Origin of the sequence: Desulfovibrio sp. OH1186_COT-070 (assembly GCF_003860215.1) — a bacterium.
In the GTDB taxonomy this organism is placed as follows: Bacteria; Desulfobacterota; Desulfovibrionia; order Desulfovibrionales; family Desulfovibrionaceae; genus Desulfovibrio.
Genome location: NZ_RQYH01000006.1, coordinates 1 through 56,268, shown reverse-complemented (window position 1 = coordinate 56,268; position 56,268 = coordinate 1). Strand labels below are relative to the sequence as shown.

At 62.2% G+C, this 56,268-nt stretch carries 49 protein-coding genes and 1 tRNA gene (1 of these 50 only partly in view); 19 read left to right on the top strand and 31 right to left on the bottom strand.

Annotated elements, in window-relative coordinates; genetic code table 11:
• The 7 genes from era to fliQ all read left to right on the top strand — a co-directional run.
• A protein-coding gene (era, locus tag EII23_RS03390; RefSeq protein ID WP_124791983.1) for a GTPase Era crosses the window boundary here: on the top strand, positions 1 to 432 show its final stretch. The gene continues 492 nt to the left of window position 1, outside the view; 432 of the gene's 924 nt are visible here — the last part of the coding sequence; the start codon falls outside the window, past its left edge; it ends in the stop codon at positions 430 to 432.
• A gap of 3 nt (positions 433 to 435) precedes the next feature.
• Positions 436 to 1,176 (top strand): YggS family pyridoxal phosphate-dependent enzyme, encoded by a 741-nt coding sequence (locus tag EII23_RS03385; RefSeq protein ID WP_124791982.1) that lies wholly within the window; start codon positions 436 to 438, stop codon positions 1,174 to 1,176.
• A gap of 79 nt (positions 1,177 to 1,255) precedes the next feature.
• The gene (gene fliL / locus EII23_RS03380; RefSeq protein ID WP_124791981.1) at positions 1,256 to 1,861 is read left to right on the top strand and encodes a flagellar basal body-associated protein FliL; all 606 of its coding nucleotides are present in this window, start codon (positions 1,256 to 1,258) and stop codon (positions 1,859 to 1,861) included.
• Between the two features lie 70 nt (positions 1,862 to 1,931).
• Positions 1,932 to 2,471: a flagellar motor switch protein FliN gene (gene fliN / locus EII23_RS03375; RefSeq protein ID WP_124791980.1), complete on the top strand. Its 540-nt coding sequence runs from the start codon at positions 1,932 to 1,934 to the stop codon at positions 2,469 to 2,471.
• The gene (gene fliO, locus EII23_RS03370) at positions 2,464 to 2,904 is read left to right on the top strand and encodes a flagellar biosynthetic protein FliO (RefSeq protein ID WP_124791979.1); all 441 of its coding nucleotides are present in this window, start codon (positions 2,464 to 2,466) and stop codon (positions 2,902 to 2,904) included. Before fliN ends, fliO begins: the two co-directional genes overlap by 8 nt.
• 52 nt (positions 2,905 to 2,956) lie before the next feature.
• Positions 2,957 to 3,634, top strand: a complete 678-nt coding sequence (gene fliP / locus EII23_RS03365; RefSeq protein WP_124791978.1) for a flagellar type III secretion system pore protein FliP — start codon at positions 2,957 to 2,959, stop codon at positions 3,632 to 3,634.
• 18 nt (positions 3,635 to 3,652) lie between these two features.
• Positions 3,653 to 3,922 (top strand): flagellar biosynthesis protein FliQ, encoded by a 270-nt coding sequence (gene fliQ, locus EII23_RS03360; protein WP_124791977.1) that lies wholly within the window; start codon positions 3,653 to 3,655, stop codon positions 3,920 to 3,922.
• 79 nt (positions 3,923 to 4,001) lie between these two features.
• On the opposite strand, the gene EII23_RS03355 is transcribed toward fliQ, so the two are convergent.
• The 3 genes from EII23_RS03355 to EII23_RS03345 form a co-directional block, all read right to left on the bottom strand.
• Positions 4,002 to 6,269, bottom strand: a complete 2,268-nt coding sequence (locus tag EII23_RS03355) for a vitamin B12-dependent ribonucleotide reductase (protein ID WP_124791976.1) — start codon at positions 6,267 to 6,269, stop codon at positions 4,002 to 4,004.
• Positions 6,270 to 6,363: 94 nt separating this feature from the next.
• On the bottom strand, positions 6,364 to 7,950 hold the full coding sequence (locus EII23_RS03350; RefSeq protein ID WP_148091232.1) for a small ribosomal subunit Rsm22 family protein: 1,587 nt from the start codon (positions 7,948 to 7,950) through the stop codon (positions 6,364 to 6,366).
• A 2-nt stretch (positions 7,951 to 7,952) separates the two neighbouring features.
• Positions 7,953 to 9,602 carry an ASKHA domain-containing protein gene (locus EII23_RS03345; RefSeq protein ID WP_124791974.1) on the bottom strand — a complete coding sequence of 550 codons (1,650 nt, stop codon included), beginning with the start codon at positions 9,600 to 9,602 and terminating at the stop codon, positions 7,953 to 7,955.
• Positions 9,603 to 9,829: 227 nt separating this feature from the next.
• On the opposite strand from EII23_RS03345, the gene fliM reads away from it, so the two are divergent.
• Positions 9,830 to 10,810, top strand: coding sequence for a flagellar motor switch protein FliM (fliM, locus tag EII23_RS03340; protein WP_124791973.1), 981 nt, complete (start codon positions 9,830 to 9,832; stop codon positions 10,808 to 10,810).
• Positions 10,811 to 10,837: 27 nt separating this feature from the next.
• Here fliM and gmhB read toward each other — a convergent pair whose 3' ends face one another.
• From gmhB to EII23_RS03310, 6 genes are all read right to left on the bottom strand, one after another.
• The gene (gene gmhB, locus EII23_RS03335) at positions 10,838 to 11,431 is read right to left on the bottom strand and encodes a D-glycero-beta-D-manno-heptose 1,7-bisphosphate 7-phosphatase (RefSeq protein WP_124791972.1); all 594 of its coding nucleotides are present in this window, start codon (positions 11,429 to 11,431) and stop codon (positions 10,838 to 10,840) included.
• A gap of 202 nt (positions 11,432 to 11,633) precedes the next feature.
• Complete coding sequence (locus EII23_RS03330; protein ID WP_124791971.1) at positions 11,634 to 13,232, bottom strand: (Fe-S)-binding protein; 1,599 nt, start codon at positions 13,230 to 13,232, stop codon at positions 11,634 to 11,636.
• 12 nt (positions 13,233 to 13,244) lie between these two features.
• Positions 13,245 to 14,180, bottom strand: a complete 936-nt coding sequence (locus EII23_RS03325; protein ID WP_124791970.1) for a respiratory nitrate reductase subunit gamma — start codon at positions 14,178 to 14,180, stop codon at positions 13,245 to 13,247.
• Positions 14,181 to 14,600: 420 nt separating this feature from the next.
• The gene (gene murJ / locus EII23_RS03320) at positions 14,601 to 16,208 is read right to left on the bottom strand and encodes a murein biosynthesis integral membrane protein MurJ (RefSeq protein WP_124791969.1); all 1,608 of its coding nucleotides are present in this window, start codon (positions 16,206 to 16,208) and stop codon (positions 14,601 to 14,603) included.
• Positions 16,205 to 18,478: a ribonuclease R family protein gene (locus tag EII23_RS03315; RefSeq protein WP_260424578.1), complete on the bottom strand. Its 2,274-nt coding sequence runs from the start codon at positions 18,476 to 18,478 to the stop codon at positions 16,205 to 16,207. Before EII23_RS03315 ends, murJ begins: the two co-directional genes overlap by 4 nt.
• A 100-nt stretch (positions 18,479 to 18,578) precedes the next feature.
• Entirely contained in the window at positions 18,579 to 19,283 is a 705-nt protein-coding gene (locus EII23_RS03310) for a Bax inhibitor-1/YccA family protein (protein ID WP_124791967.1), read from the bottom strand.
• Positions 19,284 to 19,499: 216 nt separating this feature from the next.
• Here EII23_RS03310 and EII23_RS03305 point away from each other — a divergent pair, with 216 nt between their 5' ends.
• Complete coding sequence (locus EII23_RS03305; RefSeq protein WP_124791966.1) at positions 19,500 to 20,093, top strand: peptidylprolyl isomerase; 594 nt, start codon at positions 19,500 to 19,502, stop codon at positions 20,091 to 20,093.
• Positions 20,094 to 20,200: 107 nt separating this feature from the next.
• Here the strand turns inward: EII23_RS03305 and ruvC are convergent, their stop codons facing one another.
• Genes ruvC through EII23_RS03280 form a run of 5 tightly spaced genes read right to left on the bottom strand, consistent with a single transcriptional unit; the run spans position 20,201 to position 24,964 of the window.
• On the bottom strand, positions 20,201 to 20,710 hold the full coding sequence (gene ruvC, locus EII23_RS03300; RefSeq protein ID WP_124791965.1) for a crossover junction endodeoxyribonuclease RuvC: 510 nt from the start codon (positions 20,708 to 20,710) through the stop codon (positions 20,201 to 20,203).
• A gap of 8 nt (positions 20,711 to 20,718) precedes the next feature.
• Entirely contained in the window at positions 20,719 to 21,513 is a 795-nt protein-coding gene (locus EII23_RS03295) for an ABC transporter permease (RefSeq protein WP_124791964.1), read from the bottom strand.
• Between the two features lie 8 nt (positions 21,514 to 21,521).
• Complete coding sequence (locus tag EII23_RS13570; protein ID WP_124791963.1) at positions 21,522 to 22,265, bottom strand: SPOR domain-containing protein; 744 nt, start codon at positions 22,263 to 22,265, stop codon at positions 21,522 to 21,524.
• Between the two features lie 56 nt (positions 22,266 to 22,321).
• Positions 22,322 to 23,977: an arginine--tRNA ligase gene (gene argS / locus EII23_RS03285; protein ID WP_124791962.1), complete on the bottom strand. Its 1,656-nt coding sequence runs from the start codon at positions 23,975 to 23,977 to the stop codon at positions 22,322 to 22,324.
• Between the two features lie 39 nt (positions 23,978 to 24,016).
• Entirely contained in the window at positions 24,017 to 24,964 is a 948-nt protein-coding gene (locus EII23_RS03280) for an ACP S-malonyltransferase (protein ID WP_124791961.1), read from the bottom strand.
• Positions 24,965 to 25,136: 172 nt separating this feature from the next.
• Between EII23_RS03280 and EII23_RS03275 the strand changes: the two genes are divergently transcribed.
• Together EII23_RS03275 and EII23_RS03270 are read left to right on the top strand one after the other, a co-directional pair.
• Complete coding sequence (locus EII23_RS03275; protein WP_124792042.1) at positions 25,137 to 25,820, top strand: 16S rRNA (guanine(527)-N(7))-methyltransferase RsmG; 684 nt, start codon at positions 25,137 to 25,139, stop codon at positions 25,818 to 25,820.
• Positions 25,807 to 28,089, top strand: coding sequence for an STT3 domain-containing protein (locus tag EII23_RS03270; protein WP_124791960.1), 2,283 nt, complete (start codon positions 25,807 to 25,809; stop codon positions 28,087 to 28,089). The genes EII23_RS03275 and EII23_RS03270 overlap by 14 nt, the downstream gene beginning before the upstream one ends.
• 57 nt (positions 28,090 to 28,146) lie before the next feature.
• Here the strand turns inward: EII23_RS03270 and EII23_RS03265 are convergent, their stop codons facing one another.
• The 11 genes from EII23_RS03265 to EII23_RS03215 all read right to left on the bottom strand — a co-directional run bounded on the left by EII23_RS03265 (position 28,147) and on the right by EII23_RS03215 (position 40,266).
• The gene (locus EII23_RS03265; RefSeq protein ID WP_124791959.1) at positions 28,147 to 29,106 is read right to left on the bottom strand and encodes a GGDEF domain-containing protein; all 960 of its coding nucleotides are present in this window, start codon (positions 29,104 to 29,106) and stop codon (positions 28,147 to 28,149) included.
• A 237-nt stretch (positions 29,107 to 29,343) separates the two neighbouring features.
• A complete protein-coding gene (locus tag EII23_RS03260) occupies positions 29,344 to 29,808 on the bottom strand; it encodes a hypothetical protein (RefSeq protein ID WP_148091231.1) in 465 nt (154 codons plus the stop codon).
• Positions 29,796 to 30,353 carry a V4R domain-containing protein gene (locus EII23_RS03255; RefSeq protein WP_124792041.1) on the bottom strand — a complete coding sequence of 186 codons (558 nt, stop codon included), beginning with the start codon at positions 30,351 to 30,353 and terminating at the stop codon, positions 29,796 to 29,798. The genes EII23_RS03260 and EII23_RS03255 overlap by 13 nt, the downstream gene beginning before the upstream one ends.
• Before the next feature lie 142 nt (positions 30,354 to 30,495).
• Positions 30,496 to 31,056: a serine/threonine protein phosphatase gene (locus EII23_RS03250; protein ID WP_260424573.1), complete on the bottom strand. Its 561-nt coding sequence runs from the start codon at positions 31,054 to 31,056 to the stop codon at positions 30,496 to 30,498.
• Positions 31,057 to 32,040 (bottom strand): class II fructose-bisphosphatase, encoded by a 984-nt coding sequence (gene glpX / locus EII23_RS03245; protein WP_124791957.1) that lies wholly within the window; start codon positions 32,038 to 32,040, stop codon positions 31,057 to 31,059.
• Positions 32,041 to 32,125: 85 nt separating this feature from the next.
• Positions 32,126 to 33,802, bottom strand: a complete 1,677-nt coding sequence (nadE, locus tag EII23_RS03240; protein WP_124791956.1) for an NAD(+) synthase — start codon at positions 33,800 to 33,802, stop codon at positions 32,126 to 32,128.
• A gap of 30 nt (positions 33,803 to 33,832) precedes the next feature.
• The gene (locus tag EII23_RS03235) at positions 33,833 to 35,701 is read right to left on the bottom strand and encodes a UbiD family decarboxylase (RefSeq protein ID WP_124791955.1); all 1,869 of its coding nucleotides are present in this window, start codon (positions 35,699 to 35,701) and stop codon (positions 33,833 to 33,835) included.
• A complete protein-coding gene (locus EII23_RS03230) occupies positions 35,701 to 36,201 on the bottom strand; it encodes an NUDIX hydrolase (protein WP_124791954.1) in 501 nt (166 codons plus the stop codon). The genes EII23_RS03235 and EII23_RS03230 overlap by 1 nt, the downstream gene beginning before the upstream one ends.
• Before the next feature lie 128 nt (positions 36,202 to 36,329).
• Positions 36,330 to 37,253: a shikimate dehydrogenase gene (locus tag EII23_RS03225; protein ID WP_311768149.1), complete on the bottom strand. Its 924-nt coding sequence runs from the start codon at positions 37,251 to 37,253 to the stop codon at positions 36,330 to 36,332.
• Positions 37,254 to 37,277: 24 nt separating this feature from the next.
• On the bottom strand, positions 37,278 to 38,762 hold the full coding sequence (locus EII23_RS03220; protein ID WP_124791953.1) for a flagellar hook protein FlgE: 1,485 nt from the start codon (positions 38,760 to 38,762) through the stop codon (positions 37,278 to 37,280).
• Between the two features lie 313 nt (positions 38,763 to 39,075).
• Complete coding sequence (locus tag EII23_RS03215) at positions 39,076 to 40,266, bottom strand: pyridoxal phosphate-dependent aminotransferase (protein WP_124791952.1); 1,191 nt, start codon at positions 40,264 to 40,266, stop codon at positions 39,076 to 39,078.
• 86 nt (positions 40,267 to 40,352) lie between these two features.
• Here EII23_RS03215 and EII23_RS03210 point away from each other — a divergent pair, with 86 nt between their 5' ends.
• On the top strand, positions 40,353 to 40,790 hold the full coding sequence (locus EII23_RS03210; RefSeq protein ID WP_124791951.1) for an MbtF: 438 nt from the start codon (positions 40,353 to 40,355) through the stop codon (positions 40,788 to 40,790).
• Positions 40,791 to 40,916: 126 nt separating this feature from the next.
• On the opposite strand, the gene EII23_RS03205 is transcribed toward EII23_RS03210, so the two are convergent.
• Complete coding sequence (locus EII23_RS03205) at positions 40,917 to 42,629, bottom strand: 3-phosphoshikimate 1-carboxyvinyltransferase (protein WP_124791950.1); 1,713 nt, start codon at positions 42,627 to 42,629, stop codon at positions 40,917 to 40,919.
• Between the two features lie 525 nt (positions 42,630 to 43,154).
• Here EII23_RS03205 and aprB point away from each other — a divergent pair.
• The 6 genes from aprB to EII23_RS03175 all read left to right on the top strand — a co-directional run bounded on the left by aprB (position 43,155) and on the right by EII23_RS03175 (position 51,349).
• Positions 43,155 to 43,643, top strand: a complete 489-nt coding sequence (gene aprB, locus EII23_RS03200; RefSeq protein ID WP_124791949.1) for an adenylyl-sulfate reductase subunit beta — start codon at positions 43,155 to 43,157, stop codon at positions 43,641 to 43,643.
• Positions 43,644 to 43,680: 37 nt separating this feature from the next.
• Positions 43,681 to 45,669: an adenylyl-sulfate reductase subunit alpha gene (aprA, locus tag EII23_RS03195; RefSeq protein WP_124791948.1), complete on the top strand. Its 1,989-nt coding sequence runs from the start codon at positions 43,681 to 43,683 to the stop codon at positions 45,667 to 45,669.
• A 166-nt stretch (positions 45,670 to 45,835) separates the two neighbouring features.
• A complete protein-coding gene (locus tag EII23_RS03190) occupies positions 45,836 to 47,071 on the top strand; it encodes a CoB--CoM heterodisulfide reductase iron-sulfur subunit A family protein (RefSeq protein WP_124791947.1) in 1,236 nt (411 codons plus the stop codon).
• A 5-nt stretch (positions 47,072 to 47,076) separates the two neighbouring features.
• Complete coding sequence (locus EII23_RS03185; protein WP_124791946.1) at positions 47,077 to 49,344, top strand: hydrogenase iron-sulfur subunit; 2,268 nt, start codon at positions 47,077 to 47,079, stop codon at positions 49,342 to 49,344.
• 13 nt (positions 49,345 to 49,357) lie between these two features.
• A complete protein-coding gene (qmoC, locus tag EII23_RS03180; RefSeq protein WP_124791945.1) occupies positions 49,358 to 50,539 on the top strand; it encodes a quinone-interacting membrane-bound oxidoreductase complex subunit QmoC in 1,182 nt (393 codons plus the stop codon).
• A gap of 90 nt (positions 50,540 to 50,629) precedes the next feature.
• On the top strand, positions 50,630 to 51,349 hold the full coding sequence (locus EII23_RS03175; RefSeq protein WP_124791944.1) for a DUF4200 domain-containing protein: 720 nt from the start codon (positions 50,630 to 50,632) through the stop codon (positions 51,347 to 51,349).
• A gap of 163 nt (positions 51,350 to 51,512) precedes the next feature.
• Here the strand turns inward: EII23_RS03175 and EII23_RS03170 are convergent, their stop codons facing one another.
• The 5 genes from EII23_RS03170 to EII23_RS03150 form a co-directional block, all read right to left on the bottom strand.
• Entirely contained in the window at positions 51,513 to 51,749 is a 237-nt protein-coding gene (locus EII23_RS03170; RefSeq protein ID WP_124791943.1) for a SlyX family protein, read from the bottom strand.
• The gene (locus EII23_RS03165) at positions 51,736 to 53,529 is read right to left on the bottom strand and encodes a YgiQ family radical SAM protein (RefSeq protein ID WP_124792039.1); all 1,794 of its coding nucleotides are present in this window, start codon (positions 53,527 to 53,529) and stop codon (positions 51,736 to 51,738) included. The genes EII23_RS03170 and EII23_RS03165 overlap by 14 nt, the downstream gene beginning before the upstream one ends.
• 121 nt (positions 53,530 to 53,650) lie before the next feature.
• Positions 53,651 to 53,995, bottom strand: coding sequence for an EF-hand domain-containing protein (locus EII23_RS03160; protein WP_124791942.1), 345 nt, complete (start codon positions 53,993 to 53,995; stop codon positions 53,651 to 53,653).
• A gap of 38 nt (positions 53,996 to 54,033) precedes the next feature.
• Complete coding sequence (locus EII23_RS03155) at positions 54,034 to 54,429, bottom strand: hypothetical protein (protein WP_124791941.1); 396 nt, start codon at positions 54,427 to 54,429, stop codon at positions 54,034 to 54,036.
• A 186-nt stretch (positions 54,430 to 54,615) separates the two neighbouring features.
• Complete coding sequence (locus tag EII23_RS03150) at positions 54,616 to 55,881, bottom strand: phenylacetate--CoA ligase family protein (RefSeq protein ID WP_124791940.1); 1,266 nt, start codon at positions 55,879 to 55,881, stop codon at positions 54,616 to 54,618.
• Between the two features lie 225 nt (positions 55,882 to 56,106).
• Between EII23_RS03150 and EII23_RS03145 the strand changes: the two genes are divergently transcribed.
• Positions 56,107 to 56,182, top strand: a tRNA-Phe gene (locus EII23_RS03145).
• Positions 56,183 to 56,268 lie beyond the last annotated feature (86 nt).

Sequence of the window (56,268 nt, the reverse complement as noted above, 5' to 3'; positions counted from 1 at the left end):
AAGGACGGCCTGCCCCAACTGGAAAAGCTGCTGTGTTCCTGCCTGCCTGTCGGCCCGGCCCAATTCCCCGAAGACCAGATTTCCACCGCGCCCGTGCGCTTCATGGCTGCGGAAATCGTGCGCGAAAAACTGTTTTTGCACCTGCGGCAGGAGGTTCCCTACTCCGTGGCGGTGGATGTGGAAAGCTGGCAGGAGGATGCGGAGCGCGGCCAGACAGTCATCCACGCCGTCATTTATGTGGGACGCCCCATGCACAAGGCCATGGTCATCGGACGGGGGGGCGCTTCCATCAAGCATATCGGAACAGAAGCCCGCAAGGACATTCAGGAATTGCTTGGCGGAAAGGTGCATCTGGAATTGTGGGTCAAGGTCCGGGAGCACTGGACAGAAGATGCGGTCTTTCTGCGTGAACTGGGCCTGATGGCGGAGTAGAAAATGGCTGACGAACTTTTGCGCGAGCGGTACGTCCGTGTCCTGGAGGGCATTGATCAGGCGTGCAGGGCCGCCGGGCGTTTTCGCAGCGAAGTGCGGCTGGTGGCGGTATCCAAGCTGCATCCGTATGCGCTGGTGGGCGAAGCCGCGGGATTGGGGCAAACGGATTTTGGCGAAAGTTATGTGCAGGAAGCCTTGCAGAAAAGGCAGGATTTGGCGGCCGATCCTGCGCTGGCCTCGCTCGCGCAAAACATTCGCTGGCACATGATCGGCCATGTGCAGAGCCGCAAGGCGGCGCTGGTGGCCGGAGCCTTTTGCCTTGTGCATTCTCTGGACTCGCGCAAGCTTGCCGATGCGCTGGAAAAGGCGCTTGCCCGCCCCGATGCAGGGCAGAAGGGGCGGCAGGGTGTGCTGCTGGAAGTCAATGTGGGCCAGGAGCCGCAGAAGGCGGGCGTGATGTGCGAAGACCTTGCGCCGCTGGCCGACCATGTGCGGGAGCATTGCCCGCATCTGGAGATACAGGGTTTGATGTGCCTGCCGCCGGTTTTTGATGCGGGGGATGCGGCCCGTCCCTATTTTTCCCGGCTGCGCGAGCTGCGGGACGGACTGCGGGCGCGCCTGGGGCTGCCCCTGCCCGAATTGTCCATGGGCATGAGCGGAGACTTTGCTGCGGCCGTGGCGGAAGGGGCGACCCTGGTGCGCATCGGCACGGATATTTTCGGCCAGAGGCCCGCCAGAGGCTGACCACGCGGAGCATGGCGGGCGCACTCGCGCTCTTGGCGTGATTTGTGCATAAATTTCAGGAACCGTACGGAGAAGTGGTATGGCGGCTAAGGAAAAAGATGTGCAGGCCCTGGCACAGGGGCAGGATGTGCCTGCCAAAAAGAAATCGCGCGTCAAGCGCATGGTCATTATTTTGGCGATCCTGCTCATGATCTTGAGCGGCGGCGGCATAGGCGCGTACTGGTGGCTGTTCATGCGCACCCCGGCCGATGGTTCCGCGCCGACAGCCGAAGCTTCTGCCGGGCAGCCCGCAGAGCAGGGCACGGCAGCAGCCCCCCAGGGGGGAGGAAGCGCGCCTGCGGGCGGCGGGGCGCGCATCGAACGGCAAAGCGACCTGCCCCGCAGTACGGGTCAGGTTTTGCCTCTGCCTGCCATCACGGTCAATCTTTCCGATGCGTCGGGGCGGCGTTATCTCAAGCTGGGCATGGAGGTGGAGGTCAACGCCGATGTGTCGGCAGCCCTGCAAGCCAACAGCGCCCGCATCCGCGATGCCGTCATCATGTTGCTGGCGGGCAAGGGGTACAACGATATTGCCTCCCCCGACGGGAAGGTACTGCTCAAGAGCGAAGTGGCGGCCCGGCTGAACCAGATTCTCGGAGCCCAACGGGTTATCCGGGTGTATTTTACGGATTTTGTGGTGGAATGATCCGTTGCCTGCACGGCGGCAGTGCCCGCAGTGTTTTGGCGGCGCGGCGGCAAGAGATGTGAGGTGAGACATGTCGCAAGACGACCAGGAAGCCCTGGCCGCCCAGTGGGCGGCACAGTTGGAAGAAGACGAGGCGGACGCCGCGCAGGATACGGCCCCGGCCCTGCCCTCCGGCCAGTCCGCGCTGGATGACGAGGCTCTGGCCGCGCAGTGGGCCGAGGCACTGGCCAATGAGGAAGCGCCCGACATTTCCCCCACTGCCGGGAATCTGCGCTCGGGCAGCGGGGCTGCTGACGCCAATTTTCAGGACATGACCGATGTGGCGCGCCAGCCCAGGGACAGCAAGCTCAAACGCGAACTGGACTTCATTCTGGACATCCCGCTGGATGTGTCCGCCGAACTGGGGCGCACCCGCCTGCTCATCAACGAACTTCTGCAACTGGGGCAGGGTTCTGTGGTGGAACTGAACAAACTGGCGGGAGAACCGCTGGAGGTATACGTCAACGGCAAGCTGGTGGCCCGCGGCGAAGCTGTGGTCATCAACGAAAAATTCGGCGTGCGCCTGACAGACATTATCAGTCCCATCGAAAGGGTAAAGCAGCTTGGCTAGCTTGTGGGCCTTGGTGGCAACGGCTGAAGGCTCTTCCGGGCATGTGCGCGAGGCCGTGGAGGGTGCTGCGGGCGCGCAGGCGACCGCTCTGGCCCCGGCCCTGAACTGGAGCAGCTATGCGCAGGCTGTGGGCGTGCTTTTTCTTCTGCTGGCTGTTCTCTGGCTGGCAGTCTGGCTGGCGCGGCGCTTTGGCCGGTTCAGCTTTTTGCCGCGCCCCGGAGCCTTGCCGCGTGATGCGCTGGTCATGGAAGCGCAGATGCCTCTGGGGCCGCGCAAGGGGCTGATGGTGGTACGCTTCTTGAATAGAAGGTTGCTGCTGGGCGTGACCGACCAGCAGATCACCCTTCTGACCGAGGAGCGAGCGCAGGATGAAAGCACAAACGCCGATTTTCAGCAGATCATGGAGAGTGCCCGCCGCAGCGGCGACGGCTAGTCTGTGCTTTCTTTGCGGGCCGGAATGGGCGCAGGCCGCGCAAAATCTGACCATGCCCACCATGCAGCTCACGCTTACCGGCGGCGCACAGTCGCCGGAAAAGGTTTCGGTGCTGCTGGAAATCCTCTTTCTGCTCACCGTGCTTTCCGTGGCACCGGCCATCATGCTCACGGTCACCAGCTTTACACGCATCATCATTGTTTTCAGCTTCTTGCGTCAGGCTTTGGGCGTACAGCAGTTGCCTCCCACACAGATTCTTGCCAGCTTGGCCATTTTTATGACGGTGGTCATCATGTTCCCGGTGGGCAAACAGATCAATGACACCGCCCTCCAGCCCTACCTCAATGAAACCATTGACTACAAGGAAGCCCTGGATCGTGCGCAGATGCCTTTGCGGACGTTCATGTTCAAGCACACCCGTGAGAAGGATCTTTCGATCTTCTACGCCATCAGCAAGATGGAGGCGCCGCGCAACAAGGAGGAAGTGCCCACCATGCTGCTGGCGGCGGCCTATGTCATCAGCGAGTTGAAAACCGCTTTTACCATCGGTTTTTTGATCTATATCCCCTTTCTTGTGCTGGATATGGTCATTTCCAGCGTGCTGCTGGCCATGGGCATGATGATGTTGCCGCCCATGATGGTGTCCATGCCTTTCAAGCTGCTGCTCTTTGTCATGGTGGACGGCTGGAATTTGCTGGTAGGTTCTCTGGTCAACAGCTTTTTGCTCTAAACGCGGCGGGGTTTTGCCATGTCTCCTGATTTTGTGATCGGATTCGGCCGTCAGGCCATCGAGCTGTGCCTCATGATGTCCCTGCCCATGCTGGGTGTGGGGCTGGCTGTGGGGGTTGTGGTCAGTGTGGTGCAGGCGGCGACGCAAATTCAGGAAATGACCCTGACCTTCATTCCCAAGATCGTCTGCATGTTTCTGGCCCTGCTGTTGGCTCTGCCTTGGCTCATGGAGCGCATGATCACGTTCACCCATGAGGTATTTATCAATATTCCCACATATATCCGCTAGATTCCTTTGCAAAGCTTCAGGCCGTTGCCCGTTTTTTCGGGCAACGGCCTGACACAATCTCGCCACACGGAGTGAAAAACTAGCCGCAGCGGGAAAATCCGCAGGCCGTGCAGATCAGGCAACCCTCCTGAAAGGTGAGCCGTTCGCCGCATTCGGGGCAGTCGTGCCCCTGCAGATCCGTAACATCAGCCAAGATATCGTCTTTGAGGTAGCGTTTTTCCAGCACCCAGGCAATGGCGTCGGGGATGGAGAGCAGCAGCCCCTTGCCCCGGAAAACAGGATGCTCGCCGCCGATGCCCTTGATCTGGGCCACCACATCACGCACATGCACGCCCGAGCGCAGGGCCAGAGACACCAGCCTGCCGATGGCTTCGGCCTTGGCCGTGATGGAGCGGCCGGACTTGCCGATGGTGGCAAAGACCTCAAAGGGCCGTCCGTCCACCTCATTGACCGTAAGGTACATGGCCCCCAGGCCGGTGGGAACTTTCTGGGTGAATCCCCAGACCATGTCGGGGCGCTTGCGCACGGAGGATCGCCCGGCAGTGGCGGCCTGCGCCACATCAGTGGCTCCGTCCATTTTTTTCTGCCCTTCGCCGGTAGCCAGCACCTGTACGCTCTTGCAGCCGTCACGGTAGACGGTGACGCCCTTGCAGCCTTCTTCAAAGGCCAGCCGGTAGATGTGGGCAATGTCTTCTTCTGTGGCACTGTTGGGCAGGTTCACGGTCTTGGAAACGGCATTGTCCGTATGGCGTTGGAAAGCCGCCTGCATGCGCAGATGCCAGACCGGCGCGATGTCCATGGCTGTAACAAAAACCTTGCGCAGGGCAGCGGGCAGATGTTCCATGCCCTGTACGGAGCCGCAGGCCGCCACGGCGTCCATGAGTTCCGGGCTGAGCATGCCCTCCTGGGCCAGGGCGGCCTCAAAGTGGGGATTGATCTCCACCAGTTTTTCCCCGTCAAGAATATTGCGTGTGAAGCAGAGGGCAAAGAGGGGCTCCACGCCCGAGGAGCAACCCGCGATGATGGACAGGGTTCCGGTGGGCGCAATGGTGGTCACCGTGGCGTTGCGGCAGGGAGGCTTGCCCTGCGCGCAGAGAGCTGATTGGGAAAAAGCGGGAAAGGGGCCGCGCTCTTCGGCCAGCCGGGCAGAGGCCTTGTGCCCCTCGTCCTGGACAAAAGCCATGATACGCTCGCCCAGGGCAATGCCCTCTCGTGAATCGTAGGCAATGCCCAGTTGGAACAGCAAATCGGCAAAGCCCATGACCCCCAGGCCGATCTTGCGGTTTCTGCGCACGGTTTCCGTGATGCGCTCCAGCGGAAAGCGGGAAGCGTCGATCACATTGTCCAGAAAACGCACTGCCAGGTGCACCACGCGCCGCAACTCCTCCCAGTCAATGCCCTCGCGGGCCGGATCCGCGCTGTTTTCGTGGCCAGGCAGGCAGAAGCAGGAAAGGTTGATGGAGCCGAGGTTGCACGCCTCGTAGGGCAGGAGAGGCTGTTCCCCGCACGGATTGGTGGATTCGATCTCACCCTGCTCCGGCGTGGGATTGTCGCGGTTGATGCGGTCCAGAAAAACAATGCCCGGATCCCCCGACTGCCAGGCTTTCCTGACCAGAAGATCAAAGATTTCGCGGGCGCGCAGACGGTCCGTCACTTCACCGCTCTGGGGGGTCAGCAGATCGTAGTATTCGTCCTGTTCCACCGCGCGCATGAAGGCTTCCGTCAGGCCCACGGACAGGTTGAAGTTGTTGAATTCCCCCTCTTTTTCCTTGGCGCGGATGAATTCCAGAATGTCCGGATGGTCCACGCGCAAAATGCCCATATTGGCACCGCGCCGGGTGCCGCCTTGTTTGACCTGCTCTGTGGCCGTGTTGAAAATGCGCAAAAAGGATACCGGGCCGGACGCCACGCCGCCGGTGGAGCCCACACGGCTGTCCTTGGGGCGCAGGCGGGAAAAGGAAAATCCCGTACCCCCGCCGGACTTGTGGATCATGGCCGCGTGTTTCACGGCATCGAAAATTTCCTCGATGGAATCGCCCACAGGCAGCACAAAACAGGCGGAAAGCTGCCCCAGTTCCGTGCCCGCGTTCATCAGCGTGGGCGAATTGGGCAGAAACTTCCAACTGGTCATCATGTCGTAAAAATCGCGTGCCAGTTCTTCCCCGGAGCGGGGGGACGGATATTTGCCTTCTTCCGCGGCAACAGCGGAGGCCACCCGCCAGAAAAGGTCACGCGGCGTCTCCACAAGCTTTCCTTCCGGATCCTTGCGCAGATAGCGTTTTTGCAGAACAACTTCCGTATTGGGCTTGAGCTGGGGCTTGGGCAAATCGGCAGGCATGGTGAGCATGGAGCACCTTGTTGCGGTTGGCGCGGCAGCATAAGGGCCGCTTGTGAACGGGAAGTCCGCACTATACACGGAATGGGGGCAAAGAAAAGCCCCCCTATTTTCCTTTTTCCCCCGGAAGCCGGTGCTGCGGGGGTTTTTTGCCGACCGGTTTTTTTTGCCGCTGCAAGGCGGCACTTTTTTGCGCGCGCGCCTGCCCTCTTTCTCCGGAAGTTTCTGCGGCGGCAAGCCCGGCAGGCTGCGGGGCGGCCTTGCGGCCCGGCTGTTTTTCTATGCGGACAGGCCCTGCCGTGCGCGCTCCGCTTTTGCGGTCCCGTCCGGGCTGTATGCGTACGTCCAGCAGGTCGCCGGAGGCCAGGGTTCCGGCATTTTCCAGCAGCAGCAGCCCCTGCCCGGAGCAGGCGTAGCGCGCGCGTCCCGGCAGGCCGGGCACGGCAAAGGCGGCGGAAATCACCCGCGCCGTTTCCCCGGCCACAGAGCCGTGCCGCTCCCTTGCGGGACTTTTTTTCGTCCTGTCGTGTGCGCCCGGCTGGCGGCCCAGGAGCAGGGGCGCAAGGCTCAGGGCATTTTTTTCCAGGCCCGCGTCCGTGGAGAGTTTTTCCAGCCATGGCGGCGCGCCCGCGCTGCTGAAGGTAAAGTGGCACCATGTGCGGCTGTGCGCGTTTTCCAGAAGCGGGCAGCCTTCGCCATGAGGGCAGGGGGAGAGGACGTTCCAGCCCGCCTCCAGGGCCAGACGCCGCATGTGCATGACGGTTGTTCCGCCCAGCCGTGTGCCCGGTTCCACAAAAAGCAGGGCTGGTGCCTGCGATTCTCTGCCCTGCGCGAGGGGCGCGAGAGATGCCAGAAAGCCGGACAGTTTTTCCTCGCGGCAACCGTTGGAGATTTCCCCTTCTTCCGTCTGCTCCCTGTGTGCGCCGCGCTTGCCGGAGCGCAGTTCGTTGAGCACGTTGACGGCGCTCACCAGCCAGGGACGTGCGCCGGAGAGTCCGGGCAGGCGCGTTGCCATACGTGCCGCCTGTTCCAGAGGGGCGCGGGCTGTGTGCACCTGCCATACGGGATGTCCGCTCATCTTGCCCAGAGTTTCCAGCAGGCTTTTGCCCAGTTCCAGCGGTTGGGGTGCAAGATCCACGGCCAGCACGCGGATGGGAGCGGAGCGCCATCGGGGGTAAGCCAGCCAGAGGGCCAGGGGCAGAGTCAATGGCCCGGATCCCACATCCAGCAGAAGGGCTTCGTTGCCAGCAGTTGCGGCCTGGCCTGTGCTTTGCCCCCCGGCGTGGGCCGCAATGCGGGTCGGATCGGGCAGGGGCAGGGCGGACAGCAGGCGCGTGAGACGCAGGAGGTTCCAGGGCAGAAAGTAGTAAAGATAGGCGCTGATAGCCGCCGGAGACGTCCAGTAGGAACGTGCCAGCCCCGCCCTCTCGGTGGTCAGCAGGCGGGAGAGGCGGGCAATGTCTTCCGGCAGGGAGCGCCTGTGCGCCGCGCTGAGAGGTCGGACGTGGTGGAGGGCTTCGGACAGGCCGTCCAGCAGTTCTGCGCCCTCGCGGGGCAGGGCCGCGAACAGGGGGATTGGCTGCGGCCAGCGCTTCCCCCCTTCGTGTATTTTTGCCATGCCGGGGCGCGGTTTTTGCGGGGCCTGCCGTACGCTGTTCGCGCTTTTGGGGTTGTGCGGCTTGTGTGGCAGCATAGTCAGGTTCCGAAGCGCATGCAGCGCAGGTAATTGTGTTCAAAATCCGCTTCGTCTGTCAGGGAAAGCACCTGCGCTTTGGCGCACAGCGTTGCCAGTTCCGCGGCCTTTTCCGGCTTCTGGAGCAGCAGGGCCGCTCCGTCCAGAGATGTATTGCCCACAGCCCTGATTTTTCCGGCAGCCGTACCGGGCACAAAGCCGAGGCGTGCCAGATCGTCGGGGTGCGCATGGCGCCCCAGCGCGCCCGCCAGGCAGAGAGTGACCAGATGCTCCGGCGCAAGGTTTGCGGCAGCGAGCAGTTTTTCCAGAGCCAGGGCGAAGACCGCCCGGACCTTGAGCAGTTCTTCCACATCGGAGGCGGCAAGCCACAGGCCGTGCGGCAGACGCAGACACAGGCCCCCGGGGTGGTGTTCCAGAGCAGCAGCGAGTCTGCGTCCCAACGGCATGGGCGGATCGGGCACAAAATGCCCCTCCCTGTCCAGGACCTGGAGACGCAAAAGGATGGCCAGCAGTGACAGATACCCCGTGGCGCTGATGCCGCGCGCCTGCGGCGCGGGAGCCGCGCTTTCGCCAGCGGAAAAACTCTGCTCCCAGAAGCGCGGGGTCAGCCCGGCGGGGGTCAGACAAAAACTTGTGACAACGCCGGGGCCCGCCAATTGCCCGCACTGCGGGCCGATGCCCTCCAGAGCCGGTCCCAGAGGCACGCTGGTCAGCCACACGTTTTTTGTCCCGGCCACCAGCGCCAGTTCGCCGTTGGTGCCCAGATCCGCCAACACAAAGGGCTGGGGGGTATTTTTTTCCAACAGGGCGGCCAGTCCGGCGCTCACGTCCGCGCCCACAAAGGGGGCGGGCAGGGGAGGAATGTAGACAGGGGGCAGATCTTCCAGTTCGGCCAGCATATTGCCCGTGTGGCTCAGGGCATAGGGAGCGGCGCACAGGCCGTGCAGGGGCTTTTCCAGAAGAATGTCGGTCATGGCCGTATTGCCCGCCACGCACAGGCGCGTGACCGTGCCCCGCGTGGCAAGGCTTTGCACCACAGCGCGCAGGGAACGCCGCACCAGTTGGGCCAGCAGAGGGGCTTGCCCTGCGCGGGCTTCGGCCAGACGGGACATGACATCCGGCCCCGCCCCGGCCTGCGGATTGAGAAAGCCCCCCTCGGCCACCGGCGTGCCGTTGGCCAGTGCCCGCCAATAGACGGTGGTGGTGCCCAGATCCACGGCCAGAGCCAGTGCAGGAGCCGCCGGGCTGCACGAGTGTTCTGAAAGACCGGAAGGAGCGGGGGCGCGTGCCGGACAGGGCAGGTTTTGGGGCGGCAGCTCCAGGTCAAGCGTACTTTTTCCGTCAGGGATTTGACGACGGCAGGCCAGCCGCCAGCCGTGGGCCAGCTCTTCCGGGGAGAAAATTGCTTCTTCCCCGGCCAGCGGCAGGGGCGCGACATCCACAAAGCGCACACGGCATCGGCCGCACTGCCCCAGGCCTGCGCACAGGGGCAGAGGCTCCACCTGCCCGGAGAGCCAGATGGCGCGGGAAAGGTTGACGCCCGGACGGGCTGTGATGCAGACGGTCTCCTGCGGGGCTGCCGAATTTTCTGCATCCGTGGGGCGAGGGGCTTGAGCGGCCTGCGGCAGGGCGGGAAAAAGGCGGATGCGCATGCCCCAAACTGCCTGAAGCCTGCGCTGTTGGCAAGGGGCGGGCGCAAAGCCGCTTTGGGCACAGGCCGCGTTGGCGGGGAAGGCAAAGGCGCATTGTCGGGCAGGGAGTGAAGAAAATTTTTTCGGGATGGAGAGCGGACACGGCTTGCCGGAATGGCCTTTTTCTTGCAAGATTTGTTCGGAAGCCATGATGCGTGCTGTGCTGCTGCAACGGAAAGGAAGTCCCGATGAACAAGGTTTTGGCGCAAGATGAAGTGGATGCCCTGCTGCGGGGGCTCTCCGGCGGAGAAATCGAACACGAGTCCGACTCTTCGGGGGACGATTCCGGCATTGTCAGTTTTGATCTGGCCAATCAGGACCGAATCATCCGTGGGCGTATGCCCGTGCTGGAAATCGTCAACGACCGTTTTGCGCGCCTGTGTACCAACGCCTTGTCCAACGCCATACGCAAACGGGTGGAGTTGAACCCCATTTCCATCGACATGACCAAGTTCGGCGAGTTCATGCGCTCGCTGCCCGTGCCCACGTCCATCAATATTTTCAAGATGGACCCCTTGCGCGGCAATGCCATCATGGTGGTGGACTCACGTCTGGTCTTTGCCCTGGTGGAAAATGTTTTTGGCGGGGCCGGTTCCCAGCCCAAGGTGGAGGGACGCGAATTTACCCGCATCGAGCAGGCGGTTGTGGACAAGATCGTCAAGATCTCTCTGGAAAACATGGAGGAATCCTGGCGTCCCGTGCACGATGTCAAGCTGGAACTGGTCCGCAGCGAGATCAACCCCCAGTTTGCGGCCATTGTGCCGCCCAGCGATGTGGTGGTGGTCATCACCTTTGAGGTGGAACTGGATACGTCCCTGGGATCCATGATCGTTTGCCTGCCCTACGCCACCATTGAGCCCATCCGCTCCAAGCTGCACGCCAGCTTTCAGACGGAACGCCTGGAAGTGGACCACGCCTGGGTGTCCCGCTTGCAGGAACGCCTTCTGGAAACGCCCGTAGAACTCAAGGTGCATTTCGGCAGCACCACCATCACCGGCAATCAGTTGCTGCGCATGCAGGTGGGGGACGTGCTTGTGCTGGATACCGATGAGGACGATCTGCTTACCTGCTCCGTGGCGGGCGTGGAGAAATACCACGGCATCGCGGGCACGGTGAAAGCCATGAAGGCCTTTCAGATCATCAAGGAAAACGAGCCGCAGCACACTTGAGGCTGGCGGCGCAGGCCGATTTTCTGTTCAGGAGTTGCTGTCTTCTGCCTGCGTTCGCGCTTGCCGCACAACGCGCATCCGGTGCAGTTCCGGGCCAAGAATGTGGGCCTCTGCCGCAGGCAGATGCGCGGCGACGACCACGCCTGCGGGCAGGGACGGTGCCTTCTCCCGTCCTGTGGGGCCCACCAGCACACATTGGCAGCCCGCCGCAAGCCCTGCTTGCACATCCCGCAGGCTGTCGCCCACCATCCACGAGCGGGCGAGATCTATGTCCAGATCACGGGCTGCGTGCAGCAAAAGCCCTGGCTCCGGCTTGCGGCAGGAGCACGGGCCGGTGATTTCCGGCAGGTGGGGGCAATAGTACCAGGCGTCAATACCCACATTTTTTTCTTCCATCTGCGTGGTGACCCAGGCCTCCAGCGTTGCGAGATCCTCCTGCGTGAACATGCCCCGCGCCAGTCCGGATTGGTTGCTGACCACCACAAGCAGATAACCGGCGGCACGGAAACGCCGGAGCGCCTGAAGTACGCCGGGCAGCCATATCCAGTCTTCCTTGCGGTGCACATAGCCACTATCCTTGTTCAGGGTCCCGTCACGATCCAGAAAAATGGCTCGCTTCATGTTTTTGGCTCCAGGGTCGTTGGAGGGTGCCTGCCGGGCAACTCTGTGTCAGAAGGTGTGGGTGGTACCGGCGGCCCATGCCGGAAATATTTTTGCAGCGACAAACGCCACAAACATCCCTGCCCGCACGGCGGGGTACGCCGTGCGGGCAGGGGGTCGGCACGGCATGCCGTGCCGACAGGAAAAGAAGCGGAGGGAACGTTTATTCCTCTTCTTCTCCTTCAAACTTGATGAAGCCGGGGTTGACGTTGGTCATGGCGTTGACAATCAGTTCCACAAGGCCTCCGTAGGCAAAGTTGTTCTTGCTGTAGAGGTCGTTGGGTTCCAGCATTTCGCGGATCTGCCCCTTGCAGTTGGAGCACGGCGCACAGATGTACTTGCGGGTTTCCGGGCCGAGGCAGTCCTTGAAGGCTTCGCTGATCTGCTGCATCTTTTTGCGGCCGGAGATATTGCCGCGCCATTCCTCAATATTGTTGCGGGTCATGATGGCAAATCCGGATCCGCCGCCGCAGCAATAGTTGTCCACACCGTGGGAGGGCATTTCGCGGAACTGGGGCGCGATTTTGCGTACGATTTCGCGCTGCGGTTCCACAATGCCCATGAGGCGCACGATGTTGCACGGGTCGTGCAGGGTCACGGGGAAGTTGTTGCGCGACGGGTCCAGCTTGAGGCGGCCGGACATGACAATGTCGTGCAGCGTGACGTAGCAGCTTTCGCGCGGCACCTGATATTCAAAGGGAATAAGGCGGTCGGCAATAACCGTCAGGGCCTTGTGGGCGTGGCCGCACTCGCCGATGACGATTTTTTTCACCCCAAGTTCCTTGGCGGCCATCATGTGCTGGAGGGCGATGCGCGCTGTCTGGGCATCGTCATAGAAAACGCCGTAGTTCACACCGTCATAGGCCATGGCCTTGCTCGACAGCGTCCACGAGAGGCCAGCTTCCTGGAAGATCAGGGAGAAGGCGGCGATATTTTCCGGCCAGGCCATGATTTCACCGGCATTGTGCAGCAGCAGAATGTCGGCTCCCTGCACGTCGAAGGGCGTGTGGATGCCCACGCCGGTGATTTCCGTGTAGTCCTCGTCGATAAATTCCACGTTTTCTTTCACAACATCGGATGTCATGCCCGTGGATGACCCGCAGCCCATCTGGTTGATGGTGCCTTTTTCGTGCAGCTCACGCGGATAGATGCCCAGTTCCTGGCTGAACAGCTTGCGGATTTCCCGCGCCAGCAGGCCGTTATCCACGCCGATGGGGCAGGTCTGGGCACAGCGGCGGCACAAATTGCAGCGGTAAGCCAACTCGCCCAGGCGCGCCACGGTCTTCCAGTTGAGGCCCATGTCGCCGTAACGCCACTTGGCCAGAGGCTCTTTTTTCACATACTGCTTGTAGATGCGGCGAAAGATTTCCGACCGGAAGTTGGGGCGGTACATCTCGTTCTCGCCGGACATCTCGTACAGATGGCAGGCCTCGGAACAGGAGTTGCACTGGGCGCAATAGTCCATGCTGGTTTCCAGCATGGGCAGGAAGGGCCAGTTGTTCTCCTTGCTGAAAAGCTTGCGCATACCCGTCAGGAACTTGTTGACCAGTTCCTCTTCTTCTTCCCTGTTTTTGGGCTTGGGAATATTCAGGACGGAAACTTCGTCCAGAATACAGGCCACGTTGGCCTTCTGGTCTTCCGTGAAAGGTTTCCAAGGCATGGTCGCCACGTCCAGCGGCAGGGTGGGAATATCCTTGAGGTCTATATGTACCATCTGCCCTTCGGCAGTGGAAACGTCTTTCAGTTGCAAGGTATCTTTCATGTCAAACTCTCCCTAATTGTCTTTGGGGGCTGCGGGATTGCTGGTAGCCACGTCAATCCAACTCTTGGACTTGCCGTCAGGGGTAATGTGCCTGGCCGACCAAGTTACGGTATGCTTGAGAGCATCCACGATTTTCTGCTTGTTGCCTTCGCTGTAGGTGGTGGGTTCGTCACCCCAGCGGATGTCGTGGTAGGTAAAGAACTTCATGAACAGGTGTCCCATGTGCGTCATGGGGATCCAGATGAGCAGGAAAAAGCCCACCAAGAGATGCAGGGTGAAGAATGTATTGGGCAGTGGGGTGAACGTCAGCGTGAAAAGGTTGTAGATAAAGGTACGGGCCAAGTGAAAGTAGGAGGGGGCCGTCGCCCAGGCAATCAGGCCGAGAATGCCGAAGACAACGAAAACCAGCAGGTTGAAGTAGTGTTCGGGGGTTGTGTAGCGCAAGAGGCCTGCGTCAACGCGGCGGCGATGGATGAGGCAGAGCCCGCCGGCAATCATGCACAGCGAGCCCACGAGAGCACAGGCGCTGATCAGGTTGCTGATGAAGGTCATGAACCCGCCGTTGGGGTCAAGGCCCAGAAACTGCGCGAATACGGCACAAATCACGATGATGGTGCCGCCCATGAGCATATAGAGGCCAAAATGGAACGGGTAGGAGCTTTGCCAGAGCTTGAAGTTGTGCTTGAACGTGGCGTGCAGGAAAAGCACTTCCGTCAGAAGAGCCTTGATGCCTCCCCAGTGATCCACATGGCGGGGTTTGGTCCACCAGTCCTTCTCTTCCATGAAGCTGCCGCCGTAGACGGTTTTCACGCCTTCGTGAGGCACGGGGTACAGTTCCCAGCGCACATGCAGGGGGCTGGACTGGACATAGGCCCTGATTTTCAGAAAAGCCATGCAAAAAAAGCCGGCTACCGCCGCATAGCCAAGAACATAAAACAATGTGGTCATGCCGTATCCCCCGTGGCAAAAAGCCTCTGGATTTTGGGTTCATCTGCGTCCCGCCGTTTTCGCGGTGCTGCGAAAGCAGTCAGGGGGGTTCCTGTTGCACACGTCCGAAGCTGCCCGACATGGGCAAAGCCGGAAAATACTCCTGACAAGGAGTTGGGCATGCCCGCAAAAAAGTCAAGCCGCCCCGTCTTCCGTTGATAACCAAAACTCCGCAAAAAAGCAAAGAAGGCCGGGGAGAAAATTTGGAGTCCGCTCGTCATGAAAAAGGCTTTGCCCAATAAATTCATGGAGATTTCCGGAAAAAATTTTTTCCGCGCGGGCTTCTTTTGCCCGGCGCACGGGCATACGGCTCCGGCACTTTTGCCGCGAACAATCTGCAAAAATGCCTGTCTGCGTTTTGGCTCCGCGCGTTTGGCGGGGTCAGGATGCGCCGCGCAGTCGGCGCGTCAGTGGTTCCAGAATGCCGGGGGCAAAAAGGCGGGCCAGGGGCAGGAACAACACAACAAAAACACACCCTCCGGCGGCCAGCGCCAGAGCGGCGGTGAGGGGGGGCGGCAGATGGACGCCGCGCTGCACCGCGTCGGAAAGCAGCAGGGCGGCCGCCGCGCCCGGCAGGGAGCACAAGGTTGCCCGCAATCCCAGCCCAGCCAGCCCGGTCAGAGCGCCGGAACCCTGGCGGCGTATCCAGATGGCCGTGAGCCAGAGCGTATACAGGCTGACGCTCGCGGCGGATACGGTTGCAATGGCCCAGGCCCCGCGCGGGGCTGCCCAGAAAAAGTATACGGGCAGGCAGAGGAGGGTCATGGCCGTGCCGGTGACGGCGGGAGTCAGGGTGTCGGCGTGGGCGTAGTAGGCGCGCACCAGTACCATGTAGAGTATCCAGAAAGGCGCAGAGGCCAGCATGATGCGGGTCAGGGGAGCGGCTGCCAGTGTCTGCGCGGGGCCAAAGCGGCCGCCCTCGAAGATCAGCCCGAGAATGGGCCAGGCCGTGGCCGCCATGCACAGGGCGCAGGGGATGATCAGCCCCAGGCTCGCGCGCAGGGCCGCATGCAGGGTCTGGTCAAAGCGTTGGGCATCGCCCTGGGCCAGCAGGGACACCAGAAAGGGATAGGATGCCACGGCTGCGGCCTGCCCCACCAGGCCCACCGGAACCTGCGCGATGCGGCGGGCATAGTTGAGCAGGCTCACAGCCCCTTCTCCGGCCATGCTGCCGAAAACGCGCAGGAATTGTTCGTCCAGCATCATGATGGTCTGGCCCAGCATGAGGGGCAGCGCCGTGAGCAGAAAAGTGCCCATGAGCGGATGCCGCCAGACCGGCGCAATCCACAGGCCGCCCTTGGCTGCCACCCGCAGGGGCAGGGCGAAAGCGCCCAGGGCCGCGCCCAGGGTCACGCCCACGCAATAGCCCGTCATGCCGTCCATGCGTCCCCACAGGCTTTGGGGCAAAAGGGCGCGCACCCAGGGCAGGCTGTCCAGCCAGGGCAGAAGCAGGCCCAGAGCGATGATGCTGCCGTTGTAGACCAGGGGAGCCAGCGCAGGAACCCGGAACTGCCGCCGCATGAAGAGCAGGGCTGTGACGCAGGCCCCGCAGAGAAAAAAAACCTGTGCGGGCAGGATGATGCGCATGAACAGGGCCAGCCGCTGGCACTGCTCCGGGGTAAATCCCGGAGCCGTCAGGCGCGCCAGCCACGGTGCGGCGCACATGGCTGCCAGAGTCAGGGCCAGGGAGGCCGCAGCCATCCAGCAGAAAACACAGGAGAAAAATCGCCAGGCGTCTGCGGCATCCTCCTGAAAGCGGCGGGTCAGCAGGGGAATGATGGTGATGGACATGAAGCCGCCGGCCAGCAGATAGTTGATGGCGTCAGGCAGCACAAATGCGGCAAAATACAGATCCGCCTCTCCGCCCGCGCCGAACTGCCAGGAGATGATCTTGTCGCGCACAAGGCCCATGACGCGGGAAAGCACGGTGCTGGCGGCCAGCAGCAGGGCTGCCGCGCCCATGCTCTGGCGTGTGCCGAGCAAACTCATCGGCCGCGCCTCCCTGTGCCGGAGCCTCGAGCGGCGCGCTGCCGGGATCTGCGGGCGCGTGCTTGTTCCGGCCGTTTTTTGCCCCGTTTTTCGTGCCCTGCCCTGCGCCCTGCACGCCTGCCGCCCTTGACAGGTTCGGGCAATTCCAGAGGCATGAGGCGGATTTCCAACCGCCCCAAACTGACATGGGACAAGATCACCTCAAGGCTCTGACCCATGCGCCATGCCACGCCCGAATGCCGCCCTGTCAGGCTCATGGCGCGCGCATCAAAGTCATAATAGTCATCGCCCAGATCCTCGGTGCGGATCATGCCCTCCACCGGCATGAGCGCAAGCTCCACAAAAATGCCGAAATGCGTGACGCCCGCAATCACTCCCCGGAAGCGTTCGCCCGCGTGCGGCAGCAGGGCCAGGCAGCCCATGCGCCGCTCCATCTCGCGCTCGCAGGCCATGGCCGCCCGCTCGCACTTGTTGATCCCCTCGGCCACGCGCCGGAGCTTTTCGCCTGCCGGGAGCGCACCGGCGGGCACGCCCAGAGCGGTCTTCAGCGCCCGATGGGTCAAAAGGTCGGCATAGCGGCGGATGGGAGAGGTAAAATGGCAATATGCCTGTGAGGCCAGGCCGAAATGTCCTTCATTGTCAGGTTGGTAGCGGGCCTGGGGCATGGCCCGCAGGCAGAGTCTGCTGACCGGAAATTCCTTTTCCGTGCCCTTTGCCCTGTCCAGCACATCCCGCAGGCGGGCGGCGTTGCGTCCTTGTGGTTCAAGACCCGCCGCAGCCAGACTGTCAAAAAGGGATCGGAGGCGGTCGGCATCGGGGCGGGGATGTACGCGGTAGAGAAAGGGCAGCTCCGCGTCCCGCAGGCGGCGCGCCACAGCCTCGTTGGCCGCGATCATGAATTCCTCCACAAGGCGGTGAATGTCGTGGCGCTGGCGGTGCCCCATCCAGACAACGCGCCCGGCCTCATCCGTGCGGCAGGCGGCTTCGGGCAAATCGAGATCCAGACTGCCGCGCCGCGCGCGGGTCTGACGCAACAGGGCGGCCAGAGCCAGGGCTTGTTCCAGCATGTCCAGCACTGCCTGCCCGTCCGGCTGTCCGGTCAGGAGCGCTAGAGCATCCGGTTTTTTGTCCAGCAGGCAGTCTTTGAGCTCATCGTAGGTCAGCCGCGCGGCCGAGCGCATGACCGCCGGGGAAAAGCGGGCCTCTCCCGGCGTCCCGTCGGCGGAAAAGGGAATGCCGACCAGCATTGCCAACCGGTCCTCGCCGGGCCGCAGGCTGCACAGATCGTTGGAGAGTGCGGGCGGCAGCATGGGCTCGACAGACAGGGGAAAATACCAGGAGTTGCCGCGCGTTTGCGCTTCGCCGTCCAGAGCGCCGGGGCGGCCCTCGCCGCGCGGGCGCACATAGTGGCTCACATCGGCGACAGCCACCCGCAGAAACCAGCCGTTCGGAGTGCGCTCCACATGAATGGCGTCGTCAAAGTCGCGCGCGTCTTCTCCGTCAATGGTCACCAGCGGGAAGCGGCGCAGGTCTTCGCGCCCGTGCAGGTCTTCCTGCCGGAAGACGCGGGGCAGGGCCGCAGCCTCGGCCAGCGCGGCCCCGGAAAAGTCGCGCGGGGCCTGGTGGTTGACCTTGACCAGTTCTTCCTGCACGGCCATGCTGTCTTCATGGCCGTAGTCCCCGAGGATGCGGGCGCTCCAGAGGTCGGAGGCCAGTTGTTTTTCCGGAGCCAGAAGAAGCAGCGCGCCCTGTCGGGGCAGTTCCCCGTCGGGAACATCCACGCTGAAGGCAACGGGCAGGCGGCTGTCCGCCGGACGGCAAAAGAGCTTGCGCCCCGTGCGCATCTGCACATGGGCGGGGACTTCCGTGAGCGTGCGTTCCTCCACAGCCACAATGCGCCCCTCGGGAGACGGGCCGTGCCCCTTGCCCGGCATGAGGGCCACACGCACAATGTCCTTGTGCCAGGCATCGCCTGTCTGGCCGACGGGAATATGCACGTCCCGCGCGTCCGGGCCTTTGCGGGAACGGACGCCGGGGCGTGCTGTCCGCAGCGGGGTGACGAATCCTCCCCCCCCGCTCAGCGCGCTGAAGCGCCCGGTCAGGTTTTCGAGTTTGTCCGGCAATGTCCAGAGCCCCCCGCGCAGACGCAGGAGGCGGTGGTGCGCGGCCAGCAGGTACAGGCTTTCTTCCAGGTTTTTTTTGTCCCGCCGGGGCAGGTCAAGGGCGCGCAGCAGGGCATCTGTGCGTGCGGGGCGGTTCAGGGCGGCCACAGCCCGCAAGACTTCTTCTGCGGAAGGGAAGGGTGGGCGAAAGCCCCGGCCTTCGCCCACCCGCCGTTACGTTCGCGATGGCGCGTTTTTTGCGGATTCCCTAGTCGCGGTTTCCGCCGAACAGGCGCAGCATCATCAGGAAAAGATTGATAAAATCAAGATACAGGGTCAGCGCCCCCAGAATGGCTCCGCGCCGGATGGCGGTTCCGTCGTCCAGGGGAGCATTTTCGCCGAACTGGCGCAGCTTCTGCGTGTCATAGGCCGTAAGCCCGGTGAAAATGAGCACGCCCAGGCAACTGATGATGAAGTCCATCATGCTGCTCTGGAGGAAGATGTTGACCACCATGGCAATGAGCAGGCCGACAAGGCCCATGAACAGAAAGCTGCCCATGGCCGTGAGGTCGCGCCGGGTCACTGTGCCGTAGACCGACATGGCCAGAAAGGTGCCTGTGGTGACCAGAAAGGCGTTGGCAATGGAGGCCACCGGATAGACAACAAAAATGGACGACAGCGTGGCGCCTGTCACGGCGGAGTAGAGCAGAAACAGACCCGTGGCTGTGCTGGCGGACATTTTGTGGACTGCGGCCGAAAGAGCGATGACCAGACCGAACTGGGCCACCACCATGAGAATGAGCACCAGGGTGTTGCCGAAAATGGCCTGCTGGATGGCGGGCGATCCGGCCACCGCAAAGGCCACCACTGTGGTCAGGGCCAAACCGGCGGTCATCCACTGGTAGACCTGGCGCATGAAAACGGAAGCGACGCTTCTGACGCCGCTTTGGGCGACTGTGGACGTATTGGGCATGGTATCCTCCGAAAAACTGTTGAAAACCTGCGGCCGGGGAGTATCTTCCTGTCCGCGTTTTTCACATATATATGAACGTGCGGCGTTTTAGCAAGGGTTTCTGCGCGCCGGGCTTTTGCCTGTCCTGGCCTTCCGCTCCTTGCTGGCCGGAGCGGCCCGTGCTAGGATGCGCTCCGGCGTATTTGCCGCGTACACATACCCGCACGGAGGCGGAGAATGAAAACTGTCGGTCTGGCGCGCATTGCCGCGCTGCTTTTTTGCCTTGCCCTTCCCCTGTTTTTGCCCCACCCTGTCCGGGCGGCCTCGCCCGACCCGGTGATCCGTCTGGAAACCTCGCACGGTGACATTGTGCTGCGGCTTGACGCGCGCAAAGCTCCCATCAGCGCGGCCAATTTTGTCCAGTATGTGAAGGCGGGTTTTTACGACGGGACGATTTTTCACCGCGTCATCAAGGATTTCATGATTCAGGGCGGCGGCTTCACCGCAGAGATGAAGCAGAAGGAAACCCGCGCCCCCATACGCAACGAGGCGGACAACGGGCTGAAAAACGCCAAGTACACCATTGCCATGGCCCGCACTTCGGATCCGCATTCGGCCACGGCCCAGTTTTTCATCAATTCCAGGGACAATGCCTTTCTTGACTTCAAGTCCCAGACGCCGCAGGGCTGGGGCTATGCCGTGTTCGGCAAGGTGGTTCAGGGCCAGGATGTGGTGGACAGGATTGCCGGAGTCAAAACGGGCAAAAAGGGCTTTCATGACGATGTGCCCCTGGAAACCGTGCTGATCAAAAAGGCAGTGGTGCAGGAATAAGCGTGCTGCAAGGCCCGCCGGTTTTCCCGGTATTTGCATCCCCCGGAGCCTCGCCGGGGGATTTTTGCTGCCCGCGCGCAAAGCGGAGCCGCGCATCTCGCGCGCGCCTATGCCTGCCGTGTCGCAAAAATTTTCATGCGCCGCGCTGCAAGATGGCAAATGGCCACGGCCAGCGCGTCAGAAGCGTCCAGCGGCCAGCGGGCGTCCCTGACATTGAGCAGACGCCGGGCCATGAAGGCCACCTGCTCTTTTTCTGCCCGGCCTTCGCCCACCAGAGACTTTTTGACCACCGTGGGCGTGTAGTCATTGATGACAAGCCCGTGGGCCGCGCAGGCCGCCACAGCCACCCCCCGCGCCTGGCCGAGCTTCAGGGCGCTGGCCGCATTTTTTGCGGTAAAAACCTGTTCGATGGCGGCTTCCTGCGGTTGCAGGCGCTCCAGCAGGTGAAAAAGCTCGCGGTAGATATGGGCCAGCCTTTCGGAAAACTCCTGTCCGGCCGCGCTGGCGCGCACCACGCCGCAGTCCACCAGACGCAGCGTCCCCGAAACCTCCTGCACCACACCCCAGCCTGTGCGCTGGGAGCCGGGATCAATGCCGATAACGGTGACAGGCGGCACAGCAGACCTCACAGCAGAAAGGAAGTGATAACGTAATCTGCGGCCAGAATAAGCACGCAGGAGATGACCACTGCCGAGGTGGTGGCATTGCCCACGGCCTCCGGCCCCATGCTGTCGCGCCTCTTGTCCGCAGTATAGCCCTGACGGCAGCAGACAGTGGTCACAAGCAGGGCGAAGACCAGCGCCTTGAGAAAACCGCCGCCGATGTCCGTAAGCGTGAGGGCGCTGGAAATGCGGTAAAAATAGGCGCCTTCGTTGATGTTGAGCATGAGGACGCCCGTGAGATAGCCTCCGAAAATGCCGACAACGTCAAAAATGGCGGTGAGCAGGGGAAAGCAGATGGCCGCAGCCAGCAGGCGCGGACTGACCAGATAGCCCATGGAATTGATGTCCATGACATCCAGGGCGTCGATCTGGTCTGTGATGCGCATGACGCCGATTTCTGCGGCCATGGAGGATCCGGCGCGCCCCGTGAGCATGATGGCCGTCAGCACCGGCCCCAGTTCGCGCACAAGGCTCAGGGATACGGCCGATCCCAGCATGCCCACGGAGCCGAACTGCACAAGGGTGTAGTAGCCCTGCAAGCCCAGCACCATACCGCAGAAAAGACCGATGAGCAGGATAAGAAAAAGGGATTTGGAGCCGATGACATATATCTGGTGCAGAGTGCGCGGAAAAATTCTGGGGCCGGAAAAAATCTGGAGCAGACCCTCCAGAAAGAAGAGAGCCGTACCGCCCAGAGCATCAATGCCGCGCAGGCAGGGGCGGCCCATCAGGCGGAGAAAGTGTCCGGGGCATGGCATGGCGTTCCTCAGCGGTTGTTTTTGCGGCCTGTCACGGATTTTTTGGATTCCAGCAGGGGAGTGCCCAGATTCATGCGCTTCAGCTCTTCCCGCAGGCGGGAAGCATCGTTGTCCGAGCCCCGCAGCCTGACCCTGACCATGTGCAGCCTGCCGCTTTGCCAGACCTGGGCGCGCAAGCCCTTTTCTTCCAGCTTCCGGCGCAGTTTGGCGGCATCCCCGGGATTTTTGAAGGCAGCCACCTGATAGACAAAATCATGCTGGGCCAAGGGCGGAACTGCCTCTGCGGCGCGGGCGGGGGTGCCCTCCTTGCGGGGAGGAGAGCCCGGAACAGGGCCGGGATCTGCCGGGGCCGGAGCGGCGGCTTTGTGGCCCCAGGCTTCCAGAGCCTGGCCAGTGGGGCGCGCAGAGGACGGGGCGGGTTTTTCTGCTGTCGAGCCAGGTGGCGGAGTCGCCGGAGTTTCCGGAGTCGCCGGGGGAGACTGCGGGTCCTGCGGGGGGGCTTGTGGCGGGCTTTCCTGCGGCGGCGTTTCTGCGGGCCGGGAGGGTTGGAAAATGCCCGCCATCTGTTCCACGCGCGCTTCGGGGTTCTGGCCTCGTCCCACCATGAAGCCCATGAAAAAAGCCCAGCCCACGGCTGCGATCAGAGCCGTGGCGGCAAGGATGGTCATGGGCCTGCTCAGGCGCAGCGTGGAGTCGCGCTGCGGGGGCGGGGCAGAGGCTTTGGAGCGGGGTTTTCGCAGGGGACCGGCCATATGTTTCCTTGCGCGTTTCCAGGCGGGTTTTTTGCGCGGTTTGCCGACATTTTGGGCTACATGGCGTCCGGCGCGCCGACTCCCAGCACGTCCAGGCCGTTTCGCAGCACCTGCCGTATGGCGCGCAGCAGGGCCAGACGGGCCAGACTGCGCTCTTCGTCCTCGGGCAACAGAACCTGATGCCGGGCATAATAGCTGTGCAGCAGGCCGGAGAGTTCCGTGAGATAGTGGCTCACATGGTGCACGCTGAGGGCGCGCGCGGCCTGGGCCAGCATGTCCTCGAAGGCGGCTGCCTTGCGTAGCAGGGCCATGTCCTCCGGTGTGTCCAGAGCCGCGAGCAGGCGGGGATCTGTGGCGGCCGGCAATGTGATGCCGCGCTCTCCCGCACGGCGCAACACCGCACAGATGCGCGCGTGGGCGTACTGCACGTAATAGACGGGGTTGTCCATACTGCGCTGTTTGACCAGTTCGAGGTCAAAATCCAGGGGACTGTCGCTCTTGCGCGAAAGAAACATGAAGCGCGCTGCGTCCGTACCCACTTCCTTGATGACATCGGCCAGGGTTTCAAAGGTGCCCGCGCGTGTGGACATGCTCACGGGTTTTCCGTTGCGCAGCAGGTTCACCAGTTGGATGAGCACCACGTCAAAACTTTCCCCGGCTTTGCCCATGGCCGTGATTGCGGCGCGCATGCGCGGAATGTAGCCGTGGTGGTCCGCGCCCCAGACGTCGATGAGCCAATCGTACCCGCGGCGGAACTTGTCGTGGTGGTAGGCGATGTCCGAGGCAAAGTAGGTCAGGCTGCCGTCGGATTTGCGCAGCACACGGTCTTTGTCGTCCCCCAGCGCTTGGGTGGCAAACCAGAAGGCTCCATCCTGCTCACGGGTGTGCCCGTTGGCGGTCAGGGCGGCAAAAGCCGCGTCCACGGCGCCGTCTTCCACCAGGGTTTTTTCCGAAAACCAGTTCTGGTGCTCCACGCGAAAGTCGGCGAGGTCGGCCTTGATGCCTTCCAGAATGGCGTTCATGGCGAAATCATAGCAGCGGTCCTGCCCCTGGTCTTCGGGCATGTCGGGCAGGTTGGGGTCAGCGTCCAGCATGGTGCGGGCAAGCTGGACAATGTATTCGCCCCGGTAAAAATCTTCGGGAAAAACCACATCCCGCCCGGCCAGTTCCCTGACGCGCAGCCAGACAGAAAGGCCCAGCAGGCGCATCTGGCGGCCGGCATCGTTGATATAATATTCGGTATGCACCTCATGCCCCACCGCGCGCAGCAGGCGGGTCAGGCTGTCGCCCACAGCCGCGCCGCGCCCGTGCCCCACATGCAGGGGGCCTGTGGGGTTGGCCGAAACATATTCCAGAAGGATGCGGCGGGGATTTTGCTCCGCGCTCCGCCCCCAGCCTTCTCCGGCGGCTTCGATATCCGTCACGATACGCTGCCAGAATCCGGGACTGAAGGTCACATTGCAAAAGCCCGGCCCGGCGGCTTCGGCCTTCTGCAGGTCGGGGCAGCGTTCAAGGAGCTTGCGGGCAAAAAGCTGCGCCAGTTCGCGGGGGGGGACCCCGGCTTCCTTTGCCAGCAGCATGGCGGCATTGACGGAGAGGTCGCCGTGCCTGGGGTCGCGCGGCGGCTCGATGACGGTTTTGGAGGGCCATGCCAGCCCTTTTTCCGTGAGAATGCCCATGAGGGCCGTGCGCAGAGTATCAATGGCACGCATAGTGTGTCCTTGGCAGGAATATGGAATGGCGGAAGAACCTCAGCCGTTCCGGGGGGCGAAATCCGCTACGTTTTGGGCGTTGCTGACCAACTCCACTGTCAGATCTTCGGCGGCTGCGTCCGCAAGGCAGGGAGCCACCATTTTGCCCAGAACAGCCTTGGGGCCGAGCTCCAGCCAGTGCCGCGCACCGTCCGCGTACTGGTTGCGCACGGTTTCGGTCCAGCGTACCGGGGAAGTCATTTGCGCGAGCAGGCTTTCCCGCGCGCTTTCCCCGTCAGTGACGGCTTTGCCGTGCAGGTTGCAGTAGACGGGAAATCTGGGCTTGCTCCAGACGGCCCTGTTCAGGTGCGGGGCCAGTTCCCTGTTGGCGGCATCCATCATGGGGCTGTGAAATGCGCCGCTGACCTTGAGTTCCACGCCCCGGCCCTTGCGTTCCCTGGCCTTCTGGCAGGCCAGCTGCACTGCGACCCTGGCCCCGCTGATGACCAATTGGGCGGGGGTATTGTAATTGGCGACAATCAGGAGCAAACCGGTTTCGGCAACAGTTTCGCGGACCACGTCTTCCACGGCGTCCTGCTCCATCTTGAGCAGGGCGGCCATGCCCCCCTGGCCCTGGGGGTCGGCTTCGGCCATGAGGCGGCCGCGCAGGGAGGCGAGGGACAGGACGCTTTCGGGCGAAAGCACGCCAGCGGCCGCCAGGGCGCTCAGTTCGCCCAGGCTGTGGCCTGCGGCCCCGCACACGGCGGCGCGGGAGCACACTGCCTGCCAGAGAGCGAGGTTGACCACGGTCAGGGCGGGTTGCAGGGCGCGGGTATCGCTCATGGCCTGCTCATCCCCTTCCCAGAAAATTTCACGCAGGGGCAGACCGCTGGCCCGTTCGCCCAGCTTCCAGAGGTTCATGGCATCGGCCGAGGTTTCGGCCAGATCACGGCCCATGCCCGGCTCCTGTGAGCCCTGGCCGGGAAAAAGCAGTACGGCGTGCGTCATGGGCGACCTTCCTTGCGGCGGCATTGCTTCGGCCCCGGCGAACGGGGCATTTTTGCTCAAGCCGCATTTGTACGTTATCGGGGCGGGGCTTGCAAGTGCCGGGGAGCGGAGCTATGAACGGGCGTATACGGCCTTGCGGCCGAAAAATTCGAGCGGACGGCAGATGGCGAACATGGGGCAAAAAGCGGTGGACAGGGCGGAACTGGCCCGCCTGATCCGGGATACGGGCATCAAAATGCCGCAGGATGTGCTGGAGCCGCTGGCACTTTATCTGGAAATGCTGGCCGGGTGGAACAGGGCCATGAATCTTGTGGGCTTTGATGCTTGGCAGGACATTTTTGTCCGCCTGGTTGCGGACAGTTTTCATCTTGCCCGTTTTCTGGACAGTCTGCCCCTGCCCGACGCTCCCCTGACCTGGGATCTGGGGGCCGGTGCGGGCCTGCCGGGGATCCCCCTGCGCATGGTCTGGAGCCGGGGGGACTACCATATGGTGGAACGGCGCGAAAAAAGGGCGCTTTTTCTTTCTACTGCCCTGGCCCGCCTGCGTCTGCCCCGCACCCATGTCTGCCGGGGCGCGGTGGAAGATTTTTTTCGGGAGCAAGCGTCTTGTGCCCACTGTATTTTGAGCCGGGCTTTTTTGCCCTGGCGGAAACTCCTTGACCTGACCCGCGCGCATCTTCATGAGGAGGGCGTGCTGGTCATTCTGGCCCGCGCGCCGGAACAGGAGGAGCCGCCCGCGCCCTGGCGCTGCATTGCACAGCATGCCTATATGGCGGACGGCAAAGAACGCTGGTTCCGGGCGCTCTGCCACGGGCCTGCCGTTTGCGCGCGGGGAGCGGGGCATGGCAACGGTTGAAAGGCATGTTTCCCGGCTTGCGCCCTCTGCGCGCAACTACTGGCTGCGGGGCCTGCTGCTGGGGCTGGTCACTATGGCTCTGGCCTTTGGCCTGCGCATGCTGGAATTGCCCTGCTGGCAGAATCCCGAATACCGTTTGGGCGACCAGTGGCTTCTGGCCACGCACGATGCCTACCATTGGGTAGCAGGGGCCGAGGGTTTTGGTCTGGCCGCGGGGCATCCCATGGCCGAGATGCTGCGGTTGCTCTCTTCCGCGCTGGGCACCTTTCCGGCGGCGGTGGCATTCTGGTTTCCTCCGGTGCTGGCCTCTCTGGTGGCGGTCATTGTTTTTGCCTGGGTATGGGCGCTGGGCAGCATGGAGGCGGGCGTGGCGGCCGGCATACTCGCATCGCTGGCTCCGGGTTTTTTGGCCCGCACCCTGCTCGGGTATTATGACACGGATCTGGTAACCCTTTTTTTTCCCCTGCTCATGACGCTGGTTCCGGCCAGTTGGGCCATGCGCCACATGCTCCTGCCGCGCATGGTATTGCGGCGTCTGGCCCTGTCGTCAGGGCTTGTGAGCGTGCGCCGTCTGTTGCGGGGGGAGCGCGCGGATCTGGTCTGCCCGCCGCTTTTGGGGCAGGAAGACCATCTGGGCGACCCTCTGCGCCCACGGTGGATTATGCTGCTGGCCTGTTCCGGGCTGGTGTCCTGGTGGACGCAGGAATGGCATTCGGTTTTTCCCTATCTCATCCGCTACAATGTCTGCCTGCTGGCGTTCATGAGTCTGGTCATGGCGCCGCGCGGGCAGCGTGTCCTTTTGCTGTTGGGCAGTCTGGCCTATGCCCTGCCCACGCTGACAGGGCCTGTGGGGCTGGTTTTGGGCCTCCTTCCGGCGCTGGGCAAAATCAGGGGCGGCCAGCGGCTGCGCAACCTGCTCCGGCAGCCGTGGTTCTGCGCCCTGCTGTGGGGGGGCGTGGCCCTGTTGCTGGCACGGGGAGAAATTGTGGAGACCGTGCTGAACCACATCAATGCCTACCTCAAGCATTCCGGCGACCTGAAGGTGACCGGCCAGGGGCACATGCTGACCTACCCTTCGGTGGCGCAGTCCATCATCGAGGTGCAGGACTTGAGCTTTGTGGAACTGCTGCCCTATTTCCACCCCTGGATGGAAGCCGGTCTTGTTGGTCTTGCCGGGTTTTTTGTGGTGCTGCTGCGCAGACCCGGTGCCCTTTTTCTGCTGCCGCTGGCTGCTCTGGGGCTTTTGAGCACCAAGATGGGCGGGCGTATGGTCATGTTCGGCGCTCCTGTGGTGGCCATGGGGCTGACTCTGCCTCTTTTCTGGCTTGTGCAGCGCCTTGTGCGGGAAAATCTGCGCGGCGCGGGGGCAGGCTTTCTGACCAGCGGTCTTTTGCTGGTGGCCTTGGTATTGCCCATTGTGGACATCATTCCCGCCATGTCCCAGGGGCCCATCATAAACCGCCGCCATGCCGAAGCCCTGAGCCGCGTCCGGACGATGACGCCCGAGGATTCCGTCCTCTGGCTCTGGTGGGACTGGGGCTATGCTGCCCACCACTTTGCCCGCCGGGCGGTCATTGCCGACGGCGCGCAGCATGCCGGCCCTTCGCTCTATCTGCCAGCGGCGGTCTTTGCCGCCGACAATCCGCGCTTTGCGCGGCAGCTTATCCGCCTGACCGCCCTGAAGGGCAACGAGCCGGGCAAGGTTTTTGAGGGTATGGGCGGGCAGGAGGCCCAGGAGCTCATGGACAGTCTGCGTTCGTCCCGGACGCCGCTGCTGGAAGCCAGGGGGCGGCAGTTTGTGGTGGTGAGCTTCGAGATGCTGCGGCTGGGTTTCTGGATCAGCAATTTCGGCAACTGGAACTTTGTTTCCCGCTCCGGAGAGGGCGGCGCGCTGTCCATCGTGCCCCAGGCTCTGGCCTACAAGCTGGACACGGGTGAAGTCCGCCTTGACGGCAGCCTGAATTCTCTGGACGTTTCGTCCATCAGCGTGTTTGAAGAAACAGGGCTGACCCGCCGCGACTATATCCGGCAGTGGTTTGACAGCCATCCCGCGGCCGATGCCGGAGAACAGGAGAAATTTCTTGCCACGCGGCGCAATGTGAATTTTCTTTTCAACCGGGTGACGGACGAAAAGCTGGCCATGGACGCCGGACTGTACAATTCCGTCATGGTGCAGCTTTTGTTGGGTGATCCGCAGAATCCGCGCTTTTCGCCCTATTTCCGGCTGGTCTACGACAACGTGTTCGCCAGGATTTACGAAGTGCTGTGAGTCGGAACCAGGGTGTTTTTGACGTGTGATCCGCTCTGGTAGCCGGGTAACAGGAGATCAAGGCAGATCCGGAGGCTGCAAACTCCAGACAACGCGGTTTCTGCCGGTTTCCTTGGCGCGGTAGAGATGCTGGTCAGCGTCCCTGATGCCCGCTTGCAGCAGTTCCGTGAGGCACTGGGAATCGCTGCGCGGGGGGAGATCCCTGACGCCGAAACTTGCCGTAACCGTGACGGTTGCGTTGTCGGCAACAATGCTCATCTGTTCCACGGCCTGCCGCAGGCGTTCGGCGACCATGACGCCGTTTTGCAGGGCGGATCCGGGCAGAAGCAGCAGAAACTCCTCGCCGCCGTGGCGGCAGCAGATATCCATGGAGCGCAGGAAGGAGGTGATTTTTGCGGCAACAGCCTGCAATACGGTGTCGCCGCAGGCGTGACCATAGGTATCGTTGATTTTTTTGAAATGGTCCACATCCGCCATGATGACGCTTACGGGGGTGTTTTTCTCCACTGTGTGGCCCAGGGTGTCAATGGCCAGGGACAGAAAGGCGCGCCGATTGAGCAGGCCCGTGAGAGGATCCTTGCAGGAAAGTTCCTTGTACTTCTGGGACAGTTGCGTCAGGGCGGAAACGCTTTTGTCCAGTTCTTCCACCATGGTGTTGAAAGCTTCGGAAAAGTCGCCCATGAAGGCGGCACGGTGCTGGTATTCGCCCCTGGCCACGCGCTGCACCTGCCATGTCAGATGGCGCAGGTCGGATTGCAGGCTTTTGAGAGCGCCTGCCACAAAGCCCCTTTCCTTGCAGGAGTGGTGCAGATCTCCCTTGCACAGGGCGGAAACCATCTTTCTGATGCCCAGAAGCTGCCTGTGCAGATCGTCCATGCCTTCCACACGGCGCAGGGCATCGGGCAAGGGCTCGTTGTCCGGCGGGACGCGCATGAGCAGATCGAGCACGGCCCGCACGACATCTGCGGCCGAAGGTGCCGGAGGGAAGGAGACGGCGGGTGAAACAGGGTCTGTCATGCTGTCCTCAGTGCGGGTGCTTGCCCTGCCCTTCTTTGTCAACTCTTTGCTGTGATGCCAGATGTGCCGCTCAAATCGCGCACACCTTCTGCGCGAACACGGGATAACTTTTGTATTTTTATCTTCCAGATAAAATATCTATATATTCATTTATTATTCTTTTTCTATCGCACGTTTTGACAAGTATTTTTTTTAGCATGGATGAGTTCGGCATGTTTTTCTTTGCATCATCACAACTCATCTCGTTGGAGAAAAACAATGACATGACATATGCATCGCTTGAATAAACATTATTTTTTTGCGCATCATGTTTGCAGCATCTTTGTAGCAAGATAGAACTTCTTGTTCAGGATAATTTCTGTAATCATAAATTGCGCAAATAAATTGTCGTGCTTCCCATTTGCCCTGGACAGGTTTTAATGCTTCTATGGCTCCTGTATAATCTTTGTCAATCAAACGCATTTTAAATTTTTCATATCTGAAAATCATGTTTTCAGGTTTCAATTTCAGCCCGGAATCAATTAATTTTTCGTATTTTCTTTTTGTATCATGGTCAAAAAATTCACGTTCTGCAATTTTTTGCACATACGATTGCTGTTCCTTGAACAAGAAATGCCAATATAATTCTCTGGAAGAATAGGCTATGCAGGGTAATGCAAAAATAACCGATAGATAATAAATTTTTTTTTTCATATAGGGCATTGAGGCTCTACCCCAACAGTCACAAGGGTGTTTTTGGATCTGGCCTCAAACCGGCAGGTGCGGTCGCCCGTGCACCAGCAGTCGATTTCCCTGACCTCGAATTCCTTGCCGGTCTGGATGAAGAGCATTCCGGCAAGGAAGCCCTCGTCGTAGGTGCACAGGGTTTTGTCCAGGTCGGGCAGGCCGGAGCAGTCCAGGTCTTCCGCCACGGTGATGGTGTAGGAGGCGTTTTCCGTATCCGCCTTTTCCACCTTGAGGATGCCGATGCGCATGTCCAGCAGGGCTTTCTGGGCCGCGGTCGCAAAGCTGTCGAAGGTCGCGTGCCTGCCCACAAATTTTTCGCAAAAATGTTTTCCGGCCAGTTCTCCTGCCCGGTACATGATGCGGTCACAGCCTTCTGTTCCGTGGATCTGCTCCAGAATATCGCGCATGGTATAGTGAAAAATCCGGTAGGCTTCGATGCGCGTTGTATTGCCCAGATTGGGGCGGCCGTTTGCGGGGTCGCCCAGAAATTCCCAGGCAAATGCGTAGCGTCTTTCCGGCATGGTGTTTCCTGTTTTTGGGGGCATGATTTTTTCGCGGTTCTGTGTACACAAAAAGATCAAAAAAGGAAAAACAAAAAACGGCAGGGCCGCACCGGTTTCTTTGGCTTCGATGCAAACCCTTCGGCTTTTGTGCGGGAGGCTGTCAGTGGTTGACCGGCGGCACATCGCCGCCCGCCCGGAGCAGGCTCCCCAGGTGGCGGCGGGCCAGGGCCAGTTCGGCATCCGTGACTTCCGGCATGTCTCTGGCGCGCGCGTTCTGGCTGTTGCCTTCTTCCACAATGGCCAGAGCTGCGGCCATGCGCCCCATGACGCAGAAAAAGCGTGCCGGAACCCAGCCGTGGCCCTGCACCCAGGCCGCGGCCTGGGCAGAATAGAGAAAATCCGCTTTCCCGTTGCGCAGAACAGGATGGGCCTCCTCATTGCTGGTTTTGGTCCAGGCGCGGAATTGCGGCAGAAGTTCAAGGAAGCCCAGAAGCTCCTTGTCGGTGACAGGCGGCTGTTTGTCGTAGACCGTGGTCGTGCGGCCCGCCTTGGCGGCCAGAGCCGCATTCTGCCCGGGATACAGCGCAGGCAGGGAGAAAACGAGGGCCGGAACAAGAGTCAGGACGAGCAAAAAAGTCGGACGCAAAAGCCCGCAAAGCGCGGCACGGAAAGTGTGTGCCCGTACCGCGTCCGTACCAGCGGAAAAAACTGTTTTTTTCATTCAATACCGTACCGCACTGAATTTCATGAGCCTGTCCATATTGTGGTAGGACTCCACATAGCGCAGGGTTCCTGTTTTGCCGCGCAGAACAAGGGAATGCGTTACCGCATACTTGGCGCTGTAGCGCACGCCGCGCAGAAAATCGCCGCCGGAAATGCCCGTGGCGGCAAAAAAACAGTCGTCGCTGCGCACAAGGTCGTTGACGTCCAGCGTTGCGCGCAGGTCAACCCCCGCATCATTGATGGCCTCTTTTTCCACATAGGACTGCGGGTCGAGGCGGGCCAGGATCTGGCCGCCCATGCCCTTGATGGCGCAGGCTGCCAGCACGCCTTCGGGGGTGCCGCCCGTGCCCATCATGATGTCCACTTCGGAGCGGGGATCCACGGCCATGAGGGCTCCGGCCACATCACCGTCGGTCTGGAGCTGGATGCGCGCACCCGCCTGGCGGATATCGCTGATGAGTTTTTCGTGGCGGGGTTTGTCCAGCACAAAGACCACCAGATCCTGAACGCTTTTGCCCAGTGCCTTGGCCACGCTGGTCAGATTGTCCTTGACCGGAGCGTCAAGATCCACCACAGAGGCAGCTTCGCCGCCCACCACCAGCTTCTGCATGTAAAAGCTGGGGCCGGGGTTGAACATGCTGCCCCTCGGGGCCACACCCACAACGGAAATGGCATTGGGGCGGCCGTAGGCCAGCAGGTTGGTGCCTTCCACGGGATCCACGGCCACATCCAGATTCGGGCCGTGACCGGTACCCACCTTTTCGCCGCCTGCCAGAGCGGGGGCTTCGTCCTTTTCGCCTTCGCCGATGATGACCAGGCCGTTGATGTGGAGGGAGGCAAAGCTCACGCGCATGGCGTCCACCGCCGCGCCGTCACCCGCATTCTTGTCCCCCCGGCCGAGCCAGCGGGCCGAAGCCAAGGCTGCCGCCTCGGTGATGCGCACAATGTCCATGGCCAGATTTTTTTCCGGTGCTTCGCCCATGCCTGTCTCCTGATGCGTTGTGTGGTTTCCTGCTCATACTCCAGTGCGCCGCGGGCTTCAAGAAAAAACACCGGGCGCGCAACTGTCAGGGCTGCGGCAGCCTGTAGCGCCCGGCCACAGGCGTCTGCCATGCGTTGCCGAAAGGTACGGAAGTAACGCAGATGGCCAGCGGCTCCTGCCGCCGTTTGAACTCCGCAGCAAACAGCTTCCGGCGTATTTCCTGCCGCAATGGTGTCTGCGGGGCAGTGCCGGAGGAGGCGGGCGCGAGCAGGCTTTCCAGCAGCGGATCCAGTTTTTCGTAAGGCGGGAGGCTGTCCTCGTCTTTCTGGCCGGGGCGCAGTTCCGCCGAAGGGGGCTTGCGGAAGATTTCTTCGGGGATGCGCGCGTCCCTGTGGTCGTTGTACCAGCGTCCCACGGCGTAGACGAGGGTTTTGGTCAGGTCGCCGATAACGGACAGCGCGCCCACGGTATCGCCGTACAGGGTGCTGTAGCCCACGGCGCATTCGCTCTTGTTGCCGGTGTTGAGAACCAGGGCTTGCGCGCGGTTGGCCAGCGAGGCGACGATGCAGCCGCGAATGCGGGCCTGGATGTTTTCAAAGGTCACATCGCCGGGCGGCTCCGCAAAAAGTTCCAGACCCGGCGCAAGGGCCTGGGCAAAACCGTGCATGAGCGGGCCTATGGGGATGGTCAGGGTTCGTATGCCCAGATTCTCCGCCAGAGCGCGGGCATCGTCCAGCGAGCCTGCGCTGCTGTGAGGGGAGGGCATCAGAACGCCCGTAACATTGTCCGCCCCCAGGGCTTCCACAGCCACGCAGCAGACCAGGGCCGAATCCATGCCTCCGGACAGGGCCACCAGAACCCTTTCCATGCCGCACTTGTGCACGAAATCCCGTGTGCCGAGCACCAGCGCCCGCCAGTATTCCTCCTCCCGGCAGGCGGGGGGGGGCGCGACCCTCCCCCCGCCACGGGCGGAGGAGGTATCCAGCAGGAGAAGATCTTCCTCAAAAGCCTTGCCGCGGCCCAGCAACTGCCCGGTGGGGTCGATAGCCAGGCTCTGGCCGTGGTACACGCGGCTGTCGTTGCCGCCTACCATGTTGGCGGAAAAAATGTAAACATGATGCCTGGCTGCCACGTGGGAAAGCATGTGCTCCGTCATGGCCTGCGAGCCCGCGCGAAAAGGGGACGCGTTCAGGTGGACAACAGCGTCCACTCCGCGCCGGAGCAGTTCCATGAAGGCGCTGTGCCCGCCGGCATGGCGCGGCTGCCAGAAAGATGCATCGCCGCCCCGGCTTTCCTCGCAAAGCACCACGCCCAGCCGCCAGCCGCCCAGAGCCAGAATGCCGCAGGAGATACCGCGGTCAAAAAGACCGTCGTCCCCGCGTTGCGGCGCATGAGCATCCTGCCGCAACGCCGTTTCCTGACAAACCTTGCGCGAGACCACGCGCCACCGTCCTTTTTCCACAAGAACAGCAGCATTGGACAGCAGGCTTGCGGCATACGCGCTGGGCACGGGCGTGCCCACCAGCAGCGGCGGGCCGTCCGCAAGGGCGACCGCCATTTTGTCCAGCGCCGTGAGGCAGCCGGAAGCAAAATCCTCGGCGCAGAGATAGTGTCGCGGAGCCACGCCGCAGAGAGCCAGTTCGGGCGTCACGCAGAGTTCGGCTCCGGCCCGTGCGGCCTGCGCCGCAGCTTCGAGAATGTTTTCCAGATTTCCGGCAATGTCTCCGGTAACGCTGTTGCACTGGACAAGGGCGATCTTCATGCCATGCTCTTTTCTGTTGGCGCAGGGAGCTTACAAAAGCCCGTGCAGCGGGCCGCCGGGCGCAGCCAGGCTTTCCACCCTGCGGGTCACTGCCGGGTCTTCTTCCAGCGGCGGCGCGTGGAAGGGCTTCAGGCGCGCGTCCATGACAAGCGGGGCCTCGCAGGACCAGTGCTTGGCGCGTACAGCGGCTCCCGCTCCGTAAATGTCCGCAGCCGGATCCGAACGGGTGAAGGCCGCCCACAGAAAATTTTCCGGGCTGCGGGCGCAAAAGTCCGCATCGTCCACAACAACCACCAGAGGGAAAGCCTCGCCGCCCGGCCAGTCCGTCAGTGCTCTGGCCAGATCCTCCATGCGCGGGTCGCACTGATTGCGGTCTAGAGTGTGCCGCGGGCCTTCCAGCAGCAGGATGCCCGGCCCCGCCAGGCGGGCTTTGCCAAAGCCTTCGGGCAGGGAAGGCAGGCTTGCCGCTCCGCCCAATTCCACACCCAGAGTACGCCGCTGCGGCCCGGCCGAGGCCCAGACAAGTTTGGAGCCTTCGTTGAAGTCTGTACCCGTGTAGTCCAGGGTATCGTTGGTGCTGCGGGTAATAAAGTGCAGATCGCGCGAGAAATCCGCGCGTTCCAGCATGTGGCGCAAAAATGCGGGCGCATCGTGGGCCGTCAGCCCCGGAGCGTCTTCATGGGCCGCCAGCAGCACATACTTGGCAAGGGCTGTCTGCGTGAAGCCCAGAAGGTGCAGCCCCGCAGTGATGAGTTCGCGGGGGCGGCGCTCGCTTTCATAAGGCGTATAGCGCTCGCTGCCCAGAGCCAGCAGCAGGGGGTGCACTCCGGCCGCGTCCACGGCATGCACTTCGCGCACGCCGGGAAAGACCTGCGATACCAGAGGGCCGGTCAGCTCGTGGATGAAATCCCCGAAGACCGTGTCTTCCTGCGGGGGGCGTCCCACGGATGTGAACGGCCAGACCGCGTCCTTGCGGTGGTACACCGCCTCCACGCGCAGGGCCGGGAAGTCGTGGGTCAGGCTGTAATAGCCCAGATGGTCGCCAAAAGGCCCTTCGGGCTTGGTGGTGGGCAGAATGTGCCCGCTGATGCAGAAGTCGGCCTGGGTCAGCACGGGCAGCGGCAGGCCGGGCACGGACGCCAGCCGGACGCGCCGACCGCCCAGAAGACCGGCAAAGCGCAGTTCCGAAAGGCCTTCGGGCAGGGGCATGACTGCTGCCAGGGTAAGGCTGGGCGGGCCGCCCACATAAATATGCACAGGCAGAGCCTTGCCCTGACTCAGGGCGTGGGCGTGGTGGACGGCCAGACCGCGGTGGATCTGGTAGTGCAGGCCCACTTCGTCCGGGCCGTATTCGTTGCCGCCCATCTGTACGCGGTACATGCCCAGGTTGGAGGAGCCGGGGCCGGGACGCAGAGGGTCTTCGCTGTACACCAGAGGCAGGGTGATGAAGGGGCCGCCTTCCAGCGGCCAGCCCACGATCTGCGGCAAGTCGCAAAGCCGGGTGCTGCATTCCAGCACGGGAACGCCCGCAGGCGGGTTTTTGCCTGTTTTTGTCAGGCGCGGCAGCATGCGCGCCAGTCCCGGCAGGGCCGAAAGGCAGGCCCAGGGCTTGCGCAGGGCGGCTGCGGGATCGGCCTTGAGCCGCAGCACGGCCTCCACCGCAGGCAGACTGTCGCGAAAGATGTGCCGCAGCCGCTCTTTTGTGCCGAACAGATTGGCCAGCACGGGAAAGGGCGTGCCCCTGACCCGCGTGAAGAGCAGGGCCGGTGCTCCGGCCTGAAAGGCGCGGCGCTGGATTGCGGGCAGTTCCTGACAGGGATCCAGCTCCGTATCAATGCGCGCCAGATGGCCGTGGGCTTCAAGGTCGGCCAGGCATTCCCCCATGCTGGCGTATCCCATCAGCGGCCTCCCCCGTTTATGAGGGCGCAGGGCGGCTGCACCGCCGCCAGCGGGCGCAGGCCTTTGAGGCTCTGCGCAAAGTCCTCCAGAATTTGGGCATGGTCAAAGACCAGCGGCGAGGGCAGGGCATCCAGAGGAAAAAAGGCGGCTTGGGCGGCATCGTCCCCGGCCAGAAGATCTGCGGGATTGAGGGCGCGGGCAGTAAAAGCTACGGTCAGCGTGTGCCCGCGCGGATCCCGGTCAGGGCGGGAATAGACGCCCAAAAGGCCCGTCAGCTCCACGTTCAGGCCGGTTTCTTCGCGCATTTCCCGCACGGCCGCAGTTTCGGCGGATTCTCCCGCATCAATGAAGCCGCCGGGCAGGGCATAACCCACAGGCTTATTGGCCCGGCGGATGATGACGACGCCGCAGGCAGGATCGTGGATGACAACGTCCACAGTGGGTACGGGATTGCGGTAGGGGGATGCGCCGCAGTGCGGGCAGGGAGCGGGATGTTTCATGGGCTGTCCGTGGTGTTGCGTGAGGCCTTGCCGCAGGAGCGTGCCAGTGTACGGCAGTCCGGGCCGGGCCGCAAGGTTTGCCGCGCTTCTGTGCCGGAGCCGCACAACGCCGCCGGTTGCGGCACTGGTCAGGGCGCAGCGTCCGTCAGGGCCGCATGCAGCGCCCGGCGTGCCGTGGGCGGCAGCGGGCGTCCTGTCCAGAGGCGGAACTGGGCATCCCCTTGGGCGAAAAACATTTCCAGCCCGGAAACGCATGTCAGGCCCGCGCTGCGCGCTTCCCGCAGAAAGCGGGTTTCCAGGGGATTGTAGACCATGTCGTAGGCAATAGTGTGTGGGAGGCGGGAAGAAAAATCGTAGGGACTTGCGTCCTGTGCCTTGCCGCGCATGCCCAGCGGGGTGGCGTTGACAATGAGCCTGGCCTGTACGCGGTGGCGTTCCCGCCAGGGCAGGGGATGCAGGCCGAATTCTTCGGCCAGGGGGAGGTGGGATGCGTCAGAGGGCGTGGCTACAAAAATTTGGGAGGGGCGTCTGTCGTCAGGCAGGGAAAGCAGGCCCGCGGCAGCGGCTCTGGCCGCTCCGCCCGCGCCCAGCAGGAGCGCCCCGCCCCCGGCGAGATGAGCATCGGCCAAAGGGGCCAGAAAACCGGCGACATCCGTATTTTCCCCGCAAAGGCGGCCTTCGCGCCAGAAGACCGTGTTGGCGGCCCCCACACGGCAAACAACAGGGCTGGTTTCGTCCAGCAGGGGCAGGAGGGCGACCTTGTGGGGGATGGTCACGGAGCACCCTTTGATGCCCAGCAGGCGCACGCTGTCCATAAAGGCCGCGAGGGCCTGGGGCGGCACCTCGAAGCGCCGGTAGAGCGCGGGCAGGCCCAGGGCGGCAAAGCCCGTATTGTGCAGCAGGGGGGAGAGGCTCTGGGCCAGAGGCCAGCCGACAACGCCGTAGATGTCCGCATGGCCGTCGGCTGCGGCGCGCGGGAGCATCAGGCCCCGCGCGCCGGGGCGCGGAAAGATTTTTTTCATGCGGGCAGTGTAGTCCACGGCCACGGGCACGGCAAGATGCCCGCGCGGTCGGGATTACGAACGCTTGAGTTCCACCGCCCTCTGCAACATCTGGTCGGCTGTGGTCACCACCTTGCTGTTGGACTGGAATCCGCGCTGGGTGATGATCATGTCCACCATTTCTGCGGCCATGTCCACATTGGACTGCTCGATGTTGTACGAACGGACAGTGCCGTAATTTTCTGTACCGGGCGTGCCCATGCCCATGACGCCCGCTGCGGGCGTGGCGGAAAAGAGGTTGTCGCCCTCGCGGCGCAACCCGTCCTCGCTGGTGAAGCGGCAGAGGGGGATCTGCCAGAGATCCATGCTCCGGTTGTTGGAGTAGAAGCCCGTGACAATGCCGTCGGTATGGATGTGGATGCGGCTGAGGATGCCCTCCGGATAACCGTCCTGCATGCCGTAGCGCAGAGTGGGAGCGCCAGTATAATTGGCCGTGGCGTCGGCGCTGCGTTCGGCGTTTGTGCCCATGCTCGGGAGAAGGCTCTGGTCTGTGCCCACGGCACCCGCATTGGCCGGAGGATTGACCCAGCCGCCCAAAGCCCGGATGCCCAGGTTGACGCTGACAGTGGAGCCCATGGCCTCCATTTGCGGCAGTCCGTCTGCGGAGAGCATGGCCGGAATCCAGTCGGCGGGCAGAAGGCTGTCGCCGGCGGAAGGCACAAAGGCCGACATGCTCGTGAGTTGCCCCTGGACATTGAAACTCAGCGTTCCCGCCATGAGGGCCTGCGCGCTGGTGCCTTCCTTTTCCGGCGCAAGGGCAATGAGGTACTGCGCCGTGCTGCCCGGTGTGGCGTCCGGCGCGGCGTCAAAATAGATGGTGGCCGTGCGGGCGTTCCCGCCGGAATCGTAAAGATCGATGCCCTGGGCGTAGCCGTAGGCAGAGGGTGCCAGAGGGGGGGTGCCCGTGGCGTTGAACTGCCCCAGCAGGCTGAAATAGGGATTGGCCGGATCCAGGCTGTGCTGTGTGTCCAGCCCCAGATTCAGGCGCATGTCCAGCGACGAGGTGGCCTTGGCCGGCATGGGCGAATATCGGGGAACCGTCACCGGCTCAAGGCCGCCGGGGCTGCCGTCGGGCTGGAGCCGGTATCCGTTGAGGGCCATGCCCTGTGGCGTGCGGAATACGCCTTCCTTGTCGTTGCGAAAGTCCCCCGCACGCGTGTAATAGGTTCGCGTTCCGTCAGTGACCTGAAAAAAGCCTTTTCCGGCAATGGCCAGATCCGTCACGGTATTGCTGGATTCCAGAGCCCCCTGTCCGAACAGGGTGCGCACCGTGTCCACACGCACGCCCTTTCCGGCCTGGCCTATGGCCACATAGGAGTTTTCCTGCGCTCCCCACCACCGGCCGATACCGCCCTGCTCCGGATAGATGAGGTCGGAGAACTGGACGTCCTGCTCCTTGTAGCCGATGGTGCTGACGTTGGCCAGATTGTGGGTGATGACGTTCATGCCCGCGCCCAGGCCTTTCATGCCTGTGGCCCCGATGTATAACGCAGAATTCACTGAAGGCCTCCGTGACGTTGCGGAAAAAAGTCGGAGCGAAGGGAAAAAACTTCCCTCCCGATCCTGCCTCCAAAGGCAAATCCCGCCCTGCGGGCTTTGCCCCACCGCTGTGGGCGATGCCGCCTTTGCGGTGAAGGCACGGAAACCAGTCGCTTGACGGCGCGGGCAAGCCGCAGCCTGCTCCTGGTTTCCGATTTGCGTTGACGGTGTCAACGCAAATCGGAGCGAAGGGAAAGAACTTCCCTCCGCTCCGAAAAAGCATATTCCGTGCCAGCGTATATTCTGTGCCAGCGGCAGTGTGGGGACGTGCCGGTCAGCTTGCTGCGGCGCGCGCCCTGGCAAAGCCCTGGGCAGATCTTTCGATGACGGCTGTGTCCACACAGAAGGCCAGGCGGAAGTGGCCGGGGCAGCCGAAGCCCGTACCCGGAACCGCCAGTATCCGTTCTTCCAGCAAAGCGTTGACAAAGGCCACATCGTCCCCGCCGGGAGCCTTGGGGAAGAAATAGAATGCCCCGGCCGGCATCAGGAAGTCGTAGCCCGCCTCCCGGAGAACGCGGGCCATGGCGGCGCGGCGGGCGGCGTAGATGCTGGTGTCCACCTGACTTTCCAGAGCGGCGGCCATGATATGCTGGCCGATCACAGGCGGGTTCACGAAGCCGAGAATGCGCGTGGTCAGGGTCAGTGCGGCCATGAGTTCCGCGCTTTCGGCCAGCAGCGGAGAAATGGCGGCATAGCCCAGCCGCTCGCCCGGCAGGGAAAGGCTTTTGGAAAAGGAGCTGACAATCACCGCGTGGGGATAGAGCGGCAGAACAGAAGGAACCTGCACGCCGTCATAGGCCAGAAAGCGGTACGGTTCGTCGGAGATCAGCCAGATGGGCCTGCCGTACCGGCGGCTTTGCGCTGCCAGCAGTTCCGTCAGGGCCGCCATATCGTCCTGGCTGTAGATGACCCCCGTGGGATTGTTGGGCGAATTGACGAGCACGGCGCGGGTTTTGGGACCAATGGCTTTTTCCAGAGCCGTCAGATCCGGGGTAAAAGTGTCTTTTTTGCTCATGACCGCGCGGAAATTTGCCCCGTGGTTGGCGGCGTAAAAGCCGTATTCCACAAAATAGGGGGCAAAGCCCAGCACTTCGTCGCCGGGGTTGAGCGTCGCCCGGAAAAAGGCGTTGAGCACACCTGCCGCGCCGCAGCCCAAAATGACGTGGCGCGCATCCATGTCCACACCCTGTTCCGCAGCGAGATGGGCGGCAAGTTTTTCGCGCGCCCAGGCAAAACCGCCGTTGGGCATGTAGCCGAAGGCAAAGGGTTCTTCGGCGCGGGCGGCGAATTCCCGCAGGCCGCGGGCCACGGCGGGCGGCGCGGGCAGGTCGGGATTGCCCAGGCTGAAGTCGCAGACCTGATCCTCCCCAAAGCGGGCCTTGAGCTGCCCGCCCGCCTCAAACATGCGGCGGATCCATGAGGCGTGCTCCAGATAGCCGGAAACACTGTCGGCAAGAATTGACATGAAAAGCTCCCGTATGGTTGTCTTTGTTGCGGGCATTGAGTATGCTTTCAAAATCTGCACAAGGCAACCGTTCTCCGGAGGATTCCATGGGTCTTGGTTCTTCGTGCGCTGCGGCGCGTGTGCTGGTTTGTGTTTTTTGTCTTGCCGTTCTGCTCTCCGCCTGCGCCGCCAAGGACGAACAGCCGGTTCCCGGCGGCATGTCCGTTACCGTGGCCCTGCGCGATGTGCACCGCTGCTCGCGGATTTCGCCCGAAATTCAGGTAGCCGACATCCCCGCCGGTACCGACTATTTTGACGTGCGCCTCATGGAATATGTGGAAGACGGGAGCGAGATTTTTCTTGGCGGCGGCATGTGGGACAATGATGTTTCGGGCGTGATCCCCGAAGGCGTTTTGTCCCGCCATTACCGGGGGCCGTGCCCGCCAGCGGGCAAGACCAGGGATTTTTCCTTTGTGGTTGCCGCCATGAGCAGAAAGAGCATGCAGCCTCTGGCTGTCCGGCTGTACCGCTTCACCCAGGAATAAAAAGACGTTTTTTGCGCAAAGATAGCGTCCGGGCCCGCAGCCCGGACAGCCAGATACAACCGCCGCAGGAATTCCTGCGGCGGCTTCTGTTTTTTTGTATGTATCGGCCGCGTTGTGCGCGGGTCTTCAGATGTCGTCTTCCCGTATTTCCGGCGGCACGGCGACAGATCCGGTGATGACGCGCCGGCGGGCCGGAGGCTCGGCGGACGGTTCCGGACGGCGCAGGGCTGGCTCCGGCAGGGCGTTGTACAGCGACCAGAAAGCAGGGTACAGGCCGGTCATGATGCCGGGATTGCCCAGCTTCTGGTGCGGGCTGGCACAGGCGGCCAGCGCCAGAGCCAGCGCCCAGGCCGGGGAGGGCGCGTTCCAGACAGCGCCTGGCCCCGACTGCTCCCTTTTTTGCAGGCGGCCGTCTTCCGCTTTTTCAAGGCCGACGGCATGCAGAAAACCTTCTGCCTCGCGGGGGTCTGCTTGCGGCGGCAGGGGGGGCAGTGCGCTTTCACCGCCTCGCAGGGCGGCACAGGCGGCCAGAGCCAGGGGCAGGGGCATCCACGCGGCGGGAAAAGCCGCAGGAATGGCCGCAGGGGTAAAGTTTTTGAGCGGAGCCTGGGCACGGGCCAGCACGCTCCCGCCGTCTCCGGTCTGAAAACGCACGTCCAGCCCGCAGGCCCGCAGCATGTCTCCGGCGGGGCTGGCCCAGACGGGCCAGATGCCGTCCAGTTGCGCTTCGCCGCCCAGCACCAGAGGCAGGGCCAGAAGAAAAACAGCCAGTTCCGGCTCCATGGGAATTTCGGGCGCGGCGGGAAGGCGCAAGCTTGAGGGATGCACCCGCACGCTGTGGCCGTCAGCCTGCATATCCGCTCCGGCGGCGCGCAACAGAGGGAGAGTACGGGCCAGAACAAGATCTCTGGCGGGATGGGCTGCCAGATCCAGCGTGAGGGGAGTCGCGTATCCCGGGGCCGCCAGCAGGATGGCTTCCGCCAGTGCTGCCGGAACGTCGGCGGGCAGGGCAACGGAGTCCGGCAGCATGCCGGAACATTCCAGACGTGCCGGCAGTCCTTCGCTTGTGGGAATCACGGGCGTGAGGCGCGCGCCCAGAGCGGGCAGAAAGCGGCGCACGGAGGAAAGGTCTGTCAGCTTCAGGCCGGTTGCACCGGTGAACTTGGCGCGGGAAGGCCGCCCCAGATAGTGCCCCAACAGCAAAAAGAAATTCCAGGCGCTGTCGCCCACATGGATGACCTTGTCCGGTGCGGCCAGAGGTGCTGTTTGCCGGGCGGTCACGCCGTCGTCCTCGCGGGTCAGGGCGGCTCCGGCCTGGCAGAGCATTTTCACGCAGTCCACCAGAGGGTCGTTCATCAGGCAGTGCGCGAGCCGCAGGGGCTGCCCGGTGGCCGCCGCCAGCATGAGCCAGGCGCGGGCGGCGCGGCAGGCCAGAGGGCCGGGCATGCGCAGGCGCACGGCGCGGGAAGGCGGTGCCAGATTGAAGGCAGTGCGGGGGGCAGATGCCGGAGCGTCCCCGGTTTCCGCATCTTGCAAGGCGGCTGGTTTGGGCAAAAACTCCACTTCCTGCATCAGCGAGAAAAAATGGCCGGAAAGGCGCGCATCGCGGCTGACGCGCGTGACAGCAGCCTCCCACGCTTCACGGATGGTTTTTTCTTCCGCAGGGTCAAGGCGGGCCTTGCCGCCGCGCATGCGGGCCAGAATGTTGGCGCGGCGCAGCAGCAGGCGCAGGATGTCGCGGTCGATTTCGCAGACGGTTTCGCGCAGGGGGCGGCGGGGGCGCTCCTGCCCTTCGCGGGGAGGGCGGCTCCGGCTTGGGCGGTTGGGCTGATCGGTCATGTTATTGTCCTGTGGCGGGGATTGCCTCTTTTGTGCGAAAAACGGCACAAGGCGGCTCATGGGGGTGGTGCGCATGGGCAGCGGCGGGGCGTTGTGTGAACTTTGTCCGGGCTCTGGCCTGAATTTCCGCCGTACAGCTCAATATCATATCCCGGATCAGGTTTTCGCGCAAGAGGTGGTGTGGCGGGCGCGCCTGCGGGAACGGGAGGGAGGTTTCGGGAGATTTTTTGCTTTTTTTGCCGCCTGCGCGGCAGGCTGCAAAAAAAGCCTCCGGACTGGCGCAACCCGTGTCTGGAGCGCATTTTTCGGCGTCCTGCCGTTGCCGCCACGGCATTTTTTTGTGTTGCGAGCCGCAAAAATTTCCGAAGGGGGCTTGACGCGGCCACGCAGAGCTTGTTATTAATTGCGCAAGCCATTCGCCCTGTCTTCATCGTGGAGGCGTCCGGGCGGCTGGACAAGCGGAAAAAGCGGTGTGCCTCGTCAATCGGCGGGCGTATAAACACTCAACAAGGTTGGAGGATAAGTATGCCGACATTTGTCGATCCGTCCAAGTGCGACGGCTGCAAGGGTGGCGAAAAGACGGCCTGCATGTACATCTGCCCCAACGACCTCATGATCCTCGACGCCGAGGAAATGAAGGCCTACAACCAGGAACCCGATGCGTGCTGGGAATGCTATTCCTGCGTGAAGATCTGCCCCCAGGGAGCCATCACGGCCCGTCCCTATGCCGACTTCGCGCCGATGGGCGGCACCTGTATCCCCTTGCGCTCGGCCGACTCCATCATGTGGACGGTGCAGTTCCGCAACGGCAATGTGAAGCGTTTCAAGTTCCCCATTCGCACCACGCCGGAAGGCTCCATCAAACCTTTTGAAGGCCATCCCGAAGGCGCCAATATCGAAGACGAACTGCTCTTCACCGAAACGAGCCTTGTGGCTCCCAAGGAAGTGCTCGGCAAGAAGTTCGATGTTGAGGATGCCGGCAAGGTCTTCACCTGCATGGAACACGGCCGCTAGGTCTTTGCAACCGCTAGTGCGACAAGGAGAAACCATTATGCCAATGATTCCCGTCAAGGAAGCCATCAAGGGTGTGGCCATTGCCGAGCCTGAAGTGAAAGAACATGCGGTTGACCTGCTCATCGTGGGCGGCGGCATGGGTGCCTGCGGAACCGCTTTTGAAGCCGTGCGCTGGGGCGACAAGCACAATCTCAAAATCCTGCTGTGCGACAAGGCCTCTCTTGAGCGTTCCGGCGCCGTGGCCCAGGGCCTGTCGGCCATCAATACCTACCTGGGCAAAAACAGCGCCGACGATTATGTGCGCATGGTCCGCACCGACCTCATGGGCCTGGTGCGCGAAGACCTGATCTTCGACTGCGGCCGCCATGTGGACGACTCCGTGCATCTGTTTGAAGACTGGGGCCTGCCCTGCTGGATCAAGGGCGATGACGGCCACAACATGAACGGCGCTGCCGCCAAGGCCGCTGGCAAGAGCCTGCGCAAGGGCGACGAGCCTGTGCGTTCCGGCCGCTGGCAGATCATGATCAACGGCGAATCCTACAAGTGCATCGTGGCCGAAGCCGCCAAGAATGCCCTGGGTGAAGACCGCATCATGGAGCGCATTTTCATCGTGAAGCTGCTGCTCGACAAAAATACCCCCAACCGCATTGCCGGTGCCGTGGGCTTCAACCTGCGCGCCAACGAAGTGCATATTTTCAAGGCCAACACCATCATGGTCGCCGCAGGCGGCGCGGTGAACGTGTACCGTCCCCGCTCCACCGGTGAAGGCATGGGCCGTGCGTGGTATCCCGTGTGGAACGCCGGTTCCACCTACACCATGTGTGCCCAGGTCGGCGCGGAAATGACCATGATGGAAAACCGCTTCGTCCCGGCCCGCTTCAAGGACGGCTACGGGCCTGTGGGCGCCTGGTTCCTGCTGTTCAAGGCCAAGGCCACCAACAGCAGGGGCGAGGACTATTGCGTGACCAACCGCGCCATGCTCAAGCCCTATGAGGATCGCGGCTACGCCAAGGGCCACGTTATCCCCACCTGCCTGCGCAACCACATGATGCTGCGCGAAATGCGCGAAGGCCGCGGCCCCATCTACATGGACACCAAGACCGCCCTGCAGACCACCTTCGCCACGCTGAACGAAGAACAGCAGAAAGAGCTTGAGTCCGAAGCCTGGGAAGACTTCCTCGACATGTGCGTTGGTCAGGCCAACCTGTGGGCGGCCACCAACACCGCTCCGGAAGAACGCGGCTCCGAAATCATGCCCACCGAACCCTATCTGCTCGGCTCCCATTCCGGCTGCTGCGGCATCTGGGTTTCCGGGCCCGACGAATCCTGGGTTCCCGATGACTACAAGGTCAAGGCGTCCAACGGCAAGGTCTACAACCGCATGACCACCGTGGAAGGCCTCTTCACCTGCGCTGACGGCGTGGGCGCTTCCGGCCACAAATTCTCCTCCGGCTCCCACGCCGAAGGACGCATCGCCGGCAAGCAGATGGTGCGCTGGTGCTTGGATCACAAGGACTTCAAGCCCGAGATCAAGGAAAGCGCCGACGAGCTCAAGAAGCTCATATACCGTCCGTACTACAACTACCTGGCCGGCAAGGACGCCTCCACCGACCCGGTGGTCAACCCCAACTACATCACGCCCAAGAACTTCATGATGCGCCTTGTGAAGTGCACGGACGAATACGGCGGCGGTGTGGGCACCTACTACACCACCTCCAAGGCTCTGCTGGACACCGGCTTCGACCTGCTCGGCATGATGGAGGAAGACTCCGCCAAGCTGGCCGCCCGTGACCTGCACGAACTGCTGCGCTGCTGGGAAAACTACCACCGCCTGTGGACGGTGCGCCTGCACATGCAGCACATCGCCTTCCGCGAAGAATCCCGGTATCCCGGATTCTACTACCGCGCGGACTTCATGGGTCTGGACGACGGCAAGTGGAAGTGCTTTGTGAACTCCAAGTACGATCCCGCCACCGGCGAAACCAAGATCTTCAAGAAGCCCTACTACCAGATCATCCCCGACTAGTCGGCGGCACTGGTGCAAAAAAGGGGCGGCCAAAAGGCCGCCCCTTGAGGCTGAAACGGTGCGTCCGTGGCTTTGGCTCCGGTCGCCCGCGGCCCGTCCTTATTTTTGCGGCAGGGGGCCGATCCCTTCCACCGCCGCGATGCAACAACGCAGGAGGATATCCAGGATGTCCAATGCCATTCTCGTCGTGGGCGGCGGCTTTGCAGGCCTCACAGCCGCCATTGAAGCGGCGGAACTGGGCCACGACGTCTATATCGTCGAAAAGTCGCCCTGGCTCGGGGGCCGTGTGGCTCAGCTCAACAAATATTTTCCCAAACTCTGTCCCCCCTCCTGCGGCTTGGAAATCCAGTTCCAGCGCATCAGGAACAATCCGCGCATCAAATTTTTCACCCAGGCCCGCGTGGTGGGTTTCAGGGGCGTCAAGGGCGACTATACGGCCACGGTACGCATCAGCCCCCGGCATACGGCGCCGCACAATGTGGATTTCAGCCTGCTGGCCTCCAGCCTTGAGGGGGAGAGCGCGAGCGAGTTTGAGCTTGGGCTTGCCAAGCGCAAGGCCCTCCACAAGGATATGCCCTTTGCTTTCCCCAGCCGCTATACCCTTGACCTCTCCTGTCTTTCCAAGGCCGACACGGCCAGGGTAGCGGGCAACAAATTTCTTGACGTGACGGAGCAGCCGCGCGAGTTGGAACTGCGCATCGGGGCAGTAGTTGTAGCCACAGGCTGGAAGCCCTATGACGTGACCCGCCTGACCAATCTCGGCGCGGGAACGGTCAAAAATTGCGTGTCCAACATGCAGCTCGAGCGTCTGGCTTCGCCCTTCGGGCCCACCGGCGGCCGTATCGTACGCCCCTCCGACGGCAGGATGCCGCAGCAGGTGGCCTTTGTGCAGTGTGCCGGTTCGCGCGACCAGAATCATCTGAACTACTGCTCGTATATCTGCTGCATGGCCACGCTCAAGCAGTGCCTGTACCTGGCGGAGCAGAATCCCCAAACGCGGATCACCGTCTATTACATAGACCTGCGGGCTCCCGGCCGTTATGTGAAGGTGCTCGAAAAGGTCAAGGCCCAGCCCAATGTCTGTTTTGTCAAGGGCAAGGTGGCCGACTGTGTGCAGGCGCCCGGCGACACGGTGCGCATTACGGCAGAAGACGCTGTGCGCGGCGAAAAACTGACTCTGGACTATGACCTTGTGGTGCTGGCCACAGGCATGCAACCTTCGCTGGCCGGTGAAGACGCGCCCCTGCCCCTGCCCCTCGACGAGGACGGTTTTGTCGCAGGCGGCGAGGAGGCGGGCATTTTCGCCGCCGGGTGTGCGCGCATGCCCCTTGATGTGATGCGGTCCGCGCAGTCCGGCACAGCCGCCGCCCTGAAGGCGGTGCAAACGGTGAAAGGGAGGTAGGCGGCATGGCCGGTAAAATTGGCGTCTATTTTGACCAGCAGAATATCGGCGGCGGGCTTGACGCGGAGGCTCTGGCCCAGCAGGTAAGCCAGAAGTGGGGCGACCTGACGCCTGTTGTCAAGGTGGTTCCGGTGCTGGCCGAGGCTGTGGACGAAATCACGGCGGACATCGAGGGCAGCGCCCTTGACGGCGTGCTGCTCTGCGGCTCCTCTCCTCGCGCCGAGGCGGGGCTGTACCGTTTTCCGGTTCAGGTGGAGCATGTGAACCTGCGCGAACAATGCGTGCAGGCATACAGAAATCCCGACAAAAGCCCTGTGGACGTGTCCTGTGCGCCGGAGCTTCTGACTGGTATGGCGCGTGACTATGTCAATATGGGCGTGGTCAAGCTGCAAAAAAGTCAGGTGCCCGATTCCGCCGCTGTGGCGGGGGTTGCGCGCATCATGGTTCTTGGCGGCGGCTGGACGGGGCTTGCGGCGGCAGCCGAGGCTGCGGCCACAGGCTATGAAGTCGTGCTGGTGGAAAAATCCGACAGGTTGGGCGGCGCGGCCAACAATATTCCCATGGCGTCCCCTCTGGCTTCCCCTTGGGAAGAAAAGCAGCCGTCCCCTCTGGCGGGCAGGATCAGCCAGGTGGAGGGCGACAGCCGCATCACGGTGCACCTGAACAGCCGTCTGGAAAAGCTTGAGGGCCAGCCCGGCGAGTTCACGGCCACGGTGGCAACGCCCTCCGGGCCGCAAACCTGTGCGGTGGGCGCAGTGGTGCTGGCCACGGGCTGGACGCCTCTGGACCAGAAGTTTCTCGCGCCCATGGGCCTTGGGCAAAATCCCGCCGTGGTGGACGCGGCCACCTTTGGCAAGATGCTGGTGGCCGGGCAGGTGAGCGCGCGGCGCATCGCCTTTGTGCTGGACACGACCCTGGCCGAGGACGCGGCGCGCAAGGCTGCCGCCGGGGCGGCGGAGAGCGCGGAGGCAGCCTCCCCGGCAGCCGGAAGCGGAGAAGAGGGCGAAGAAAAGGCCTTTGTCAAGGAAAACTTGGAAAGCATCCGCCATCTGGCCTACTCCAATGCGGTGAACAGCGTGGGCATGCTCCGCCTGGCCAATACGGTATGTGAAAAGACCGACGATGCCTGCCAGGCGTTCATTCTTTACAAGGATATGACTGTTCCCGGCATTCTGGAACGCTTCTACAAGAAAATGCAGGATCGCCTGGGCGTGATGATGACCAAGGCCGATGTGACCGCTGTGCGCGAGGCTGGCGGCCATATGGTTGTGGAATGCAAAAACACGCTTTTGGGCATGGATTTTGACCTTGAGGTGGACCTTGTGGTGCTGCCCACCGGCCTTGTGCCCACCACGGCCAAGGACGTGACAGTGAACTTCGACTACCGCCAGGGGCCGGACTTTCCCGATCTGGAGCTTTTTGACGGTTTTGCCGATTCCAACTACATCTGCTTCCCCTACGAAACGCGGCGCACCGGCGTGTATGCCGCAGGCTGCGTACGCCAGCCCCTGACCATGGACGCCTGCGAGGAAGATGCGCGCGGCGCGGTGCTCAAGGCCGTGCAGTGCATTGAGGCGGCCAGCCGCGGCATGGCCGTGCACCCCCGTTCCGGCGACCTTTCGTACCCGGTGTTCAACTTTGTGCGCTGCACCCAGTGCAAACGCTGCACCGAGGAATGCCCCTTCGGCGCTCTGGACGATGACGAAAAAGGCACTCCCAGGCCCAATCCCGCGCGTTGCCGCAGGTGCGGCACCTGCTTCGGGGCCTGCCCGGAACGCGTTATTTCCTTTGCCAACTACAATATCGACCAGATCGGCTCCATGATCCGTGAAGTCCAGGTTCCCAAGGACTTCAAGAAGGACGGGCCGCGCGTACTCATTCTGGCCTGCGAAAACGATGCCTATCCCGCGCTGGACATGGCCGGGGAGCGCAACCGCTCCTGGAATCCCTATTGCCGCATCATCCCTGTGCGCTGCCTCGGTTCGGTCAATGCCATCTGGGTGTCTGATGCCATGAGCAAGGGCTTTGACGGCGTCATGATGCTGGGCTGCAAGTACGGCGATGATTATCAGTGCCACTTTGTGAAAGGCTCTGAAATCTGTTCGCGGCGCAAGGAAAATATTGCCGAAACGCTCAACCGCCTGGGCGTGGAGGCAGAGCGGGTGGAACAGTTCGAGGTGGCCATTGACGAATATGACAAAGTGCCCGGCATGATTGACGCCTTTGTGGATCGCATCATGGCCATGGGCCCCAACCCGTTCAAGGGCATGTAGGAGGAAGGCAGCAATGGCACAATGTACTATCAAACCTGATCTGGAGTTCGTCAGGGCGCTGGACGAGGCGGGGGGCGAGTCCCTCAAGAAGTGCTACCAGTGCGCCACCTGCTCTGTGGCCTGCCCCATGGCTCCGGCCAATGCCCCCTATCCGCGCAAGGAGATGGTCTGGGCCTCCTGGGGCCTCAAGGACAAGCTGCGCGGCGATGTGGATCTGTGGCTCTGCCACAACTGCGGCAACTGCTCCGACCTCTGCCCCCGTGGGGCAAAGCCTGCTGATCTCATGGGCGCTGCCCGCAATGTCATCTACAAGGATCTGACCGCCCCCACGGTGGTGGGCAGGCTCATGAGCAAACCCTCCGGACTGCCGGTGCTGTTTGCCATTCCGGCGCTTCTCTGGCTTGTGGTCTGGTGGATACGGGCCGGATTCAACGGCGGCCAGTGGTTTCCACGGGCTGCCGACGGCCGCATCGTGTTTGGCCAGATTTTCTACGGCGACTATACCATTGACCCCATTTTCATCCTGACCTTCTTTGGCGCGGTCTTCATTCTCGCCCGAGGCGTCATGAAGCTGTGGGCCATGTTCCGGCCGGAGGGCACGCTGGCTGTCATCGGCAAGACCAAGTGCTGGATATGGCACCTCTGGGATGTGCTCTGGGAAGAGATCATCACCCACCGCAAGTTTGACGACTGCGAGGCCGGGCCTCCCACCGGCAAGGATACGCCCAACCGCAAGGCAGGGCATTTGCTGCTGGTTTACAGCTTCGCCATTCTGGCTGTTGTGACCACTGTGGTGGCCGTGGGGCACTGGGGCGGCAAGGTCATTCCGTTCATCAAGATCGAAACGCCCATGCCCCTGCTCTTTCCGGTGAAGATTCTGGCCAACGTGGGCGCGCTGATGCTGCTGGTCGGTCTGGCCATCCTGACGGTGCGGCGCATGCGCCTGAACCCCAGGCTTCAGGGTTCCAACTGGTATGACTGGTACCTGCTGGGCATTATCTGGCTGGTGGCCGTGACCGGGGTGCTTTCCCAGGGCTTCCGATTGGCGGATGCCATTGTGCCCGCATTTCTGGTGTACTATCTGCACCTGGTTTTCGTCTGGATGCTGTTTGCCTATCTGCCCTGGTCCAAGCTGGGCCATTTTGTCTACCGCACTGCGGCTCTGCTGTATGTCCGCATGTACGGCCGGAGCTGACGGGCAAGCCTTCGGCCTGCCGGAGGCTTGACCCTTGCGGTGAAAGGCCCTGTTTCTGAACTACCTACGATCTCCGAGGAGGAGGCCGCCATGTCCGATACATCTCGCAAAGTTTTTCCCGTGGAGTCCGTGCTTGCCCTGGTTGTGGGCAAGGAGGGCATTGACATCAAGGAAATCGCCGGTTTTGTGGCCGGGCGTTCCCTTGCCTGTGACTGCTGCGCCAGGGCTGTGGGGCCTTTTGCCGCTGCCTGGCTGGCCCGCTGGTATCCCAAGTTCACGGAGCTGAACTGGGTTGAGGGGCAGGCTTGGGACGCCTTTGTGAATACCGGCCGGAGCATGCTGGGGGACAATGTTTCCCTGGCGCCCATGGACGGCTATACCAAAGCCCTGTGCGACCAGACCCTGAAAGCCCTGGCCGACAGCTACAGCAGTATGGCCGCCCAGACTGCCGCAGCCGCTGCGCTGGAAGAACGCGTGCGCGCTCTGGAGCCTGCCGAGGCCCGGGCCGAGAGCCTGTCCAAAAAAGTGGACGAGCTGGAGGCCAAGATCAAGGCCATGAATACCGATATGGGCGGTCTGCGCAAACAGGTGGCGGAGTATCAGGGCAAAGTGGCCATCAGCCACGATGACCTGATGATGACCATCAAGGACGCCATCAAGGACGGCCTCAAGGGCATGGTGGTGGGCGGCGCGGCCGCTGCCGGCGTTGCCGGTGCCGCCGAAGAGGCTCCCGCGCAGGAAGAGAATGCCGTGCCCGATGATTTTGGCTTCGGCTCTTCCGGAGCCGACAGCGACGGTTTCGGCTTCTAGAAAATTGTGCCCGGCCTGAAGGCCGGGCAGCAAGCACAACAGGCCCCGGTACAGCCGGGGCCTGTTGTGCTTTGGCGGTGTTTTTTGGTGGTATTTTGGGCATCCCAAGCGCGGGAAATGCCAGCCAGTGTACATCCGATGCCGCCATATGGTTCTTTGGTACTCACCAGTGCCGGGGCAGAAAATGCGGAGGAGCGGCGTTTTCCGGCTGGTCAGCCAGTTTTTCGCGCAGTTGGCGGAGAATGTCTGCCGTTTGGGCCATGCTTTTTTCCAGCCGGTCCAGTTGCGCCTGCTGGGCTGTAAGGGCGGCATCCAGGGCGTGCAGGCGTTCTTCCTGAAAAAAGGCCAATTCTTCCAGGCGGTCAAGTCGATGGTCAGAGTGATGGTCAGGGCTGGGCATGTTTCCTCCTGCGGGCGGTGGGGGAGGGCCGCCGCCGTGGGAGCGGCTTTTGTTGCGAGCCGCCCGTCTCCGCGTCAGCGGGAAAAAGAATATGGTGCTGGCGCAACCGTTGCGCATCGGTGCGCGCCACGGGAATGGGCTCGCCCGCTTCGTTGCGGCCGCTGTAATACATGGCGGTGGCGATGGTTCCCGGCGTGGGGATGAAACACTGGCATTGGCGGGGCCTCCAGCGGCGCTGGCGCAGCCAGCGGGCGAGGGTGCGCATGTCTTCGTCCGTGCAGCCGGGAAAGGCGCTCATGAGATACGGCACCACATACTGTTCGCGGCCCGCTGCCCGGCTCTGGCGCACAAAATTTTCCAGAAAAGCTTCAAAAACTTCCAGCCGGGGCTTGCGCATGAGTTCCAGAATGTGCGGCGCGCAATGCTCCGGGGCCAGTTTGAGCTGTCCTCCCGTGAATTCGCCCGTATAGGCGTTCAGGGCCGTAGGGTCCCGCAGGGCCAGATCGGCCCGCACGCCGCTGGCCACACGCACCTGCTTCACATGGGGCAGGGCTGCCGCCTCGCGTAGCAGTTCCACATGGTTGTGCTGGGGAGTGCGAAAAAATTTGCAGACCGCAGGGTGGCAGCAACTGGCGCGGCGGCAGCGGTGCGCAGCGTCTTCTTTGTCCCTGTCCAGAGCGCAGAAGCCCTGCCACATGTTGGCGGTAGGCCCGCCAATGTCGGAAACAGCCACCGGGCCTTTGCCGCTGTCCAGGTTTTGCCGGGCCAGCAGGCGCACTTCTTCCAGAATGGAGGACGCCGAGCGGGAGCTGATGCGTCGCCCCTGATGCAGGGCCAGGGAGCAGAAGGAGCAGCCTCCGCCGCAGCCCCTGTGGCTGGTGATGCTGGTGCGCATCATGCTGGCGGCAGGGATGGGCTTTGTGTAGCTCGGGTGGGGGCGGCGGCAGAAGGGCAGGCCATAGAGGCTATCCATGTCCGCGCTGCTCAGGGGGGGAGCCGGTTTTGCCAGAACCAGGGCGCGGCCCCCCACTGGCTGCACGGCCCAGGCATCCTGCCGGTGTACCTGACGCTCCAGGCTTCGGGTCAGTTCCATGAGCAGGAAAGGATCTTCCAGAATGGCCTCGTGGGCGGGCAGGGCAAGGCACGGGCTGTCGGCCATGTGGGGCGGCAACCCGGCGGGGCGGTTTTGGGCGTTCAGCCTGTCCAGCCAGGCCGTGCCTGCGATGCCCTGCAGATCTGCGCCTTTTTCCAGCCGCCGGACACACTCCAGAATGGCGTATTCTCCCATGCCCCAGATGAGCAGGTCTGCCTTGGCGTCCGCAAGAATGGGCTTGCGCAGGGAGTCGGTCCAGAAATCATAGTGGCTGACCCTGCGCAGGCTGGCCTCAATGCCCCCAAGAATGACGGGCAGGCCCGGAAAGGCCCGCCGTGCCAGATTGGCATACACCAGGCAGGCCCGGTTGGGGCGCGCTCCGGCCCTGCCGCCGGGGGTATAGGCATCGTCGTTGCGTTTTTTCCTGAAAGCCGTGTAGTGGGCGAGCATGGAGTCCAGAGCGCCCGCGCTGACCCCCACAAAAAGGCGCGGCCTGCCCATGACCAGAAGGTCGTCGGGAGTTTCCCAGCGGGGTTGGGCCACAATGCCCGTTCTGTAGCCGTGGTGGACAAGCCAGCGGGCCAGCAGGACGCTGCCGAAAGAGGGGTGGTCCACATAGGCATCGCCGGTGACCAGCAGCACGTCCAGCTCTTCCCAGCCCTGTGCGCGCATTTCTTCCGCGCTCATGGGCACAAAGAGGGGCTGGGCGTTGGGACGGGCTTGGGGGGGAGCAAAAAATCCGGCGGCAGCGCGCGGCTGCCGCCGGATTTTCGTGCCCAGGCCGCCCTGCGTGCGGCCTGCCGCGCGTTTACTTGCCATCAGGGGGCGTCACCAGAGGGGGGTGGGAGGAAGCAGGGCAGCCGCCCGTACCTTCTGCTCCCTTTGTGTCCGCTGCATGATTTTTCATGAAGGCATTCCATTCTTCGCGGTCAATGCCCTTGTCTTTGTTTTTGTCAATGACGGTAAAGGCTTCTTCACGCATATCGGGAAAGGCGGCCTTGAATTCCTCGTAGACGACTTTGCCGTCCTTGTTGGTATCCATGCGGGCAAACCTGTCCTCCTTGCCGTCCTCGGCAGGCTGGGCCAAGGCTGCTCCCGCCGTCAGGCAGAGAACGGCCAGAGCCTGAAAAAGAAGAAAAAAGACGCGTTTCATGCGATACTCCTTGCATGCGGGTTGGCCGGGCGGTGTGGTCAACCAGCCCGAAATTCTGTTTTCTGCTCCGCCATGCGCTCAATGCACAGGGAGAGGTTGTCCGGATCGCCCTTTTTGTGATCGTCCGGATAGAGCAGGGCCGACATGTAAAAAAGCGAGTTGAGGCGCAGGGCGGTACGCGCGCTGGCCGAGAAGTTTTCCAGCGCCACGGCGAACTGAAAACGCGCTTCGCCCGGCAGTCCTTCCAGATGCGGGCGAGCCTCTTCGGCCATGTTTGCCAGCAGTTCGGCTTTTTGGCGCATACCGGCGTTGTGGCCGGGAACATCGCCCGCCTCAAGGCAGTCCAGAGCGCGGGCCTCGGTCTGCATGGTCAGATCGTGGCGCTGGCGCAGCCACTGGACAATCTTGTCCACGGCAAGGTCGCTTGCACTCATGGAACCTCCGTGCGCGGCAGGTCAGGCCATTTTCTGCCGCCAGCCGCTTTTGGTTTTTGCGCTGCCCCCGGAAAACCGGATTTTGTGCGCAACGTGGGAAAAACCAGATGCGCACGGAGCCTGCCGGAATATTTGGGGGCAACGGCTCAGACGCCGCGTCGCAAAAATTTTTCGCCCATAAGGCATTTAATCCCAGTGCCGCTTGTCGTCAATGGGACGGATCTGGGGCGGCAGGCTGCCGGGGGCAAGCACGCGCAGTTCGGGGCGCAGTTTGATTTTTTCGCGGAAGAGGTGGAGCAGTTCCTCCTCGCGTTTGAAGCCGCTGGTTTCCACAAAGAGAACCATCTCGTCGATGCCGCCCGGATTGGTGACCTCGATCTGCCAGCGTTTGATCTCTTCAAAGCGGCTCATGACCTGTTCCACCTGATGCGGATAGACAAACATGCCCATGATGCGCGCGGTGGTGTCCACGCGGCCCACAATACTTCCCAGGCGGGGACTGGTGCGGCCGCAGGCGCAGGGCGAGCGGTCAATATAGGAAAGATCGCCCGTGGCCAGCCGGATCAGGGGATAGGTTTTGTTGAAGGCCGTGACAACGATTTCGCCCACTTCGCCGTCCTTGAGGGGGATGCCGGTGTCGGGATGGCAGATCTCCACATAGCAGCGGTTGGCAATGTGCAGGCCGTTTTTGTGAAAGCATTCGTAGCCGATACAGCCGACATCCGCTGTGCCGTAGCCCTGACGCATGACCAGATCGTACTTTTTTTCCATCTGGGAGCGCATTTTTTCGGACAGGCGTTCGCCGGTGACAAAAGCCACCTCCAGAAAAAGATCCTTGCGCAGGTTGAGGCCTTTTTCTTCGGCTTTCTGGGCCAGGTGCATGAGAAAACTCGGCGTGCCCACATAACCGGAAACACGCAGCTTCTGCATGATGTCCAGTTGGGTGGAGGCATCGCTGGGGCCGGCGGGGATGACGGCGCAGCCCAGGTTGCGCAGGGGCTCCTCAAACATCAGCCCTGCGGGGGTCAACTGGTAGTTGAAGGTATTCTGCACGGCATCGCCGGGCCGGAAACCCACGGAATAGAAGGCTTCGGTATAGCCCCAATAGTCTTCGCCGCGGTCTTCGGGGTCAAAGATGGGGCCGGGGGAAAGAAAGATGCGCTTGAGTTCGCCAATGTCCTTGGTCAGCAGCCCGCCGAGGCGCGGGCCCATGGACTGCAAAAAGATAAGCTCTTTTTTCTTCAGAATGGGGATATGCTTGATGTCCGCTATGGTTTTGAATTTTTCCACATTGAACTGCGCGCGGTCAAAACGCTTTTTGACATCTTCGGAATAGCGGTAGGCATAGGAGAGCAGATCTTTCAACTGGATGAGGCAGTATTGGCGGCGCTCGCTTTCGTCAAGCACTTCGCGGCGGCTGTAAATGCCTTCGGTGCGGTCTTTGCGGGTCATAACCTTCGCCTTGTACATGGTGGATTGACAAGAAATTCATGTGTACGCAATGCCCTGCGATATTGCAAGCATTTTTTTATTTATACATTGATTACAGTGCATTGCAAAATATTTTTGCGCCCCGATACTCTGCGCCTGCCGTTGTGCGCACAGCGACGTTTTTTTGCCTTGCCAAAAAATGCTTGCCAAAGTCGCGCCAAGCGGCTATCACCATATCCCGCACGGGCCGAGGTAGCTCAGTTGGTAGAGCAGAGGACTGAAAATCCTCGTGTCGGCAGTTCAATTCTGTCCCTCGGCACCATGAATATCCAACCAGTTCAATCAGTTATAACTGGCTAAAAATAAAACGCTTATTCTTCCATTTGTAACACAAACTTGTTACACAAG

What these genes read in the sequence shown, in the direction of transcription:
- EII23_RS03385 (WP_124791982.1), top strand. Translation starts at nt 436, where the DNA reads ATGGCTGACGAACTTTTGCGCGAGCGGTACGTCCGTGTCCTGGAGGGC.
- fliL (WP_124791981.1), top strand. Translation starts at nt 1,256, where the DNA reads ATGGCGGCTAAGGAAAAAGATGTGCAGGCCCTGGCACAGGGGCAGGAT.
- fliN (WP_124791980.1), top strand. Translation starts at nt 1,932, where the DNA reads ATGTCGCAAGACGACCAGGAAGCCCTGGCCGCCCAGTGGGCGGCACAG.
- fliP (WP_124791978.1), top strand. Translation starts at nt 2,957, where the DNA reads ATGCCCACCATGCAGCTCACGCTTACCGGCGGCGCACAGTCGCCGGAA.
- fliQ (WP_124791977.1), top strand. Translation starts at nt 3,653, where the DNA reads ATGTCTCCTGATTTTGTGATCGGATTCGGCCGTCAGGCCATCGAGCTG.
- EII23_RS03355 (WP_124791976.1), bottom strand. Translation starts at nt 6,269, where the DNA reads ATGCTCACCATGCCTGCCGATTTGCCCAAGCCCCAGCTCAAGCCCAAT.
- EII23_RS03350 (WP_148091232.1), bottom strand. Translation starts at nt 7,950, where the DNA reads ATGCTGCCACACAAGCCGCACAACCCCAAAAGCGCGAACAGCGTACGG.
- EII23_RS03345 (WP_124791974.1), bottom strand. Translation starts at nt 9,602, where the DNA reads ATGCGCATCCGCCTTTTTCCCGCCCTGCCGCAGGCCGCTCAAGCCCCT.
- fliM (WP_124791973.1), top strand. Translation starts at nt 9,830, where the DNA reads ATGAACAAGGTTTTGGCGCAAGATGAAGTGGATGCCCTGCTGCGGGGG.
- gmhB (WP_124791972.1), bottom strand. Translation starts at nt 11,431, where the DNA reads ATGAAGCGAGCCATTTTTCTGGATCGTGACGGGACCCTGAACAAGGAT.
- EII23_RS03330 (WP_124791971.1), bottom strand. Translation starts at nt 13,232, where the DNA reads ATGAAAGATACCTTGCAACTGAAAGACGTTTCCACTGCCGAAGGGCAG.
- EII23_RS03325 (WP_124791970.1), bottom strand. Translation starts at nt 14,180, where the DNA reads ATGACCACATTGTTTTATGTTCTTGGCTATGCGGCGGTAGCCGGCTTT.
- murJ (WP_124791969.1), bottom strand. Translation starts at nt 16,208, where the DNA reads ATGAGTTTGCTCGGCACACGCCAGAGCATGGGCGCGGCAGCCCTGCTG.
- EII23_RS03310 (WP_124791967.1), bottom strand. Translation starts at nt 19,283, where the DNA reads ATGCCCAATACGTCCACAGTCGCCCAAAGCGGCGTCAGAAGCGTCGCT.
- EII23_RS03305 (WP_124791966.1), top strand. Translation starts at nt 19,500, where the DNA reads ATGAAAACTGTCGGTCTGGCGCGCATTGCCGCGCTGCTTTTTTGCCTT.
- EII23_RS03295 (WP_124791964.1), bottom strand. Translation starts at nt 21,513, where the DNA reads ATGCCATGCCCCGGACACTTTCTCCGCCTGATGGGCCGCCCCTGCCTG.
- EII23_RS13570 (WP_124791963.1), bottom strand. Translation starts at nt 22,265, where the DNA reads ATGGCCGGTCCCCTGCGAAAACCCCGCTCCAAAGCCTCTGCCCCGCCC.
- argS (WP_124791962.1), bottom strand. Translation starts at nt 23,977, where the DNA reads ATGCGTGCCATTGATACTCTGCGCACGGCCCTCATGGGCATTCTCACG.
- EII23_RS03280 (WP_124791961.1), bottom strand. Translation starts at nt 24,964, where the DNA reads ATGACGCACGCCGTACTGCTTTTTCCCGGCCAGGGCTCACAGGAGCCG.
- EII23_RS03275 (WP_124792042.1), top strand. Translation starts at nt 25,137, where the DNA reads ATGGGGCAAAAAGCGGTGGACAGGGCGGAACTGGCCCGCCTGATCCGG.
- EII23_RS03270 (WP_124791960.1), top strand. Translation starts at nt 25,807, where the DNA reads ATGGCAACGGTTGAAAGGCATGTTTCCCGGCTTGCGCCCTCTGCGCGC.
- EII23_RS03265 (WP_124791959.1), bottom strand. Translation starts at nt 29,106, where the DNA reads ATGACAGACCCTGTTTCACCCGCCGTCTCCTTCCCTCCGGCACCTTCG.
- EII23_RS03260 (WP_148091231.1), bottom strand. Translation starts at nt 29,808, where the DNA reads ATGCCCTATATGAAAAAAAAAATTTATTATCTATCGGTTATTTTTGCA.
- EII23_RS03255 (WP_124792041.1), bottom strand. Translation starts at nt 30,353, where the DNA reads ATGCCGGAAAGACGCTACGCATTTGCCTGGGAATTTCTGGGCGACCCC.
- EII23_RS03250 (WP_260424573.1), bottom strand. Translation starts at nt 31,056, where the DNA reads ATGAAAAAAACAGTTTTTTCCGCTGGTACGGACGCGGTACGGGCACAC.
- glpX (WP_124791957.1), bottom strand. Translation starts at nt 32,040, where the DNA reads ATGGGCGAAGCACCGGAAAAAAATCTGGCCATGGACATTGTGCGCATC.
- nadE (WP_124791956.1), bottom strand. Translation starts at nt 33,802, where the DNA reads ATGAAGATCGCCCTTGTCCAGTGCAACAGCGTTACCGGAGACATTGCC.
- EII23_RS03235 (WP_124791955.1), bottom strand. Translation starts at nt 35,701, where the DNA reads ATGGGATACGCCAGCATGGGGGAATGCCTGGCCGACCTTGAAGCCCAC.
- EII23_RS03230 (WP_124791954.1), bottom strand. Translation starts at nt 36,201, where the DNA reads ATGAAACATCCCGCTCCCTGCCCGCACTGCGGCGCATCCCCCTACCGC.
- EII23_RS03215 (WP_124791952.1), bottom strand. Translation starts at nt 40,266, where the DNA reads ATGTCAATTCTTGCCGACAGTGTTTCCGGCTATCTGGAGCACGCCTCA.
- EII23_RS03210 (WP_124791951.1), top strand. Translation starts at nt 40,353, where the DNA reads ATGGGTCTTGGTTCTTCGTGCGCTGCGGCGCGTGTGCTGGTTTGTGTT.
- EII23_RS03205 (WP_124791950.1), bottom strand. Translation starts at nt 42,629, where the DNA reads ATGACCGATCAGCCCAACCGCCCAAGCCGGAGCCGCCCTCCCCGCGAA.
- aprB (WP_124791949.1), top strand. Translation starts at nt 43,155, where the DNA reads ATGCCGACATTTGTCGATCCGTCCAAGTGCGACGGCTGCAAGGGTGGC.
- aprA (WP_124791948.1), top strand. Translation starts at nt 43,681, where the DNA reads ATGCCAATGATTCCCGTCAAGGAAGCCATCAAGGGTGTGGCCATTGCC.
- EII23_RS03190 (WP_124791947.1), top strand. Translation starts at nt 45,836, where the DNA reads ATGTCCAATGCCATTCTCGTCGTGGGCGGCGGCTTTGCAGGCCTCACA.
- EII23_RS03185 (WP_124791946.1), top strand. Translation starts at nt 47,077, where the DNA reads ATGGCCGGTAAAATTGGCGTCTATTTTGACCAGCAGAATATCGGCGGC.
- qmoC (WP_124791945.1), top strand. Translation starts at nt 49,358, where the DNA reads ATGGCACAATGTACTATCAAACCTGATCTGGAGTTCGTCAGGGCGCTG.
- EII23_RS03175 (WP_124791944.1), top strand. Translation starts at nt 50,630, where the DNA reads ATGTCCGATACATCTCGCAAAGTTTTTCCCGTGGAGTCCGTGCTTGCC.
- EII23_RS03170 (WP_124791943.1), bottom strand. Translation starts at nt 51,749, where the DNA reads ATGCCCAGCCCTGACCATCACTCTGACCATCGACTTGACCGCCTGGAA.
- EII23_RS03165 (WP_124792039.1), bottom strand. Translation starts at nt 53,529, where the DNA reads ATGAGCGCGGAAGAAATGCGCGCACAGGGCTGGGAAGAGCTGGACGTG.
- EII23_RS03160 (WP_124791942.1), bottom strand. Translation starts at nt 53,995, where the DNA reads ATGAAACGCGTCTTTTTTCTTCTTTTTCAGGCTCTGGCCGTTCTCTGC.
- EII23_RS03155 (WP_124791941.1), bottom strand. Translation starts at nt 54,429, where the DNA reads ATGAGTGCAAGCGACCTTGCCGTGGACAAGATTGTCCAGTGGCTGCGC.
- EII23_RS03150 (WP_124791940.1), bottom strand. Translation starts at nt 55,881, where the DNA reads ATGACCCGCAAAGACCGCACCGAAGGCATTTACAGCCGCCGCGAAGTG.